This window comes from Starkeya nomas (genome assembly GCF_902703545.1).
GTDB classification, from domain to species: domain Bacteria; phylum Pseudomonadota; class Alphaproteobacteria; order Rhizobiales; family Xanthobacteraceae; genus Ancylobacter; species Ancylobacter moscoviensis.
Map to the genome: position 1 here is coordinate 2,762,784 of NZ_CACSAS010000001.1, position 56,744 is coordinate 2,819,527.

At 67.2% G+C, this 56,744-nt stretch carries 50 protein-coding genes (2 of these 50 cut by a window edge); 21 read left to right on the forward strand and 29 right to left on the reverse strand.

Annotation, left to right across the window (positions count from 1 at the left end):
* Window positions 1-371 carry the 3' portion of an Lnb N-terminal periplasmic domain-containing protein gene (locus tag STARVERO_RS13260; protein ID WP_159599345.1) on the forward strand. The gene continues 661 nt to the left of window position 1, outside the view, so the window shows 371 of its 1,032 coding nt (coding positions 662-1,032); its start codon lies beyond the left edge, outside the window; its stop codon occupies window positions 369-371.
* On the opposite strand, the gene STARVERO_RS13265 is transcribed toward STARVERO_RS13260, so the two are convergent.
* The 5 genes from STARVERO_RS13265 to STARVERO_RS13285 all read right to left on the reverse strand — a co-directional run bounded on the left by STARVERO_RS13265 (window position 353) and on the right by STARVERO_RS13285 (window position 6,951).
* Window positions 353-961 (reverse strand): TetR family transcriptional regulator, encoded by a 609-nt coding sequence (locus STARVERO_RS13265; protein ID WP_144344491.1) that lies wholly within the window; start codon window positions 959-961, stop codon window positions 353-355. The genes STARVERO_RS13260 and STARVERO_RS13265 overlap by 19 nt on opposite strands.
* Window positions 962-990: 29 nt before the next feature.
* Window positions 991-4,158 (reverse strand): efflux RND transporter permease subunit, encoded by a 3,168-nt coding sequence (locus STARVERO_RS13270; RefSeq protein ID WP_159599347.1) that lies wholly within the window; start codon window positions 4,156-4,158, stop codon window positions 991-993.
* Window positions 4,159-4,168: 10 nt separating this feature from the next.
* The gene (locus STARVERO_RS13275; RefSeq protein WP_159599349.1) at window positions 4,169-5,344 is read right to left on the reverse strand and encodes an efflux RND transporter periplasmic adaptor subunit; all 1,176 of its coding nucleotides are present in this window, start codon (window positions 5,342-5,344) and stop codon (window positions 4,169-4,171) included.
* 327 nt (window positions 5,345-5,671) lie between these two features.
* Window positions 5,672-5,905, reverse strand: coding sequence for a hypothetical protein (locus tag STARVERO_RS13280; RefSeq protein ID WP_159599351.1), 234 nt, complete (start codon window positions 5,903-5,905; stop codon window positions 5,672-5,674).
* A gap of 152 nt (window positions 5,906-6,057) precedes the next feature.
* Window positions 6,058-6,951 (reverse strand): LysR family transcriptional regulator, encoded by an 894-nt coding sequence (locus STARVERO_RS13285; RefSeq protein ID WP_159599353.1) that lies wholly within the window; start codon window positions 6,949-6,951, stop codon window positions 6,058-6,060.
* A 108-nt stretch (window positions 6,952-7,059) separates the two neighbouring features.
* Here STARVERO_RS13285 and STARVERO_RS13290 point away from each other — a divergent pair, with 108 nt between their 5' ends.
* Window positions 7,060-7,410, forward strand: a complete 351-nt coding sequence (locus STARVERO_RS13290; RefSeq protein ID WP_159599355.1) for an antibiotic biosynthesis monooxygenase — start codon at window positions 7,060-7,062, stop codon at window positions 7,408-7,410.
* On the forward strand, window positions 7,407-8,705 hold the full coding sequence (locus tag STARVERO_RS13295) for an MFS transporter (RefSeq protein ID WP_159599357.1): 1,299 nt from the start codon (window positions 7,407-7,409) through the stop codon (window positions 8,703-8,705). Before STARVERO_RS13290 ends, STARVERO_RS13295 begins: the two co-directional genes overlap by 4 nt.
* Here STARVERO_RS13295 and STARVERO_RS13300 read toward each other — a convergent pair.
* Window positions 8,602-9,759, reverse strand: coding sequence for an FUSC family protein (locus tag STARVERO_RS13300; protein ID WP_159599359.1), 1,158 nt, complete (start codon window positions 9,757-9,759; stop codon window positions 8,602-8,604). The two genes, STARVERO_RS13295 and STARVERO_RS13300, sit on opposite strands and share 104 nt — an antisense overlap.
* On the reverse strand, window positions 9,756-10,229 hold the full coding sequence (locus STARVERO_RS13305) for a MarR family winged helix-turn-helix transcriptional regulator (protein ID WP_159599361.1): 474 nt from the start codon (window positions 10,227-10,229) through the stop codon (window positions 9,756-9,758). The genes STARVERO_RS13300 and STARVERO_RS13305 overlap by 4 nt, the downstream gene beginning before the upstream one ends.
* A 190-nt stretch (window positions 10,230-10,419) precedes the next feature.
* On the opposite strand from STARVERO_RS13305, the gene STARVERO_RS13310 reads away from it, so the two are divergent.
* Both STARVERO_RS13310 and STARVERO_RS13315 read left to right on the forward strand, forming a co-directional pair.
* Window positions 10,420-11,982: a sensor domain-containing diguanylate cyclase gene (locus STARVERO_RS13310; RefSeq protein ID WP_159599363.1), complete on the forward strand. Its 1,563-nt coding sequence runs from the start codon at window positions 10,420-10,422 to the stop codon at window positions 11,980-11,982.
* Between the two features lie 167 nt (window positions 11,983-12,149).
* Complete coding sequence (locus STARVERO_RS13315; protein ID WP_200837796.1) at window positions 12,150-12,620, forward strand: PACE efflux transporter; 471 nt, start codon at window positions 12,150-12,152, stop codon at window positions 12,618-12,620.
* Window positions 12,621-12,738: 118 nt separating this feature from the next.
* Here STARVERO_RS13315 and STARVERO_RS13320 read toward each other — a convergent pair whose 3' ends face one another.
* From STARVERO_RS13320 to STARVERO_RS13330, 3 genes are read right to left on the reverse strand one after another with little or no spacing between them, the layout of a single operon-like run.
* Window positions 12,739-13,851 carry an ABC transporter permease gene (locus tag STARVERO_RS13320; RefSeq protein WP_144344481.1) on the reverse strand — a complete coding sequence of 371 codons (1,113 nt, stop codon included), beginning with the start codon at window positions 13,849-13,851 and terminating at the stop codon, window positions 12,739-12,741.
* Between the two features lie 2 nt (window positions 13,852-13,853).
* Window positions 13,854-16,622: a ribosome-associated ATPase/putative transporter RbbA gene (rbbA, locus tag STARVERO_RS13325; protein ID WP_159599365.1), complete on the reverse strand. Its 2,769-nt coding sequence runs from the start codon at window positions 16,620-16,622 to the stop codon at window positions 13,854-13,856.
* Window positions 16,619-17,686, reverse strand: a complete 1,068-nt coding sequence (locus STARVERO_RS13330; RefSeq protein WP_159599367.1) for an HlyD family secretion protein — start codon at window positions 17,684-17,686, stop codon at window positions 16,619-16,621. Before STARVERO_RS13330 ends, rbbA begins: the two co-directional genes overlap by 4 nt.
* 161 nt (window positions 17,687-17,847) lie before the next feature.
* Here STARVERO_RS13330 and STARVERO_RS13335 point away from each other — a divergent pair, with 161 nt between their 5' ends.
* Window positions 17,848-18,459 (forward strand): TetR/AcrR family transcriptional regulator, encoded by a 612-nt coding sequence (locus tag STARVERO_RS13335; RefSeq protein ID WP_159601766.1) that lies wholly within the window; start codon window positions 17,848-17,850, stop codon window positions 18,457-18,459.
* Window positions 18,460-18,855: 396 nt separating this feature from the next.
* Here the strand turns inward: STARVERO_RS13335 and STARVERO_RS13340 are convergent, their stop codons facing one another.
* From STARVERO_RS13340 to pdxR, 3 genes are all read right to left on the reverse strand, one after another.
* Entirely contained in the window at window positions 18,856-19,068 is a 213-nt protein-coding gene (locus tag STARVERO_RS13340) for a cysteine rich repeat-containing protein (RefSeq protein WP_159599369.1), read from the reverse strand.
* 283 nt (window positions 19,069-19,351) lie between these two features.
* Window positions 19,352-20,140 carry a YggS family pyridoxal phosphate-dependent enzyme gene (locus tag STARVERO_RS13345; RefSeq protein WP_144344476.1) on the reverse strand — a complete coding sequence of 263 codons (789 nt, stop codon included), beginning with the start codon at window positions 20,138-20,140 and terminating at the stop codon, window positions 19,352-19,354.
* A gap of 298 nt (window positions 20,141-20,438) precedes the next feature.
* On the reverse strand, window positions 20,439-21,929 hold the full coding sequence (pdxR, locus tag STARVERO_RS13350) for a MocR-like pyridoxine biosynthesis transcription factor PdxR (protein ID WP_159599371.1): 1,491 nt from the start codon (window positions 21,927-21,929) through the stop codon (window positions 20,439-20,441).
* Window positions 21,930-22,050: 121 nt separating this feature from the next.
* On the opposite strand from pdxR, the gene STARVERO_RS13355 reads away from it, so the two are divergent.
* Entirely contained in the window at window positions 22,051-23,283 is a 1,233-nt protein-coding gene (locus STARVERO_RS13355) for a benzoate/H(+) symporter BenE family transporter (RefSeq protein WP_159599373.1), read from the forward strand.
* Between the two features lie 215 nt (window positions 23,284-23,498).
* Here STARVERO_RS13355 and STARVERO_RS23700 read toward each other — a convergent pair whose 3' ends face one another.
* Window positions 23,499-23,621 carry a hypothetical protein gene (locus STARVERO_RS23700; RefSeq protein ID WP_280178124.1) on the reverse strand — a complete coding sequence of 41 codons (123 nt, stop codon included), beginning with the start codon at window positions 23,619-23,621 and terminating at the stop codon, window positions 23,499-23,501.
* An 827-nt stretch (window positions 23,622-24,448) separates the two neighbouring features.
* On the opposite strand from STARVERO_RS23700, the gene STARVERO_RS13360 reads away from it, so the two are divergent.
* The 6 genes from STARVERO_RS13360 (at window position 24,449) to STARVERO_RS13385 (ending at window position 31,118) form a co-directional block, all read left to right on the forward strand.
* Entirely contained in the window at window positions 24,449-25,834 is a 1,386-nt protein-coding gene (locus STARVERO_RS13360) for an aspartate aminotransferase family protein (RefSeq protein WP_159599375.1), read from the forward strand.
* A 66-nt stretch (window positions 25,835-25,900) separates the two neighbouring features.
* Window positions 25,901-26,956, forward strand: a complete 1,056-nt coding sequence (locus STARVERO_RS13365) for an ABC transporter substrate-binding protein (RefSeq protein WP_159599377.1) — start codon at window positions 25,901-25,903, stop codon at window positions 26,954-26,956.
* Window positions 26,957-27,122: 166 nt separating this feature from the next.
* Window positions 27,123-28,190 carry an ABC transporter ATP-binding protein gene (locus tag STARVERO_RS13370; protein ID WP_159599379.1) on the forward strand — a complete coding sequence of 356 codons (1,068 nt, stop codon included), beginning with the start codon at window positions 27,123-27,125 and terminating at the stop codon, window positions 28,188-28,190.
* Window positions 28,190-29,371, forward strand: a complete 1,182-nt coding sequence (locus STARVERO_RS13375) for an ABC transporter permease (RefSeq protein ID WP_159601768.1) — start codon at window positions 28,190-28,192, stop codon at window positions 29,369-29,371. The genes STARVERO_RS13370 and STARVERO_RS13375 overlap by 1 nt, the downstream gene beginning before the upstream one ends.
* Before the next feature lies 1 nt (window position 29,372).
* Window positions 29,373-30,155 (forward strand): ABC transporter permease, encoded by a 783-nt coding sequence (locus STARVERO_RS13380; protein WP_159599381.1) that lies wholly within the window; start codon window positions 29,373-29,375, stop codon window positions 30,153-30,155.
* A gap of 36 nt (window positions 30,156-30,191) precedes the next feature.
* A complete protein-coding gene (locus STARVERO_RS13385; protein WP_159599383.1) occupies window positions 30,192-31,118 on the forward strand; it encodes an aminotransferase class IV in 927 nt (308 codons plus the stop codon).
* A gap of 37 nt (window positions 31,119-31,155) precedes the next feature.
* Here STARVERO_RS13385 and STARVERO_RS13390 read toward each other — a convergent pair whose 3' ends face one another.
* Complete coding sequence (locus STARVERO_RS13390; RefSeq protein WP_144344468.1) at window positions 31,156-32,010, reverse strand: DMT family transporter; 855 nt, start codon at window positions 32,008-32,010, stop codon at window positions 31,156-31,158.
* An 85-nt stretch (window positions 32,011-32,095) separates the two neighbouring features.
* The gene (locus STARVERO_RS13395) at window positions 32,096-33,475 is read right to left on the reverse strand and encodes an aminotransferase family protein (protein ID WP_159599385.1); all 1,380 of its coding nucleotides are present in this window, start codon (window positions 33,473-33,475) and stop codon (window positions 32,096-32,098) included.
* 328 nt (window positions 33,476-33,803) lie between these two features.
* Between STARVERO_RS13395 and STARVERO_RS13400 the strand changes: the two genes are divergently transcribed.
* Complete coding sequence (locus STARVERO_RS13400) at window positions 33,804-34,520, forward strand: GntR family transcriptional regulator (RefSeq protein WP_159599387.1); 717 nt, start codon at window positions 33,804-33,806, stop codon at window positions 34,518-34,520.
* Window positions 34,521-35,053: 533 nt separating this feature from the next.
* Here the strand turns inward: STARVERO_RS13400 and STARVERO_RS13405 are convergent.
* From STARVERO_RS13405 to STARVERO_RS13425, 5 genes are read right to left on the reverse strand one after another with little or no spacing between them, the layout of a single operon-like run.
* Entirely contained in the window at window positions 35,054-36,454 is a 1,401-nt protein-coding gene (locus STARVERO_RS13405) for an MmgE/PrpD family protein (protein WP_159599389.1), read from the reverse strand.
* 6 nt (window positions 36,455-36,460) lie between these two features.
* Window positions 36,461-37,216 (reverse strand): ABC transporter ATP-binding protein, encoded by a 756-nt coding sequence (locus tag STARVERO_RS13410; protein WP_144344464.1) that lies wholly within the window; start codon window positions 37,214-37,216, stop codon window positions 36,461-36,463.
* Between the two features lies 1 nt (window position 37,217).
* Entirely contained in the window at window positions 37,218-38,291 is a 1,074-nt protein-coding gene (locus tag STARVERO_RS13415; protein WP_159599391.1) for an ABC transporter substrate-binding protein, read from the reverse strand.
* A gap of 35 nt (window positions 38,292-38,326) precedes the next feature.
* Entirely contained in the window at window positions 38,327-39,085 is a 759-nt protein-coding gene (locus STARVERO_RS13420; RefSeq protein WP_159599393.1) for an ABC transporter permease, read from the reverse strand.
* The gene (locus tag STARVERO_RS13425) at window positions 39,082-39,894 is read right to left on the reverse strand and encodes an ABC transporter permease (protein WP_144344461.1); all 813 of its coding nucleotides are present in this window, start codon (window positions 39,892-39,894) and stop codon (window positions 39,082-39,084) included. Before STARVERO_RS13425 ends, STARVERO_RS13420 begins: the two co-directional genes overlap by 4 nt.
* Window positions 39,895-40,011: 117 nt before the next feature.
* Here STARVERO_RS13425 and STARVERO_RS13430 point away from each other — a divergent pair, with 117 nt between their 5' ends.
* Both STARVERO_RS13430 and STARVERO_RS13435 read left to right on the forward strand, forming a co-directional pair.
* Entirely contained in the window at window positions 40,012-40,749 is a 738-nt protein-coding gene (locus STARVERO_RS13430; protein ID WP_244616912.1) for a GntR family transcriptional regulator, read from the forward strand.
* Window positions 40,750-40,810: 61 nt separating this feature from the next.
* On the forward strand, window positions 40,811-41,542 hold the full coding sequence (locus STARVERO_RS13435) for a GntR family transcriptional regulator (protein WP_159599397.1): 732 nt from the start codon (window positions 40,811-40,813) through the stop codon (window positions 41,540-41,542).
* 214 nt (window positions 41,543-41,756) lie between these two features.
* Here the strand turns inward: STARVERO_RS13435 and STARVERO_RS13440 are convergent, their stop codons facing one another.
* The 6 genes from STARVERO_RS13440 to STARVERO_RS13465 form a co-directional block, all read right to left on the reverse strand.
* Window positions 41,757-42,932, reverse strand: a complete 1,176-nt coding sequence (locus tag STARVERO_RS13440) for an alanine racemase (RefSeq protein ID WP_159599398.1) — start codon at window positions 42,930-42,932, stop codon at window positions 41,757-41,759.
* Window positions 42,929-44,632 (reverse strand): hydantoinase B/oxoprolinase family protein, encoded by a 1,704-nt coding sequence (locus tag STARVERO_RS13445; RefSeq protein WP_159599399.1) that lies wholly within the window; start codon window positions 44,630-44,632, stop codon window positions 42,929-42,931. The genes STARVERO_RS13440 and STARVERO_RS13445 overlap by 4 nt, the downstream gene beginning before the upstream one ends.
* An 11-nt stretch (window positions 44,633-44,643) precedes the next feature.
* Complete coding sequence (locus tag STARVERO_RS13450; RefSeq protein ID WP_159599400.1) at window positions 44,644-46,785, reverse strand: hydantoinase/oxoprolinase family protein; 2,142 nt, start codon at window positions 46,783-46,785, stop codon at window positions 44,644-44,646.
* A 520-nt stretch (window positions 46,786-47,305) separates the two neighbouring features.
* Window positions 47,306-48,580, reverse strand: a complete 1,275-nt coding sequence (locus tag STARVERO_RS13455) for a TRAP transporter large permease (RefSeq protein WP_159599401.1) — start codon at window positions 48,578-48,580, stop codon at window positions 47,306-47,308.
* An 8-nt stretch (window positions 48,581-48,588) separates the two neighbouring features.
* Window positions 48,589-49,116: a TRAP transporter small permease gene (locus tag STARVERO_RS13460; protein ID WP_159599402.1), complete on the reverse strand. Its 528-nt coding sequence runs from the start codon at window positions 49,114-49,116 to the stop codon at window positions 48,589-48,591.
* Between the two features lie 69 nt (window positions 49,117-49,185).
* Window positions 49,186-50,178 (reverse strand): TRAP transporter substrate-binding protein, encoded by a 993-nt coding sequence (locus STARVERO_RS13465; protein WP_159599403.1) that lies wholly within the window; start codon window positions 50,176-50,178, stop codon window positions 49,186-49,188.
* Between the two features lie 378 nt (window positions 50,179-50,556).
* Here STARVERO_RS13465 and STARVERO_RS13470 point away from each other — a divergent pair, with 378 nt between their 5' ends.
* Window positions 50,557-50,847 (forward strand): putative quinol monooxygenase, encoded by a 291-nt coding sequence (locus tag STARVERO_RS13470; protein ID WP_244616913.1) that lies wholly within the window; start codon window positions 50,557-50,559, stop codon window positions 50,845-50,847.
* Between the two features lie 10 nt (window positions 50,848-50,857).
* Entirely contained in the window at window positions 50,858-51,673 is an 816-nt protein-coding gene (locus tag STARVERO_RS13475; RefSeq protein WP_200837798.1) for an HpcH/HpaI aldolase family protein, read from the forward strand.
* Window positions 51,674-51,788: 115 nt separating this feature from the next.
* Here the strand turns inward: STARVERO_RS13475 and STARVERO_RS13480 are convergent, their stop codons facing one another.
* Entirely contained in the window at window positions 51,789-52,946 is a 1,158-nt protein-coding gene (locus STARVERO_RS13480; protein ID WP_159599404.1) for an alpha-hydroxy acid oxidase, read from the reverse strand.
* A gap of 222 nt (window positions 52,947-53,168) precedes the next feature.
* Between STARVERO_RS13480 and STARVERO_RS13485 the strand changes: the two genes are divergently transcribed.
* Entirely contained in the window at window positions 53,169-53,879 is a 711-nt protein-coding gene (locus STARVERO_RS13485; RefSeq protein ID WP_144344450.1) for an FCD domain-containing protein, read from the forward strand.
* 6 nt (window positions 53,880-53,885) lie between these two features.
* On the opposite strand, the gene STARVERO_RS13490 is transcribed toward STARVERO_RS13485, so the two are convergent.
* Entirely contained in the window at window positions 53,886-54,737 is an 852-nt protein-coding gene (locus tag STARVERO_RS13490; RefSeq protein WP_159599405.1) for an amidohydrolase family protein, read from the reverse strand.
* 263 nt (window positions 54,738-55,000) lie between these two features.
* Between STARVERO_RS13490 and STARVERO_RS13495 the strand changes: the two genes are divergently transcribed.
* A complete protein-coding gene (locus STARVERO_RS13495; RefSeq protein ID WP_159599406.1) occupies window positions 55,001-56,104 on the forward strand; it encodes a substrate-binding domain-containing protein in 1,104 nt (367 codons plus the stop codon).
* A protein-coding gene (locus STARVERO_RS13500) for a sugar ABC transporter ATP-binding protein (RefSeq protein WP_308677621.1) crosses the window boundary here: on the forward strand, window positions 56,101-56,744 show its beginning. It continues 910 nt past the right edge of the window; 644 of the gene's 1,554 nt are visible here — the first part of the coding sequence; its start codon is at window positions 56,101-56,103; its stop codon lies beyond the right edge, outside the window. Before STARVERO_RS13495 ends, STARVERO_RS13500 begins: the two co-directional genes overlap by 4 nt.

A 56,744-nucleotide genomic window follows, 5' to 3' on the forward strand; every position in this document is an offset into this window, starting at 1 on the left:
TGCGCACGGACATGCGGCGCGAGACGGTGTCGCGCTTCCCGCTCCGGCTCACGCCCGAGCAGGCACGCACGCTGTTCCTGTCCTATGTGGCGAAGGCGAACGAACTCGCGACCGAGCCGGAATTCTACCAGACCATCACCACCAACTGCACGACGGTGATCTTCCATCTGGCACGTCTCGTCGATCCGCGCATCCCGACCGACTGGCGCATCCTGCTGTCGGGCTATCTCCCGGACTATCTCTACGAACTCGGCATCATCCGCACCGACCTGCCGCTCGACGAGGTGAAACGCGCCGCCGTTCTCGTCCCGGACGGCCGTCCGCCGCCGGCCTCGAAACCGATGCCGGTGCCTCAGGCCGACCAGCTCTGAAGCAGCGCCCGCAGCATGTCCTCGCCGTCCCCGACGAAGTCGAAGGCGTCGCGGTCCTTGAGCCATTCGAAGAGCAGCCCCGTCACGGACCACTGGAACGTGCGGACCGCCGTCTCGGGCTTCCAGTGGGCGGCGAGCTGTCCCTTCTCGCGGGCCAGCTCGAAGAACTCCAGCAGCTGGCCGAAATGCCGCTGCGTCGTCTCGCGGTCGCGCTTGAGCAGCTCGGCCAGCTCGCCATGATAATCGCAGCGGAACAGGATGGTGTAGATGCGCTGGCGCCGCTCATCCCTGGCGATGATATGGAGGCACTGCCGGGCCACCTCGCACACGAAGTCCAGTGGCCGCTCCGGCTTCGTCTCCCGGCTGAGAACCAGCATTTCCTCCGCCGGCAGGGTCGTCAGTTCGTCGAGCGCCAGCAGCAGCTCCGCCTTGTTGGCGAAGTGCCAGTAGATGGCGCCACGCGTCACGCCCGCCGCCGCCGCGATCCGGTCGAAGGTGACGGCCGACACGCCGAGCTCGAAGAACAGGTGCTCGGCCACGTCGAGCAGCTTCGCGCGTGTCTCCTCGGCTTCCGCCTTCGTCCGTCGCATGGCAGCCTTCTCCCGTCCCCGTTTCCCCTCTAGTGGGTGGAGGCGCGCTCCTCAAGCTCGCCCCTTCCCTCGGCGGGGTTGGGAGCGGTCTTTTCGCTCCTGCGGCCGAGCCTTTCGAACAGGCGGATGACGAAGACGAAGAAGACCGGCACGAAGAACACCGCGAGCACGGTGGCCGAGATCATGCCGCCCATGACGCCCGTGCCGATGGCCTGCTGGCTGGCAGCGCTGGCGCCGGCGGCGATGGCGAGCGGCACCACGCCGAGCGTGAAGGCCAGCGACGTCATGACGATCGGCCGGAACCGCAGATGGGCGGCCTCGATGGTCGCCTCCAGCAGCGGCTTGCCCTGGGCGCGCAGATCCTTGGCGAACTCGATGATCAGGATCGCGTTCTTGGCCGACAACCCGATGATGGTGATCAGGCCGACCTTGAAATAGACGTCGTTCGGCATGTCGCGCAGCATCACCGCGAGGACGGAGCCGATGATGCCGAGCGGGATCACCAGCATCACCGCGATGGGGATGGACCAGCTCTCGTAGAGCGCCGCGAGGCACAGGAAGACCAGCACGCAGGACAAAGCGAGCAGCATCGGCACCTGCGAGCCGGACTGAATCTCCTGCAGCGACTGGCCGCTCCATTCATAGCCGAAGCCGTCCGGCAGCAGGCCGGCGATGCGCTCGACCTCGGAGATGGCGTCGCCGGAGGAATAGCCCGGCGCCGCCTGCCCGCTGAAGCGCACCGACGGATAGCCGTTGTAGCCCACCGCCTGCGAGGAGCCGCGCGTCCATTCCACATGGGCGAAGGACGACAGGGGCACCATGCCGCCATTCACGTTGCGCACGTTGAGCTTGAGCAGGTCCTGCGTCTGCATGCGCCGCGCCTGATCCGCCTGCACGGTGACGCGCTGCATGCGTCCGGAATTGGGGAAGTCGTTGATGTAGGACGAGCCGAGCGCGGTGGTGATGGTGGCGTTGATGTCGGCGAAGGTGACGCCGAAGGTGTTGGCCTTCTCGCGGTCGATCACGAGATTGACCTGCGCCGCGTTCGGCATGCCTTCCACATTGACGCCGACGAGGATCGGGCTCTTCGCCGCCTCGGCGAGGAACTGCGCCTCGGCCGCCGCCAGCGCGGCCGTGCCGAGACCGCCGCGGTCCTGCAGCCGGAACGAGAAGCCGTTGGAGTTGCCGAGCCCCTGGATCGGCGGCGGCGACAGGGCGAAGACGATGGCATCACGCAGCGAGGCGAGCGCCATGGTCGCGCGCCCGGAGATCGAGGTGGCGGAATCGCTCGCGTCGCGCTCGCTCCAGTCCTTCAGCGTGACGAAGGCGAGGGCGGCGTTGTCGCCGACGCCGTTGAAGCTGTAGCCGCTGATCGCGACCACTTCGGCCACGCCCTTCTCGCCGGCGAAGGTCTTCTCCATTTCCTGGATGACCTCGAAGGTGCGGTTGGCGCTCGCCTCGGCAGGCGTCTGCACGTTCACCAGCACGTAGCCCTGGTCCTCGTTCGGCAGGAAGGCGGAGGGCAGGCGCACGAACATGTAGCCGAGCGCCACCACGATCACGAGATAGATCGCCATCACCCGGCCGGCGCGCTTCAGCAGCCAGCCCACCGAGCCGCTGTAGCCGCGCGAGGTCCGGTCGAACCCGCGGTTGAACCAGCCGAAGAAGCCCTTGCGCTCGGCGTGATGCCCCTTGGGGATCGGCTTGAGGAAGCTCGCGCACAGGGCGGGCGTGAGCGAGAGGGCGAGCAGCGCCGAGAACAGGATCGACGTGACCATGGTCAGGCTGAACTGGCGGTAGATCACGCCCACCGCGCCGGGGAAGAAGGCCATCGGCACGAACACCGCGGTCAGAACGAGAGTGATGCCGATCACTGCGCCGGTGATCTGCTTCATCGCCTTGCGCGTCGCCTCCTTCGGCGGCAGCCCCTCCTCCACCATGATGCGCTCGACATTCTCGACCACGACGATGGCGTCGTCGACGAGGATGCCGATGGCCAGCACCATGGCGAACATGGTCAGCACGTTGATGGAGAAGCCCGTCGCCAGCATGACCGCGCAGGTGCCGAGCAGCGCGACGGGCACCACCAGCGTCGGGATGACGGTGTAGCGGATGTTCTGGAGGAACAGGAACATCACCAGGAACACCAGTCCCACCGCCTCCAGCAGCGTGTGCAGCACCTTCTCGATCGAGGCTTCGACGAACGGGGTGGTGTCGTAGGGCACGACATATTCGATGCCGGCGGGGAAGAAGCGCGAGAGCTCGTCCAGGCGCGCGCGCACCGCCTGCGATGTCGCCAGCGCGTTGCCGGTCGGGGTGAGCTGGACACCGATGGCGGCGACCGGCTTGCCGTTCAGCCGGGTGGAGAAATTGTAGTCCTGCCCACCGACCTCCACCCGCGCCACGTCGCGCAGCCGGACGGTCGAGCCGTCTGGATTGGCCCGCAGCACGATGGAGCCGAACTCGTCCGGCGAGGTGAGCTGGCCCTTGACCAGCACGGTCGCGGAAATCTGCTGGTTGATCGGATTGGGCTGCGCGCCGATGCGCCCCGCCGCGACCTGCGCGTTCTGCGCGGAGATCGCATTGGTGATGTCGGCCGTGGTCAGGTTCAGGCCGACCATGCGGTCGGGATCGATCCAGATGCGCATCGAGCGTTCGGTCGAGAAGAGCTGCGCCCGGCCGACGCCGTCGATGCGGCGGATCTCGCTCAGCACGTTGCGGCTCGCATAGTCGCCGAGGCCGATGGCGTCGACGGCTCCGTCCGTGGAGGTGATGGCGACCACCATGAGGAAGCCGGACCCGGCCTCCTCCACCTGCACGCCCTGCTGGATGACCGACTGCGGCAGGCGCGATTCCACGCGCCGGATGCGGTTCTGCACGTCGACCGCGGCCTGCTGGGAATCCGTGCCCGGCTGGAAGGTGATGTTGATCTCGACCCGCCCGGACGTATCCGAGGTGGATTCGAAATAGAGCAGGCCAGTGGTGCCGTTCAGCTCCTCCTCGATCAGGCGGGTCACGCTCTGGTAGATCGTCTCCGGTGAGGCGCCGGGGTACACCGTGGAGACGGTGATCTGCGGCGGCGCCACGTTCGGATATTGCGAGATCGGCAGCATCGGCAGGGCAATGACGCCGGCGAGCGCGATGAAGATCGCGACGACCCAGGCAAAGACCGGCCGGTCGATGAAAAAGCTCGGCATGGTCTCCGCCTCAGTTCGCCACGTTCTTCTCGCCGCCTTCGGCACGGGCGTCGTGGTGCCATCCCGGCTTCCAGTCCTGCGCCGTGACCTTCGCGCCGACGCCGATCTTCTGGAAACCGTCCACGACCACCCGGTCGCCGGACTTCAGCCCACGCTCGATCACCCAGCGGTCGCCGACGATCCGGCCCGCCGTCACGCCGCGCAACTCCAGCGTGTCGTCCGGCCTGACGATGTAGAGCTGCGCCTGGCCGGCGGTGTCGCGCTGCACCGCCTGCACGGGAACGGCGAGCGCGTCCTTCTGCAGGCCCTGCTCGATCTCGACGCGCACATACATGCCCGGCAGCAGGTCGCCGTCGGGGTTCGGGAATTCGCCGCGCAGCGTGATCTGCCCGGTGGAGGCATCGACCATCGCCTCGGAGAACAGCAGCCGTCCCGGGCGGGGATAGCGGCTGCCATCCTCGAGGATCAGGTGCACCGGCGTCTGGTCCGGCTCCACCTCTTCGAGAGTGCCCTCCTTCAGCGCACGGCGCAGACGGATGAGCTCCGTCGCCGACTGGGTGAAGTCGGCATAGACGGGATCGAGCTGCTGGATGGTCGCCAGAGTGCCGGACGTCGATCCGACCAGCGCGCCCTCAGTGATGGTGGCGCGGCCGATGCGCCCGCTGATCGGGGCGGTGACGTTGGCGTATTGCAGGTTGAGCTGCGCCTCGGCGAGTCCGGCTTCGGCAGCGGCGACGTCCGCATCCGCCTGGGCCAGCGCCGCGACGGAATTGTCGACCTGCTGGGCGCTGCTGACGCCGCGCGTGCGCAGCTCCTGCTGGCGGTCGTTCTGCTGACGGGCCTGAAGCTGCGAGGCCTTGGCCCGCTGCAGCGTCGCCTTGGCGCTGGCCACCTTCACCTCGAACGGCGCGGGATCGATGCGGTAGAGCACGTCTCCCTCGCGCACCATCGTGCCCTGCACGAAGACCCGCTCGACGACGATCCCCGAAACCCGCGGCAGCACTTCCGCGATCCGCGTCGGCGCGATGCGGCCCGGCAGCTCGTTGGTGATGGCGATGGGCTCCGAGGCGACGGTGATCACTCCCACGGCGGACGGAGGCATTTCCTGGGCTCCGGCCCAGAAAGGCAGCGCAAAGGTTGCCGCAAGCGACAGAGAGAAGATGTGCCGGAGAGAGAACGGGATCATGAGATGTCTCGCGGAGGGTACACGTGCCACGACAGACGCGCCAATTAATATACAAACAGTATGTATGTAAATGGGCTTGGCGAATGGCGGCAAAAGCGGCCAGTGGTTCGTGGCCGACCTCGCGACCCTTGCCGCTTCATCGGGCTACCGGGCAGCCGGTCGCGGACCTCGCCAAGGAGAAGCCCGAACGGAACTCATGTTCGAATGGGGTGCCCGACGCTCCGGCGGCCATAGCCACCGGCGCGCATCCGTTCCGAAAGCGGTGACGGGCTAAGAAAGCCGTTCCTGCCGAGGGAAAAGGCCGGGTTCCGGAACGGGATATGAGTTTCAGCCGCTGACGCGCACCGGCATGGCCGGCCGCGGATGCCGCCCGCGCCGCACGGCCGGCCGGGTGGGAACGTCGCAGGTGTGCTGCTCCAGCTGCCGGTGTGCCGCTTCGAGGCGTTTCCATGCTTCCACGCCGGCCTCGACGAGCTTGAGTCGATCCTCCGAGGTGAGTGCCGGATTGCGCGCCTGCGAAATGATGAAGGCGTACTCCTCCAGCTCGACGTCGACGTCCAACAGCATCTCCCGGACCGCTTGCATGTCGCTTCCTCCCGGCTGCTCGGCCTGATCTTGGTTTTGAGGCCGGAGGACAACGTTCGCCGCCGTTGCCTGTTCCGGCCGACACGACGCCGGGACTTCACGATTGCAACGGGCAGAGCCGGAAGTTTTCAGGCTCCGGCGCGGAACAGATTCTCCGCCATGAAGTCCACGAAGGCGCGGACCTTCGGCGTCAGCTGACGGCCAGCGGGCCAGAGCACGCTGAACTGGTCCGCTTCCACCACGTACTCTTCGAGCAGCGAAACGAGACGCCCGTCGGCGATCTCGTCGCGGACCGCGAAAGGCGGCAGGCAAGCGATCCCCAGCCCCTCGACGGCCAGTCGGATCAGCGGATCGATCGCCGTCGCGCTCATCGCCTCCGGCAGGTCGATCTTCTCCGCCGCCCCGGATCGGGCGAAAGGCCAGGGGCGCAACTTGCCGGTTGTCGGCGAACGCTGATGGAGACACCGGTGGCGCGCCAGATCCTGTGGGGTCGCGGGAATCCCGCAGCGCTCCAGATAGGCGGGCGCCGCCACGATCAGCAGCCGGAACCGGCCAATGTTACGGCTCATCAGCCGGCTGTCGGACGGCCGGCCGGTACGGATCACCGCGTCGAAGCCTTCCTCCACCACATCGACGAGGCGGTCGGTGAAGTCGAGGTCGAGCTGCACCTCGGGATAGGCACGCATGAAGCCGGCAAGGACGGGTGTGAGCAGCATGCCTACCAGCGGCAGGCTGACGCGCAGCCGTCCCCTCGGCGTCCGGCTCGCCTGGGCGAGCTCGGCCTCGGCCGCCTCGACCTCGTCGAAGATGCGCCGGCATCGTTCGAGGAAGAGCCGGCCCTCTTCCGTCAGCGTCATGTTGCGGGTGTTGCGGTGGAACAGGCGCACATCCAGCCGCTGTTCCAGCCGGGCCACCGCCTTGCCCACCGCCGAGGCCGAAAGGCCCAATTGCCGCCCGGCGGCGACGAAGCTGCCGGTCTCGGCGGACTGCACGAAGGCGCTGAGGGCGGCGAACTGGTCCATGGATACTCGATAGCGGAATCTTCTTCCGTAGTCATAGGAATAGACGCCTATTTTTCCCTTTCCGACGTTCGGCTACCGCTGGTCGCACCATTCACCACGGAGCCTGCCATGATCGGAACCTCGCCCGCCGCCTTCTCGGCGCACCCCGCGCCGACGACCTTCATCGTCAATGTGATCCACGCCCATCCCGGCAAGCAGGACGAGGCGTTCCGGCTCATTCAGGATGTCGTGCACTACGTCGCAGAGCGAAAACCCGGCTTCCTATGGAGCAGCCTTGCCCGGAGCACGGACGGCCTGACCGTCGTCAACATCGAGGCGATCTCGGATGCCGGCGACGTGGAGCGGTTCTTCTCCGATCCCGTATTCCTCGAAAAATTCCGCCGGCTCGATGCCGTCTCCAGCAGCGAGTTCCACACCTATGCAGTGGATGATCTCGTGCTGCCAAAGGCCGCGGGATGAACGGGGCCACCACCGCCGCGGAAATCCGCCGTTTCCCGCTCGCCGGCCTTCTGGCGCTCGCCACCGCCGGTTTCATCACCATCCTCACGGAGGCCCTGCCGGCCGGCCTCCTGCCGCAGATCGGGGCGGGCCTTGCGGTTTCCGAGGCGCTCGCGGGGCAACTCGTCACCGTCTATGCCGGGGGATCGCTGGTCGCCGCGATCCCCCTGACCGCCGCGACGCAGGGCATGCGCCGCCGACCGCTGCTGCTGGTCGCCATCGGTGGTTTCGCGGTGGCCAACACCGTGACCGCGCTCTCCGCCGATTACGTTCTGACGATGCTCGCACGCTTCATTGCCGGGGTCTCGGCCGGCCTGCTCTGGGCTCTGCTCGCCGGCTACGCCGCCCGGATGGTGCCGGGTCATCTGAAGGGCCGCGCCATCGCCGTCGCCATGGTCGGCACGCCGCTGGCGCTCTCGCTCGGCGTCCCCGCCGGAACCTTCCTCGGCACGGCGATCGGCTGGCGGGCTTGCTTCGGCCTGATGAGCGGGCTGACGCTGCTCCTCGTCATATGGGTGCTGGCGAAAGTGCCCGATTTTCCCGGCCAGGCGGCGGGCCAGCGCCACTCGCTGGGCGCGGTGTTCGGCATGGCGGGCGTACGGCCGGTGCTGTTCGTCACCCTCGCCTTCGTCCTCGCCCACAACATCCTCTACACCTACATCGCTCCCTTCCTCGCCGCCGCGCGCATGGCGGAACGAACCGACCTCGTGCTGCTGATCTTCGGCGTGACCTCGGTCATCGGCATCTCGATTGTCGGCGCCCTGGTCGATCGTCGCCTGCGAAGCCTGACGCTCGCCAGCATCGCACTGTTCGTCCTGTCGGCGCTGACGCTGGGCATCCGGCCCGATGCTCCCGCAGCGATCTACGTGGCGACCGGCGTGTGGGGCCTCGCCTTCGGCGGCGCCGCGACGCTGTTCCAGACCGCGCTGGCCAAGACCGCCGGCAATGCAGCCGATGTCGCCCAGTCCATGCTGGTCACCGCCTGGAACACGGCCATTGCGGGCGGCGGGATCATCGGTGGGCTGCTGCTGGAGAAGATCGGTGTACAGGTGTTCTCCCCGGCCCTGCTCTGCCTTCTGGTGCCGAGCTTCATCGTTGCCTGGGCTGCGCGGCAGGGTTTTCCGGCCGACACGGCACCTCGTCCGGCAGGGTTCAGCCCTCCTCCGGCCGCCGGGCCCGTGCCGCGTGATGGTGGGCCAGATGCACCCGGTCATCCAGCGTCGAGCACAGGACCGCGAGAACGATCCCGATGCTGATGCCGATCAGCGTATCGAGAACGCGCTCCGACGCCATGCCGGCGCCGGCCGCGGAGGGGGAGGCAAGATAGCTCATCAGCAGCGCCATGGGCGTCACCGTGATCTGCCCGAACGCATAGTTCGTGCCGATCACCATCTCCGTCACGATCTGGAGGACGACCAGCAGAGCGATCACCGTCCACACGGACGGCGCCTGGAGCATGATGAGCCAGACCAGCGCGGCGCCGATCAGCGTCCCGCCCATGCGCTGAAGGGCGCGGTTCATGCTGATGTGAAGATGGCTCCCCTGCATCACCGCCAGCGTGCCCATCGCCGCCCATGCCGGGTGGGCCGCGCCCATGGCATCGGCCGCGAAGGCCGCTATGGCCGAGCCGATGGCGATGCGGGCGGCGGCGATCAGGCGGTGGTCGAGCGGCCGCGCCGGCTCGACCGGGAACGGCGCCTCCGGCGTCGCCTGCCGGCGGACGATCTCCGTCGACGCGCAGACGAGCCAGGCCAGTCCCGCGACCAGAGCCGTCGCGGCGGTGCGCTCCACGATCTGCCACCCGGCATCGACGGGCCCCATGGAGGCCCCGGCCGCGAACGCAAAGATCAGCGCGCCCGGCGGCCCGAACTGCCAGCTGACCGTCGCCAGGAAGAAGAGGCCACACAGAAGCGCCAGCAGCGCCAGTTGAACTGGCAGGGGCGCTCCCAGCCACACGACGGTCGACATGATCAGGACCGCGAGGCACTGGCACAGCGCGCACAGCGCCACGACGCGGCCGCGACGAGCCGGCGGCGCGAAGCGTCCGAAGAGGGCGACCAGCGCTCCCAGCGAGGCGAACCCGACCATGTGCGGCCACGCCGACACATAGGCGAGCGGCAGCGCGACCGCCATGGTGAGCGCCGCCTGTCCCCCCGCCAGCAAGGCATTGCGCGGGGAGGCCTGCCGCGCCAGGGCAAGGCTTTCCCGGATCTGGTGCGATCTCAGGAGATGGCGCGCGGCATCGGCACGACCGGCTGCCGGAACCCGCGCGGCGGCGGGACGGGCGGAGGGCCGGCTCTCGGCGCTCATGCCGCCGCGTCCTCGCGCCGTGCCGCCTGCAGATCGGCGAGCCGTTGCTCGATATGGTCGAAATGCCCGAGCATCATCGCGATGTCGGCGTCGGAAATACCGGCCAGTATCTCCTCTTCGCCTCGGGCGAGTTCCTGACGGATCACCGCCACCCGCTCCTCGCCAAGCGCCGTGAGGTGGATCCGCCGGGCCCGGCCGTCCGCCTCGTCCACCCGCCGATCCACGAGCCCCTGCCGGCACAGTATGTCGAGCAGGCGCACGAGGCTCGATCCGTCGATGCCGACCCGTGCGGCCAGTTCCTTCTGGGTGATGCCCCCGCCGGTTTCCTGAAGGTGGACCAGAGGCACCCAGGTGGCGTCCGACAGGCCGGCGGCGGCGAGGCGGGCTTCCAGCGCCCGTCGCCAGTGGCGGGCGAGCAGCGAGAAACGGATGCCGAAGCGGCTGCGGGGAGAGGAATTGATACGGTTCATGGCGTCAGGAACCACTATTTAATTTGCATTGCAAATCAAATTAATCGCGCACGAGGTTTATCCGGGCCCGCCAGCAACCCAGACTTCGTAGACCTTGGCACCCGAACCCTGCGGCAATCTCCCGGCCTCCGCCGTTCCTAGCCCCGTTCGACCGAGTCTTCCGCAACCCGCGCACTCCCTCCGGATCTGCATGACCCCGACACCACCGCTTGAGCAGAATGGTCCCAGGCGGACAGGAGCCGTTCCCCGCAAGCGGATCGGCGACCTGATCATCGCGCTGGTGGCGGTCGCCTCGCTGGCCATCCTCGGCGCCATGATCGACACGCTGAGAACCGCCTACAACGATGTCGAGCTGCGGGCGGAGCGCGAGGCACACAGCCTGCTGGAGGCCAGCGTGAGCCATCTGGAGAGCCAGCTTGCGCTCTGGGACCTCTCGCTCAAGCTGGCGGCGGACATCTTTCACAGGGATCGCTTCGCGACGCTGAATGCCGACGACCGGATCCTCCTGCTGTCGAACCTCGCCACCAATGTCAGCTTCATCGGCTCCCTGCTGGTGCTGGACCGACAGGGAAACATCAGCCTCGACCCGATGTCCCCGGTGCGCCGCACCGGCAATTTCTCGGACAGGGACTACTTCCTCGCCCCCCAGAAGGCCGATGTCGGCACCTTCATCAGCCAGCCCTACCGCAGCCGGCTGCGGAACCACGATCCCAGCATCGCCCTGAGCCGCCGCATCACGGGCCCCGACGGCGGCTTCGACGGTGTCGTCATGATCGCCGTCCGGCTCGCATCGATCCGCGCCATGTTCGACGATCTCGACCCTGGCCAGCGGGGCGCCATCGCCGTGATCAACGCGGCGGGGCGCGTCCTCATGCGCCACCCCTCGCTCGACGGGTCCGGCGATGTCGATCTCGACCTGTCCGCGAGCCCGAACTTCCGCCGCATGCTCGCCGAACAGACCGGAAGCTTCTCGGCACGCGCCGTCACCGACGGCACCCAGCGGCTCTACGTCTTCACCACCGTGCCGGGGACCGACCTTCTCGTCAGCGTCGGCCTGGCGGAGAACGAAGTGTTCTCGGGATGGTACCGGCGAGTCTACTTCACGATCGCGGTCATCGTCGCGATGTGCGCCATCGCCCTCCTCATCTCCCTGCGGCTGCGCGCCGAACTCGCGCGCCGCGAGGCCGCCGAGGCCCAGCTCGCGAAGCTCGCGCGCACCGACCCTCTGACCGGCCTTGCCAACCGGCGGGTCTTCGAGGAATTCGCCGAGCGCGAGCTGCGCCGCTCCCGACGCACGGACCGCCCGCTCTCGATGATCCTGATAGACGCCGATCACTTCAAGGCGGTCAACGACCGCTACGGGCACGCGGTCGGCGACACTATCCTGCAATTGCTGGCGACCGTCATGACACGGCATCTGGGGCGGCCGGGCGACCTCGGCGTGCGGTTCGGCGGCGAGGAATTCATCGCCCTGCTCGCCGATACGGGCGCGGCGGGCGCGGCAATCGTCGCCGACCGGATTCGCCAGGGTTTCGAGACCGCCACGTCGCAGACCCCCAATCTCGACGCGCCCGTCACCGTCAGCATCGGCGTGGCCGAGCTTACCGCCCGCATGGCGGACGTACCCGACCTCGTGGCCGCGGCGGATCGCGCGCTGTATCGCGCCAAGGCATCCGGACGAAACCGCGTCATGCGCGACGAGGAAACGGCCGGCCCGCCGGAGGCGCACGAGGGCGGGCGCCGCGAGGCCTGAAACATTTACGCAGCGGCACTTCCCCCGAACCTCCACCCGGGGTAGAAGAAGCGCCCCGGCCGACGATCCCCGGCGCCTTCCGGCCCATCCGGCGAACGGCCGACGAAAACCTCACGCAGACCCGCCGCAATGGCCTGGACCGCGTGACCGGGTCTTGGAGTGCAGAAGTGATTTCCCTGCAGCGAAACACTCGCCGCATCGTTTACGTCGTCCTGTTCGAGATCATTGCGATCGTTGCGTCGACGATCCTCCTGTCCGAGCTGAGCGGCGGACCGCCCTCCCACTCGTTGCCCATCGCCATCGCGATCTCCTTCATCGCCGTTGCCTGGAACTACCTCTACAATTCCATGTTCGAGGAATGGGAAAAGCGGCGACGCATCCAAGAGCGGCGCTTTCTTCACCGCTGCGTGCACGCCATCGGCTTCGAGGCCGGTCTCATCATCTGCATCGTGCCGCTTTACATGTGGTGGTACGGCATCGGCCCGCTCGACGCCTTCATCATGGAAGTGTCGATCCTGATTTTCTTCCTGGTGTACACCTTCGTGTTCACCTGGACCTTCGATCAGGTCTTCGAGCTTCCGCAGGCGCGCGACTGGCGGCAAACCTGCGCCGAAGGTCCTCCCGGCGCGCAGGGCTGAGCGGCGCGGCCCGACCGAGGACGCCGCTTCCCGGCCGCCGGCGTCGTCCCCGGCCTAGCCGGCCCGCTCCGCGCACGTGCGGGCGCAGGCCCACGGAGGGAACCGGTGCCGCAACGCGCTATCGAAGGAATTTCCGGAAGCGCTGCAGGGAAAACAGGAACAGCGCCCCGCCGATGACGATGAGCGCGAGGAATTGCGGCCACACGACATCGAAGCCGGCGCCCCGGAACAGGATCGACTGCGCCAGCATCACGAAATGCGTGTTCGGCGCAGCGAGCATGATGTCCTGAATGATCTGCGGCATGCTCTCGCGTGGCGTGACGCCGCCGGACAGCACTTGCAGCGGCAGCAGCACGAGCATCAGCAGCAGGCCGAACTGCGGCATGGTGCCGGCCACGGTGGCCAGGAAGATGCCCATCGACGTCGTGGCGAAGAGCAGCAGCCCGGTGCCGAGCAGGAACAGCGTCAGCGACCCGTTGATCGGTACGTTGAGCAGGCCCTGCACGATGAAGATCATCGACACGCTGGTCGCGACCAGAACCACCAGCCCCATCGACCACACCTTGCTCAGCATGATCTCGACCGGCGTCACCGGCATGACCAGCAGGTGCTCGATGGTGCCGTGCTCGCGCTCGCGGATCAGCGCGGCCCCGGTCAGGATGATCGACAGCATGGTGATCGAGGAGATCACGTTGGTGATCGCGCCGAACCAGCTCTTGTTGAGCTCCTGGTTGAAGCGGGAGCGCAGGACCAGGTCGACCGGCACGGTGGTTCCGCCGCGATAGCGGTTCAGGAACTCGCCGACCTCGTCGGAGACGATGGTCTGCACGTAGCCGCCGCCGGAGAAGGCCTGCGACATGCGCGTGGCATCGACGTTGAGCTGGATGGTCGGCGACCGGCCGGCCAGCAGGTCGCGCTGGAAATTCGGCGGAATGTCGAGCGCGAACGTATCGAGCCCCGCATCCATGCGCCGGTCCATCTCATATTGCGAGATGAGTTTGGGCACGGAGAAATAGGGAGGATAGAACGCTGTGACGATGCGCGAGGAAACCGGCGACTGGTCCTCGTCGACGATCGCGATCGCCGCCCGGTTCAGCGTCTCCGGCATGGCCGTGGAGGCGGTGTAGATCGACACCGTGAAGGAATAGACGATCAGCACCAGCAGCATGGGGTCCCGCGCAAGCCCGCGCAGTTCCTTGATCCCGAGCTGGAAGATGTTGGCGCCGCGCATGGTCAGCTCGCCTGCTTCTTGAGGAGCGCGATGCCGAGGCCGATCAGGACGGGGCCGGCGATCAGCAGCGGGATGAAAGAGCCGGCGAGATCGGAGAAGCCCAGCCCCTTGGAGAAGGCGCCCCGCGCGATCGTCATGAAATAGGTCGTCGGGTAGATATGCCCGATGAAGGCGCCGGCCCCCTCCAGCGAGGAGACCGGGTCGATCATGCCGGAATAGTTCACGGCGGGGATGAGCGTGAGCAGCGCGGTGCCGAAGATCGCGGCGATCTGGCTGCTCATGAAGGTGGACATGAGCAGCCCGAGGGCGGTGGTGGCGAAGACATAGAGCAGCGCCGCCGTGCTCAGGGCGGTGAGGCTGCCGGTCAGCGGCACCCGGAAGATGAAGACGGCGAAGGCGACCAGCATCGTGAAGTTCAGCATGGCGAGCGCGACATAGGGGAGCTGCTTGCCGACGAGGAACTCGAACCGGGTGACGGGCGTGACGTAGAAATTGGTGATGGAGCCGAGCTCCTTCTCCCGCACCACGCTGAGCACGGCGAGCATGGCGGGGATCATCATCAACAGCAGCGGGATCATGGCCGGCACGATCGCCACGAGGCTTTCGACGCCGGGGTTGTAGCGGTAGCGCAGCGCGATCTGGAAGTCGCCGACGATGGCGCGATCGCCGTAGAGCTCGCGCGCCTTCTGCGTCAGCCAGGCCGCGTGCATGCCCTGGACATAGCCGCGCACGGTCTCCGCCCGGGTGGGCATGGCCCCGTCGATCCAGGCACCAACCTCCACCGTCTTGTTGCCGCGCGACACGTCGCGCGCGAAGCCGGGCGGAATCTCGATGGCCAGGCTGATCTCGCCGGCGCGCATGCGCCGATCGAGGTCGGCGTAGTCGGTGATCGGCGGCTTCTCGATGAAGTAACGCGAACCGGCGATCTGCTGGACGTAGTCGTTGCTGAGGGTCGTGTTGTCGCGGTCGAGGACGGCGAAGGACAGGTTGTCGACGTCCATATTAATGCCGTAGCCGACGACGAACATCAGGATCACCGTGCCGAGCAGGGCGAGCGTGGCACGAATGGGATCGCGCCGCAGCTCCAGCGCCTCGCGCTGCGTATAGGCGAACATGCGGCGCGGATCGAAGCGGCGGGGGGCGGCGGCCGGGGTTCCCGTCGCCGTCGGCACCGCCGCCGGGAGGGGTGCGGCCGGTCCGGCCGTCGCCTTCTCGCCGATCGCTTCCTCGAGATAGGCGATGAAGGCTTCCTCGAGCGAGTGCGCCCTGCGCTTCTCGACGATCGCCTGCGGCGTGTCGCTGATCAGCACCTTGCCCGCATGCATGAGCGAGATGCGGTCGCAGAGTTCCGCCTCGTTCATGAAATGGGTCGAGACGAAGATCGTGACGTTGTCCTTGCGCGAGAGGTCGGACAGGATCTGCCAGAAGGCGTCCCGCGCGACCGGATCGACGCCGGATGTCGGCTCGTCGAGGATGAGGATGTCCGGTGCGTGGATCATCGCCACCGCGAGCGACAGGCGCTGGCGGATGCCGAGCGGCAGCGCGTCGGGCAGGCTGTCCATGATGTCTTCGAGGTCGAAGCGGGCCGCCATCTCCTCGATCCGCGCCGGGATCGCCTCCGGCTCCAGCCGGAACAGACGCGCGTGCAGATCGAGATTCTGCCGGACGGTGAGCTCGGAATAGAGCGAGAAGGCCTGGCTCATGTAGCCGACGCGCCGGCGCACCTCGATGTCGTTCGGATCGACCTCGCGACCGAAAAGCCGGGCCGTACCCTCGGTGGCGGGCAGAAGGCCGGTCAGCATCTTCATGGTCGTGGTCTTGCCGCAGCCGTTCGAGCCGAGAAAGCCGAAGATCTCCCCGCGCGGGATGCGGAAGCTGACGTCGCTGACGGCGACGAAGTCGCCGAAGCGCATGGTGAGGTGCTCGGCCTCGATGGCGATATCCTCGGCGCCGTCGCCCGCGCGCGGGGGGATGACGACCTCGCGATGATCGCGGCGCTTCTCCTCCGGCAGCAGGGAGATGAAGGCGGCATCGAGATTGGGCGTGCCGGTGCGCGACAGCAGCTCCGCCGGCGTCCCGGTCGCGAGGATGCGCCCGTCGTCCATGGCGACCAGCCAGTCGAAGCCTTGCGCTTCCTCCATATAGGCGGTCGCGACGATCACACTCATGTTCGGCCGGTCGCGCCGGATGGCGTCGATCAGTTCCCAGAACTGGCGGCGCGACAGCGGATCGACGCCCGTGGTGGGCTCGTCCAGGATGAGCAGGTCGGGATCGTGGATGAGCGCGCAGCACAGGCCGAGCTTCTGCTTCATGCCGCCCGAAAGCTTGCCGGCCGGACGATCGGGGAAAGGATCGAGCCCCGTCGCCCGCAGCAGCTCGTCGATCCGGCGCTGCCGCTCCGCGCGATCCTGGCCGAACAGGCGGCCGAAGAAATCGACGTTCTCGAATACCGAGAGCGTAGGATAGAGGTTCTTGCCCAGCCCCTGCGGCATGTAGGCGATACGCGGGCAGGTCAGCCGCCGGTGCACGGCGTCGGCGATGTCGCCCCCCAGCACCTCGACATGGCCGGACTGGACGACATGCGCGCCGGCGATCAGCGACAGCAGGCTTGACTTGCCGACGCCGTCCGGCCCGATCAGCCCGACCATCACTCCGGCGGGAATGTTGAGGCTCACGCCGTCGAGGGCGCGGGTCGTCCCGTAGGAAAGCCCGACATCCCGCAGGCGCACCACCGACGCCGGCGGCTCCGGCGACCCGGAGGGCGGACTCATTGCGCGAGATTCCCGCTCAGGCTGGCCGGCCAGGCGGCGTCGGGATCGAGCCGGACATAGGCCATGCCGGGCAGTCCGGTCTTCACGTAACGGATGTACTTGCGCAGCAGCTCCGGCGGAATCTGCGCCTTGATGCGGAACATCAGCTTCTGGCGCTCTTCCTCCGTCTCCACGGTCTTCGGCGTGAACTGCGCGACGTCGGCCACGAAGCTCACCTTCGCCGGGATCACATATTGGGGGATCGCGTCCAGGACGAGCCGCACCTCGGAGCCGATCTCCACGCGCCCGGCCTGGGCCGTCGGCAGGAAGAAGGTCATGTAGACGTCGCCGAGATCGACGAGGTTCAGCACCCGCCCGCCGGCCGACAGGACCTCCCCCGGCTGGGCGACGCGGTACTGCACGCGCCCGTCGCGCGGCGAGACCAGCGTGCTGTCGTCGATATCGGCCACGATGCTCTCGATCGCCGCGCGGGCGGCATCCACCGCGGCCTCGGCGTCGACGACCGTCGCCTTCGCCGAGCCGATGGCCGCCTCCGCCGCGGCGAGCTGGGCCTGCGCCGCCGCCACGGCCGCCTTCGAGCTTTCCTCGCTCGCACGATCGTCGTCGACCGTCTGCTGCGACACGGCGTTCGTCTTCACCAGCTGGGAGGAGCGGGCGAGCCGCTTCTCGGCCGCGTCGAGTTCGGCCTGCCGCTGCGCGATGGTGGCCTGCGCCGCCGTGCGCTCAGCCTCGCGCTGCTCGACCAGGCTATGGGCGGTGTCGACGCTGATCAGCGCGCGCTTGAGCTGGGCTTCCGCCTGCCGGCGCTGGGCTTCGAGCTGCGCGGTGTCCATGCGCGCCAGAACCTGGCCGGCGGTGACGAAATCGCCCTCGTTGACGAGGATTTCCCGGATGCGGCCGGAAGCCTTCGTCGACACGTCGATCTCGGTCGCCTCGATGCGGCCATTGCCGCTGGCGATGCCCGCGGGCAATCCGGTCCCCGCATAGAGACGCCAGCCATAATAGGCTCCGGCGATCAGCGCGACGCAGATGACGGCCAGAATCCAGTTCTTCGGCGACTTCATTTTTTCCAACCCGTTGCGACGACCGAGCCGCCCCTCGATGCATCTTCCCAGAGGCTGCAAACACTACCCGCAGCGTTGCGTCGTTGATCGGAATCAACACCTGTTCACCACCTCTCAGGCTAGCCGTAATTTTCACCCGTGCAATGGCTCTGCGAGGAATAATGTCGAAGCCAGCCACCCCTTCCCAGGCACCGGAGCGGACGCGCGAGCGCATCCTGAAGGCGGCGATCATACGCTTTTCCACGCACTCCTACGAAGCGACCGGCTTGCGTGATCTGGCCGCCGACGTCGGCGTAGACGTCGCCTATGTGCATCGCTGCTTCGGGTCGAAGGAAAAGCTCTTCCGCGAGGCGCTCAAGGCCTCCATGAAGCCGGAGCGGCTGTTCGCCGAGGACGGGGACATCGCCGCGATTCTGTCCCGGGAGATGATGCGCGAGCGCGGCGCCGACGAGATCGGCTCCCTCGACATCGCCATTCGGTCCTTTTCCAGCCCGGAAGCCGCCCGCGTGCTGCGCGACACCCTCATGGAGGACTTCGTCACGCCGCTGACGGAAAGACAGCAGGGCCTGTCGGAGATGCGCGCGACGCTGATCGCGGCGGTTCTCGGCGGTGTCGGCATACTGAAGGACGTGATCGCCGCGGGGCCGCTCAGGGAGAGCAGGCCGGAGCAGATCGAGGCGGCCCTCGCTCAGATCATCCAGGAGATCCTGGTTTCCGAGGACGACGACGGCGCCCTCCGGCATCGCCCCCATCCGCCGAAGGGCACGCAATGACTCTTCCGCGTCCCTGAGAAGGTCCGCTTCCGCGGCGTATCCCGTCGGCCAAGGCCGTCGCGCGGCCGGAAGCGGCGGTCACGGACCGAAGGCGAGCTCCTTCGGACGGGCGACATAGGGCTGCACCGCCCCGATATGCACCGCCCCCTGCGCGCGGATCGCACGCAGCTTGACCTTCTGCTCCTGCCACACGCGCCGCGCGGCCTGCCGCTCTTCCTCGCTCAGATGCGCCAGTGCGGCGAGCTGCCGATGCCTCGCATCTGACGGGCCTAGCGGCAGGCAAATGATGCCCTGTTTCGCGCGTCGAGCCCCTTGTCCAGCGCGGCTCGACTGATCAGGACGCTTCAGCGATGACGGACAGACCCTCGAAGCGATCCGCCCCTCACCGGCGCGACGTCAGCCCTTCATCTTCTGCAGGGCCTGCGCGCAGCCGACCGACATTTCCTTGGTGTGCGCCTTCAGGCACTTCATCACGCGCCCCCCACCCGGCTGCACGCCGTTGCACAGCCGCGCAATGTCGGCCTTGCAGTACTTCACGAGGTCACCTTCCTGGGCGAAGGCGACCGTGGAGGTGCCGACGAGAGCAAGAGCGATAAGCGTGGCGCGCATAGGGGTTCCCCTCGATGATCGGTTCGAGCCGGATAGCCGAATGGGGAACCGCCAGCGATGTCGATTCTTGGTCGCATCCGCGGATGCGGAAGGGCGCAGCTCGGAACCGCAAGCTTGCCGCATCAATGGCACCGCCATCACGGTCTCAGGGGCAGATCGGTATCAAGACGACGCGGCCAAGGCACGGCGAGACGCCCATGCCCCCGATTATGGCCACAGTTGCCGACGTCGGAGTGCGCATCGTTGGAAGCAGTTCCCACGCTTCGCGATCCTGCCTTGGGCTTCACGCTCCGGGAGCAAGGCCCGGCCAATAGAAGGCATCACCCGTCGGTCGCGCGCCAAAAATCGCCTGACCAACCCGCACGATGTGCGCTCCTTCCTCGATGGCGGTCTCGAAATCCGCCGACATGCCCATGGAAAGCTGCGTCAGGCCCGGATGGACGGCAACGGCGCGGTCCCGCAAGTCGCGGAGCAGCCGGAAACAACCGCGCACGCGATCCGTCTCCGCGCTGAAGATCGCCAATGTCATCAGCCCGCGCGGTTTGAGCCGGGGATAGTCCGCCAGGCGTTCGATGAAGGGCCGGAGATCGTCGGGACGGAGGCCGTATTTGCTGTCTTCCCCCGAGGTATTGACCTGTACGAAGACGTCCAGGTCACGATTCTGGGCGTCGAGCCGGCGGTTGAGTTCCTCCGCCAGCCTTATGCTGTCGAGCGCATGAAACTCCGACGCCAGCCGGACCAGATACTTCACCTTGTTGGTCTGGAGATGGCCAATGATGCTCCAGCGGATGGACAGGTCGCCGAGGTCGGCCTGTTTGTCGCGAGCCTCCTGGAGCTTGTTTTCCCCGAAGTCGGAGATCCCCGCGGCATGGGCGAACCGCAGGACATTGGCAGGGACCGTCTTGGTGACGGGCAGGAGACGGACGTCTTCGGGATGGCGTCCGCTGCGATGACAGGCCGCCGCGATGCGATCCTGGACGGCGCAAAGGTTCGCTGCGAACGTGCCGGCGGGATCGGCGCCGAACCGGGCGATCTCCTCCGGCAGAAGCCCCGTCTTCGAGAATGGTCTCATCTTGCTCGCGCTCCCGACCGGCAGCAGGTCACCCCTCGCAGGGGGATCGTGTCGCCGGTGGCAGCGGCTTCATCTGCAGTGGAGAAGGCGACGGCGACGCCTCCCGCCTTTCCGACCGCGGACGGCGGCACAGCCGATGATCCCATTGACGATCTCCTGCGCGGCCGGCCCATGACCCATGCGGCGGGACTGGGCGCCACCCATCGCATCTACCGGGAAAATGATCCGCCGGTCCCTTCCACTTTTGAGCGATCGACCAGACCATTACGCGGGAGGTCCCGGCAGAACCGGATCGCCTTCACCGTTTCGTTGCTGCCCGAAGCGCATTCGCCAGCCTCTTGACCGCAACCTCGATCTCGGCAGGCGTGGACGCTGCAAAGCCCATCAGGAAGCCAGCCTCGGCATCATCCGTCGCGTGCAGCGCCGACAAGCCTAGAAGCTCGATGCCCGCGTTCCGCCCGGCGTCGATGGCAACGCGCTCGGACAGGTCGCCGGTCAGCAGGCAGGGCATTTGCAGCCCACCAACGGGAATGCGCGGCTCGACGAAATCCGGCAGGTGCTTCCGAACGAGATCGGCGAGCGCCTCGAGCCGCTGCGCATAGATGCCGCGCATGCTCCGGACATAGGCGCCGAAATGCCCGCCCTCCATGAACCGGGCCAGCGTCAGTTGCGCCATCGGAGCGGAATGCCCGTCGAGCAGGGTGCGCGCGATGGTCATCGGCTTCACCAGTTGCGGCGGCAGCACGACGTAACCGATCCGCAGGCCCGGAAAGAGCGACTTGGTGAAGGTGCCGATATAGATCGTCCGGTCATGGGGATCGAGCCCCTGCACGCAGGCCATCGGCTTGCCGGCATAGTGGAATTCGCTGTCGTAGTCGTCCTCTATGATCCACGCCTGATGCCGTGCCGCCCATTCGATCAGCGCCAGTCGCCGGTCGAGCGCCAGCGTCGCGCCGGTCGGAAACTGGTGGGATGGCGTCAAAGAAACGGCTTTGGCCTTGCGCGGTTCGGCCAGGATTCGCTTAGCGACGATCCCGTGCCGGTCTACCCGGATCGGGACGCATTCCAGCCCTGCCGTGTCGAACGCCTTGCGCGCCCCGTGATAGGCCGGGTCTTCGATGAAGATCCGGTCGCCGGGATCGAGCAGCACGTTGGCGCACAGCATCATGGCCTGCTGCGAACTGGTGAGAACGAGCACCCGGTCGGCCGTGGCGCGCGCCCCGCGCTCAAGATTCACGTAATCGGCAATGGCACGGCGTAGCGCTTCGGTGCCCTGCGGATCGCCATGAGCCAGAGCCTGCGTGCCGACCTCCCGGCGCACCTGTCGCTCCAACCTCTCCCAGAGCTGCAGCGGAAAGCTGCGCGTTTCCGGCACGCCGGGCGAAAACGGCCTGGGCAACAGCGCGTCGTGTATCCCGCCACCGTGGAACATGGCGTTGCCGCGCTTGCTGAGCTTCGGAGCCTGGTGGCGCGGCGGCGCATCCCGCCGGAACGGGCGATGGCCGGACGCGAACTCCGTCATCTGCGCCACGAAGCTGCCGCTCCCGACGCGGCGGTCGATGAAACCTTCGGCGTGGAGCTGGGCGTAGGCCGCCTCGATCGTGTCGCGCGATACGCCCAGCGACAGGGCAAGCGCGCGCGAGGCCGGCAGAGGTTTCCCCGCCCCAAGCGCACCATCGACGATCAGTTGCCGGATGGCCCGCTGGATCCGGGCATGAAGCGGCATCGCCACGTGAGCGGGATGGGCGATCCACGCTTTCACCGATTCGAGCTGGGAATGCCTGAACAAATGGTCTGACCTATTGGATAAAAATGGACGGAAATATCAGACCATTGATCGGCTATGTGTCAAGCCCGCTTGAAATCCCGCCTGTAATCCCGCGCCGACCTTCAGGAGGTTCGTCAGGATCATGTCGTCCCGTGCCGCATCGTCTCCCATTCGCCTGAGCGACCTCGTCCATCCGGCCATCGCCGGCCTGATCTCCGTCATCGTCAACTATGGCGGCACCTTCATTCTGGTCTTTCAGGCGGCGAAGGTCGCGGGACTGAGCCCGGAACTCACCGCGTCCTGGGTCTGGTCGGTGTCCATTGGCGTGGGACTGACGGGACTGTTCCTGAGCTGGCGCTATCGCGAGCCGATCATCACGGCATGGTCCACGCCGGCGGCCGCGTTTCTCGTCACGGCTCTGGCGACGACGCCGTATCCGGAAGCCATCGGCGCCTACATGGCCTCGGCGGCGGCCTTCGTCGGGCTCGGGTTATCGGGCTGTTTCGAGAAGGTCATCCGGCTGATTCCACCGGGCATCGCCTCCGGCCTGCTGGCCGGCATCCTGCTGCCGTTCGGCATCGGCGCGTTCGGGGGCGCCAGCGTCGATCCGCTGCTCGTCGGCCTGCTGGTCGTTGCCTATCTCGCGCTGAAGCGCTTCTCGGCGCGCTATGCCGTGGTCGGCATCCTCGTTCTCGGGCTGGCCCTCCTGCTCGTGCAGGGGCGGGTCGATCTGTCGGAACTGAAGCTGGAGTTCGCGGCCCCCGTCTTCACCAGCCCGGAGTTCTCGGTGAACGCGCTGCTGTCCGTCGCGCTGCCTCTGTTCCTCATCACGCTGACCGGCCAATACATGCCGGGAATGCTCGTGCTGCGAAACGACGGTTTCAGGACCAGCGCCAACCCGATCGTCACCGTGACGGGACTGGGTTCGCTCGTCATGGCTCCGTTCGGGTCTCATGCGTTCAACATCGCCGCGATCACCGCCGCCATCGCCACGGGCAAGGAGGCGCATGAAAACCCGTCGAAACGCTGGATCGCCGGCATCGCGGCCGGCTGTTTCTACGTGCTGGTCGGGGTGTTCGGCGTCACGCTCGCCGCCGTCTTCATGGCTTTCCCGGCGACCTTTATCACCACGCTGGCCGGTTTGGCGCTGCTCGGCACGATCGGGGGCAGCCTCGCCGGAGTGATGGCCGATCCGGCGTCCCGCGAAGCCGCGCTGATCACCTTCCTGGCCTCCGCCGCGAACATAAAGCTGCTCGGAATCGGCGGCGCGTTCTGGGGACTGGTCGTCGGTCTTCTCGCCCATCTCGTCCTGAACGGCCGCCTGCTGCGCCGCCGCCGGGCCGGGCGGACCGGGAACGAAGCCGCCGCGAAGTGACGGCCGAAACCCGCCTCCGCCGTCCCAAGTCGGAACCGATGACCTCCTCCACTTCGGCCGCCTTTGGCATGCCGCCGCTCCGCGCGGGAGTCCCGCTTCCGCGCGGATGAACGTCTCGCTCTCTTATGATCGACGCGCCATAGACCATCGGCTCTGGTGCCAGGTGCCGTTGATCAGAGCCTGCGCCGTTCGACCACCGACCGCTTCACCCGGGCTCAAAACTCCAGTGCCAGCCGTTCTGCCTCGATCTTTGCGTTCGCACGCGCCACCTGCTCAGCTTCCAACCCAAACAGCGTGCGCTCGATCAGAATTGAATCGATATCCGTTACGCCGATCATCCTGAGCCAAGCCTCGACGTTAGGGCTTCTGGAAATCGTAGCTCTCGCCCGGTGTCCAAGTTGACGTGGGCGCGCAATCCAATCCCCGAGCATATATTACCGCAGCTCGGCTGGCATTTACCCCCCCCGAAAACCCATTGGCATCGAACGAAAAGAGCACATCCTTCTGCGAAATCAGGTCAATCAATTGCTTGAACCGATAAGGAATGCCGCCGGTGATCGAACGGGGCAGAAGCACGCACGGATGACCTGCTCCTGCACCACGTCGAAGGTCATCCAGAGACAGAAGCTCATCCAGAGACACTTGCCCACGCCCCACAGGCGGCGGGAGGCAGCGGCTGCGCGGGCTGGATCGGCGCTCGCAGAGCGAAACTGAAGGCGCCTGCGGCAAAGGCCAGCCGCTCGACGCCTCAAGAAACACCGGCAAACAGTCACCTAAGCGTCGAGCGTCCCCTCGACCACATCGAGGGGCGATAGCTCCCGCATTGGCACGCGCCAACGGCTCCCAGCAGTGATCGCACGGCCCCACAGCCGCCCTGATCCTCTCCCCGACCAAAGGCTAACCAGGCCCCAACGGAAAGTGGAACGGCTTTTGCGAAATCAGGATCACCCCAGCCCGCCATCGACACAAGCCACAGATTATAAGGAGTCTTTTCGTGATCACATTTGCCGATCCGATGTCAATTATTGGGTTCCGGAAGCCCATTCCGCGGATTTGCGGACCGAAAAACACCTGTGATTTCAGTCATGTCCAGCAACTGTGATCACACAATAAGCTGCCCGCCTAGCAATCATGCATATTTGATAGGCATCAAAAGGGGCCATCCATGCCACTCCCCAATTCCATCGAAGCCCGCGACATCGCCTTCCATCTCCACCCCGCGACGAATGCCGCCAGGCACCGCGAGATCGGTCCGCTGGTCATCGAGCGTGGCGAGGGCGTGCATGTCTTCGACGCTTCCGGCCGCAAATACATCGAGGCGCTGGCCGGGCTCTGGTGCGCCGGGCTCGGCTTCAGCGAGACCCGGGTGGCCGATGCCGTCTATCAACAGATGAAGACGTTGCCCTACTATCACACCTTCGCCCATCGCTCGCACGGGCCGGTGGTCGACCTTGCCGAGAAGCTCGTCAGCCTCGCTCCGGTGCCGATGAGCAAAGTATTCTTCACCAACTCCGGCTCCGAGGCGGTGGATACCGTCATCAAGCTCGTCTGGTACCGGGCGAACGCCATGGGCCAGCCGGAGCGCAAGAAGTTCATCGCCCGCGATCGTGCCTTCCACGGCCTGACCATCGCCGCTTCCTGCCTCACCGGTCTGCCGGCCAACCATCGCGGTTTCGATCTCGTCGGGCCGGAGGTGCTGCGCGTCACGGCACCCGACCATTACCGCAACGCCCTGCCGGCCGAGAGCGAGGAAGAGTTCGCCACGCGGCTCGCCGCGGAGCTGGAGGCGCTGATCCTCCGCGAGGGGCCGGAGACCATCGCCGCCTTCATCGGCGAGCCGGTCATGGGTGGCGGCGGCGTTATCGTGCCCCCGGAAGGCTACTGGCCGAAGATGCAGGCCGTGCTGCGCAAGTACGACATCCTGCTGGTCGCCGACGAGGTGATCTGCGGCTTCGGGCGAACCGGTACGCTGTTCGGCAGCACGACCTTCGGCATCGAGCCGGACATCATGACGCTCTCCAAGCAGCTGTCCTCGGCCTATCTGCCGATCTCCGCCGTCCTCGTGAACGAGAAGGTCGTCGAGCCGATCATCGAGGAGAGCGGGCGCCTCGGCATTCTCGGGCATGGCTTCACCGCCAGCGGACATCCGGTGACGGCCGCTGCCGCGCTGGAAACGCTGCGCATCATCGAGGAGGACGGCCTCGTCGAGAACGCGGCGCGCTCCGGCGCCCATCTGCGCGCGGGACTGGAGGCGCTCGCCGATCATCCGCTCGTCGGCAATGTGCGCGGCGTGGGTCTCGTGGCAGGGGTCGAGCTCGTCCTCGACAAGCAGGCCAAGAGCGGCCTTCCGGAACAGCCCGGCGGCCTCGGCCTGCTGGTGAATACCCGGCTGCAGGAACTCGGCGTGCTCACCCGCGCCATGGGCGACACGATCGGCTTCTCCCCGCCCCTCATCATCAGCCTCGCCGAGGTGGACGCTCTCCTCGCCGCGTTCGCCCAGGCGCTGGACGATGTCGCCGCCACCCTCGCGGTCCGGATGGAGCCGGCCTGACCGCCGCCTCCCACAACAATGCCGGCGCTCGAGCGCTGGCCCCCCTTCCAACTGGAGAACAGCAGCATGACCACCAAGTACGCCTTGCGTCGCCTCGGTTTCGTCTCTGCGGCCGTCGTCGCCATTGCCACGACGCCGGCGCTGGCCCGCGATCTCACCATCGTCGGATGGGGCGGCGCCACCCAGGACGCCCAGCGCGAAGCCTATTTCAAGCCCTTTGCGGAGAAGGAAGGCACCAAGGTGCTGGAGGATTCCTGGGACGGCGGCTACGGCGTCCTGCAGTCCAAGGTGAGCGCCGGCACGCCGAACTGGGATCTCGTGCAGGTCGAGGCCGAGGAACTGGTGCTGGGCTGCGCCGACGGCATCTACGAGAAGCTGGACTGGGAGCAGATCGGCCCGAAGGAGGATTTCCTCGATGAAAGCGTCAGCGATTGCGGCGTCGGCGCGCTGACCTCCTCCACCGGCCTTGCCTACGATTCCGTGAAGTGGCCGGACGGGCCGAAGAGCTGGGCCGATTTCTGGGACCTGAAGAAGTATCCCGGCAAGCGCGCGCTGCGTAAGGGCCCGAAATACACCATCGAATTCGCCCTGCTGGCCGACGGCGTGAAGCGCGAGGATCTGTACGAGGTCATGTCGACGCCGGAAGGCATCGATCGCGCCTTCAAGAAGCTGGAGGAACTCGGCCCCAATCTCATCTGGTGGGAAGCCGGCGCGCAGCCGATCCAGCTTCTGGCATCCGGCGAGGTGGCGATGACCGCCTCCTACAACGGGCGCATCGCCAACGTGAACAAGAAGGAAGGCAAGAAGTTCGTCTTCGTCTGGCCGGGCAACGTCACCGCCACCGACAGCTGGGTCATCCTCAAGGGCTCGGAAAACAAGGCAGCGGCGATGAAGGCCATCGCCTTCATGAGCCAGCCCGAGCCGGAGGTGAAGATGGCCGAGCTCATCACCTACGGCCTGCCCAGCAAGAAGGCCGCCGCGATGGTGCCGGCGGAAATCTCCAAGGACCTGCCGACCGATCCGAAGAACCTCGCCGAGGCAGTGCCGCTGAACATCGAGTTCTGGATCGACAACAATGAGAGCCTGACCAAGCGTTTCAACGCCTGGCTCGCCGCGCGCTGACGACCGCCGCCGCGGCCCGGCCGCCCGTCTCCGGACGGGCCGCCGGGCGCCTCACCGATCCTTCGCCTGCGGTCGGCACCGCAGGCTCCCGTCAGTCCGCCTGACGCCATGCTCCGGTCCGCCCCATGCGGGCCGGAGACGGCCAGGCACCGAACGGAGACCGGACGTGGTCGACTACCATATTCGCCTCGACGGCGTGACGAAGACCTTCGGCGCCTTGCGCGTGGTCGACAATCTGCGCCTCGACATCGTGCGCGGCGAGTTTCTGAGCCTGCTCGGGCCGTCGGGCTCCGGCAAGACGACGATCCTAATGATGCTCGCCGGCTTTCAGGACGCGACGGAAGGAACGATCTATGTCGACGGACATATGATCAACGACATCCCCTCGCACCGGCGCAACATGGGGGTGGTGTTCCAGAGCTACGCGCTCTTTCCGCATATGACCGTGGCGCAGAACGTCGCCTTCCCGCTGAAGATGCGCGGTGTCGGACGGGCGGAGATCGCCGCGCGGGTCAACAGGGCGCTCGACATGGTGCAGCTCGCCGCGCTGAGCGAGCGCCGGCCGGCGCAGCTCTCCGGCGGCCAGCAGCAGCGCGTGGCGCTGGCCCGTGCACTGGTGTTCGAGCCCGGCGTGGTCTTGATGGACGAGCCGCTCGGCGCACTCGACAAGCAGTTGCGCGAGCAGATGCAGCTCGACATTCGCGAACTGCACGGGAGGCTCGGCCTCACCATCGTCTTCGTCACGCACGACCAGTCCGAGGCGCTCACCATGTCGGACCGGATCGCGGTGTTCAACAAGGGGCTGATCGAACAGATCGATACCCCCCGCATGATCTATGACCATCCGGCGACCCGCTTCGTCGCCGAGTTCATCGGCGAGACGAACCTCATGGAGGGCGAAATCGCCGGCCGGGAAGGCGGCGAGGCGCTGATCCGGCTCGACAGCGGCGACATGCTGCGGGTACGCGACCGGGCGGAATTCGATGCCGGCCGCCGCGTGCTGGCGACCGTCCGGCCCGAGAAGGTCGAACTGTCCGAGGCGCCGGCGGCGATCAACAGCATCCCCGTCGCGGTGACGGATTCGATCTATCAGGGCGATCATCTGCGCGTGCAGTTGCAGGGGCCCGGCCAGCGGCTGGTCGCCCGGCGCGACCGGCGCGCGGCGGAATGGACGCCGGGAGCGAAGATCAACGCGACCTTCGCCCCGGAAGACTGCTGGGTGATCGTGCCATGATGGCCCGGCTCTGGAACCGAAAGACCCGGGCGGCGCTGCTGATCCTGCCGCTGGCGCTGTTCATCGGCATCTTCTTCGTCTGGCCGCTCGGCATCATGGTCAAGCAGTCGGTCCTCGACGACGCCGTGCTGCATCTGCTGCCACGCACCACCGAGGCGATCGCCGGCTGGGATCGGACCGCGCCGCCGACCGAGGCGATGCAGGCCGCCCTCATCGCCGACCTGCGCGCCGCCGACGACGAGAAGGCGGTTGGCGACATGGTGCGCCGCCTCAACAGCGCCCAGTCCGGCTATCGCACGCTGATGACCAAGACCCTGTCGGCGGTCGCGAAGCCGGAAACCGGCCCGCTGCTGACGGATGTCGACAAGCGGTGGGCACAACCGGCCTTCTGGATCGCCATCGCCGATGCCCTGGAGCCGATGACCGACCGCTATCTGCTCGCCGCCGTCGACCTCGAGCGCAACAAGGCGGGCGAGATCGCGGGACTGCCGGACGGCGCCTCCGCCAACCGGACGATCTTCATCCGCACTTTCTGGATCGCCGCCGTCGTCACCTTCTTCTGCGTGCTGATCGGCTATCCCTATGCCTTGCTCACTGCCGCCTCGACGGGCATCACGCGGACCATCCTGCTGACGGCCGTGCTGCTGCCGCTGTGGACCTCGCTTCTGGTGCGCACCGCCGCCTGGTTCATCCTTCTGCAGGAGCAGGGGCTGATCAACGGCTTCCTGCTGAGCATGGGGGCGATCTCCTCGCCGCTGCCGCTTATCTTCAACCGCACCGGCGTGGTCATCGCCATGACGCATGTGCTGCTGCCGCTGATGGTGCTGCCGATCTACAGCGTGCTGCTGACCATTCCGACCAACCTCATGCCGGCCGCAACCTCGCTGGGCGCGCATCCGCTGCGGGCCTTCCTCCACGTACTGCTGCCGCTCAGCCTGAGGGGGGTGATCTCGGGGGCGCTTCTCGTCTTCATGACGGCGGTCGGCTACTACATCACGCCCGCCCTGGTCGGCGGCGCCGGCGACCAGATGATCTCCTCGGTCATCGCCTTCTATTCGACCCAGACCGCGAACTGGAGCATGGCGAGCGCGCTCGGCATCGTGCTCCTCGTCATCACGCTCATCCTCTACGTCGTCTACGTGCAGCTCTCCGGCCGCACCAGCGTGAACGGGAGGATGTGAGATGGCCGGCAAGCTCATCTCCGCCGTCTTCGGCGTTCTGGCGGTCTGCTTCCTGCTCCTGCCGCTGGTGGTCATCTTGCCGCTGGCCTTCACCTCCAGCCAGTTCCTGATCTATCCGATCCCGTCCTTCTCCCTGCGCTGGTTCGAGGAGCTGTTCACCACGCCGGTCTGGCGCGACTCCATCGTCAACAGCCTGATCATCGGCGCCGGCACCACGATACTGGCAACGGTGCTCGGTGTCCTGGCGGCGTTGGGTCTGCGCGAGAAGCTCAATTTCGTCAGCGCCCCGCTCAACACCGTCTTCCTGCTGCCGATGGTGGTGCCGGCAGTGGTGCTGGGCGTGGGCATGCAGATCCTCTACGCGAAGCTCGGGCTCTCCAGTTCCTATGCCGGCATCATCATCGCCCATACGGTGATCGCCATCCCACTGGTGATCGTCAGCGTGGCCAACTCGCTGCAGGGCATGGACACGCGGCTCGAGCTGGCGGCGGCGAGCCTCGGAGCCGGACCGGCGGCGACGCTCCGGCACGTCACGCTGCCGCTCGCCTTTCCCGGCATCATGACCGGGGCCGTTCTCGCCTTCGCCGTCTCGCTGGACGAGGTGGTGCTCAACATCTTCCTTGCCGGTCCCGGTCAGCGGACGCTGGCCAGGCAGATGTTCGCCACGCTGCGCGACAGCATCAGTCCTGCCATCGCCGCGGCCGCCTTCCTGTTCATCGCCGGCACCGTGCTTCTCACCCTGCTTGTCCTGCTGGCCCGTCGCCGCTTCAGCGGTGCCCGCTGAGACGATCGGCCCTTCGAAAAGAAAGGAACCCCGGAAATGGACGCGATGACCGACGAGATCGCCACGCTGCGTGGCAGATATGCCGGAGGGGCCGCCTATCTCGACGGCGAATTCATGCCGCTCGCCGAGGCGAAGATTCCCGTCACTCATTGGGGCTACCGGCGCTCGGACGTCACCTACGACGTCGTCGGCGTGCGCGATGGGCGCTTCTTCCGGCTCGACGACCACATAAGACGTTTCCGCAATTCGATGACGGCGCTGCACATGGAGCCGCCGGAGGGCGACGCGGAGATCCGCGACATCCTCATGAAGCTGGTGCTGATGGCGGATGTGCGCGACGCCTACGTATCAATGGAATGCCTGCGGGCCTCGCCGGCGCCGGGAGCGCTACGCCATCCCGCCTCCTGCCGCTCCTATCTCTCCTGTTCGGCGGTGCCGTGGATCTCGGTCGTCAGCCCGGAAATGGAAGTGCGCGGCATGCATCTGATGATCCCGAAGGTGAAGCGCATTCCCCCATCCTCCTTCGACCCGCGCGTGAAGAACTTCCACTGGGGCGACCTGACCGAGGGGATGTTCGAGGCCAAGGAGGCGGGCGCGGACTTCGCCGTGCTGACGGACGAGACCGGCAACGTCACCGAAGGTCCGGGCTTCAACGTGTTCTGCATCGTCAACGGTCGCGTCATCACGCCCGCGCGTGGCGGACTGGACGGCATTACCCGCCTCTCGGTCTTCGAGCTCTGCGAAGAACTGGGGCTGCCGCTTGAGATACGCGACGTGACGGTCGAGGAATTCGTCAACGCCGACGAGATCTTCGCCTGCACCACCGCGGGCGGCATCATGCCGGCGACGCGGATCGACGGTCGTATCCTCGGCAATGACGTGCCCGGTCCGATCTCGATGCAGCTGAAGGAAACCTTCTGGCAGAAGCGCGCCGAGGGCTGGCACGGCACCGAGGTACTCTGACGCGGCGGAGGATGCCGACCCAGCGCCGGCATCCTCTTCAGGCGGCGGCCGGCCGCCGCTGCCGGAGCACCAGCAGCACGCCGCCGAGGATCAGCACCGTGCCGGCGATCTTGAGCGGAGGAATACTCTCGCCGACCACGAGCACGCCAAGGCCGATCGTCATCACCGGATTAAGCATGGAATAGGGCACGATGGCGTTTACCGGATTGCGCGCCAGCAACCAGTACCAGACGCCATAGGCCATGACTGACGAAACGACGGCGCTGTAGACGACCGCGCTCCATCCGTGCCAGCCGGCCGCGGCGAGGTGGGGCCAGGGATCGCCCTCGAACAGCAGCGCCGCCACCGCAAGCTGCGGCACGCAGAACAGTGAAGACCACCCCGTCAGAGCCATGGCGTCTAACGGCGGCATGAGCTTCACGACGAGATTGGTGACGGCCCAACCGGCGGCGCTGGCGACCAGCAAGGCCAGCGGCAGGAAGCCGGGGAAGGTCGGCCCCTGCGCCAGCACGAACACGCCGGCAACCGTCAGCGCCAGTCCGAAGGCCCGCATGAGACCCAGCGGCTCACGGAAGACGAGGCAGGCGAGAAGGCTCGCCATCGGCGCGCCGAGCTGCACCAGCACCGCGCTGGTGCCGACCTCGGCGAGGCCCAGCGCCATGAACAGCAGGCCGAAATGCACCGTGCCAAATGTGAAGGACACGAGCAGCAGCCAGGGTATGTGCCGCCGTCCGATGCGTGTGAACGGCACCACCAGCGCAGCGACGAGCGTGAAGCGCATCACGCTCATGAGCATGGGGGGCATTTCCGCGACGCCCTGCTTCACCAGCACCAGCGTGCCGGCCCAGCAGGCGACGACGCCTACCGCCAACCAACGGTCGATCATGTTCATGTCGGGAAATCCACCGGCAGGGGGCGAACCGCTCCGCCCCCTTTGGTTCATGCGCGAGACACGGAGATAGATGCCGCGCGGCCAGTCAGCGCGGAAGGGCGGCGAGTGTGGCATCCAGCGCGACGCGCAGGCGCCTTGAGAGCTCGCCGATCTCGGCCTCGGTGATGATGAGCGGCGGCGCAAGCACGACGCAGCCCTGCAACGGGCGCACGACGACGCCGGCGGCGAGGCCCTCCTGATAGAGTTGCTCGCTCAGGCCGCCCGGCGCGAGCGAAGGTGACGCGGCCACCGGCCCGCCCTCGCCCGGACGAGCGATCTGTACCGCGCCGGCAAGGCCGAAGCAGCGCGTGGCGGTGACGAGCGGGTGATCTTCAAGGCTCGCCAGCGCCTTTTGCCAGATCGGCATGATCGACTGCACATGGCCGAGAATGTTCCGGCGCTCGAAGATGTCGAGCACCTTCAGGGCCACCGCAGCCGAGACGGGATGGCCGCCATAGGTACCGCCATGGTTGAAGATGCCGGCCGAATTGCTGCCTTCTTCGAGGTAGCTGTAGAAGTCATCGGACATCACCACGGCGGAAATCGGCTGATAGGCGCTGGAGAGCCCCTTGGCGCAACTGATGCAATCCGGCTCGATCCCCAGCGTCTCGCTGCCCCACAGGCGCCCGGTGCGGCCGAAGCCCGTTACGACCTCGTCGGCGAACAGACGGATACCGTAGCGATCGAGTAGCGCCTTCACCTTCTGGAAATAGCCGACCGGCGGCGGGAACATGCCCGACGAGACCGAGACCGGCTCGGCGATGAAAGCCGCGACCGTCTCCGGCCCGGCGGCCTCGATCGTCTGGCGCAATTCCTCGACGAGGCGGTCGGTATAGGCTTCCTCGGTCTCGCCCGGATCGGCACCGATGGGCCAGGTCGGGTGCGAAACGAACAGGCTGTCGCCGGTCGGAATGCCAAAAGCCTCCTGCAAAGCGGGGCTGCCGGCTAGGGCGGTGGTGGCGATGGTGCCACCATGGTAGCTCGCCCGCCGCGAGATGATCTTGCGGCGCTGCGGCTCGCCGGCGACGCGGTTGGCGTACCAGGTGAACTTCAGCAGCTGGTCGTTCGCCTCCGAGCCGGTGGTGGCGAACATCACGTGGCCGCCGCGCACCGGCGCCTTCTCCGCCAGGCGCTCGGCGAGCTCCATGACCACCGGCACGGTGCGGTGAATGCCCGAGGGGTACATGGGCAGCGCGCGAAGCTGCTCCACCGCCGCCTCGATCAACTCCTCGTCGCTGAAGCCGAGATTGACGCAGTAGAAGGTCGAAACCGCCTCGATGTAGTCCCGGCCATGCTCGTCGAAGGTGTAGATGCCCTTGCCCTTCACGAACATCAGCGGGCGCTCCTCGCGCAGCCGCCGAAGGTTGGAGAAGGGCAGCATGACCATGTTGCCGGGGTGGTTGGCACCCCGCGCCTGGACGTTCATCGACGCGCTCCCGATATGTGATCACAGTTGATGGGAAAAGCTACATTCACTTCCTCGGCAGCGTCAAGGCTTTGCGCATTTGCGTGCATTCCGACCTAAGTCTGAGCCTTTCGACCCCCAAACCATGGTAGCAATATCCGTAGCACCGCCGATTGTGATCACACTACGCATGCTACTCGGCCGGCGGAAGGCCGGCTCACCGGCCGCCGGCTATGGACGCCGTGGCGGGACTGGGCCAAAGGAAGGAAGGGGACCGCCCGCGCGGGGCCGGGCCGCCGCGTCCGGCCGGCAGCCTCCGGACGCCGGCGTCGTGGAAAACGAGGGACGCGTGACACAGCAGAACGGCAATGGCGGCAGCACGCTGTCGGACCAGGTCTACTCCGCCATCCGGCAGGACATGCTCGACGGGAAGATGCTGCCGGGCGCCAAGGTATCGCTGCGCTCGCTGGCGACCACCTACGGCACCAGCATGCAGCCCGTGCGCGAGGCGGTGGCGCGCCTCGTCGCCGACGACGCGCTGGAGGTAACGCCCGCGCGCACCATTCAGGTACCGCTGCTGGAGCGGGCGCAATGCGACGAGGTGTGGTCGCTGCGCGCGCTGCTGGAAGGCGAGGCCGCCGCGCTGTTCACGCTCCGCGCGACCGAGCCGGATTTCGACCGGCTGCAGGAACTGACGCGGGCCTCCCACCACGCGCAGTTCCACGGCACCCCGGCGGAGCACATGCGCAGCATCCACAACTGGGCCTTCTTCGTTTCCGAGCATTGCGGCTCGCCGCTTCTCGCCTCGCTGATCCGCACGATGCGGCTGCGCGGCGCGCCGATGATGGCGCGGGCGCTGCACGCGCCGATGGTGCAGGATCCCGCCTTCCTCGAATTCACCAACCAGATCATGCAGGAAATCGTACTGGCGCTGCGTACCCGCGACGGCGCGCGCGTGCGCGACCTGCGCCGGGTCGATATCCTCAGCTACCAGCGCTACCTCTACAGCCGGCTGGGCTGGACGCTGGACAAGACACCCCAGACCGGCGCCTCCTCCCCCTCATAGGCGTCCGGCGGCAAGGGGGGACAGCGTTGCCGTCCCCGCCCTCTCCACGGCGGCGCCCTGCCCCACCGGCGTCCCCCGCCCCTCGCGATAGACCCGGACTCCGGCGCGGGCGGCTCCACGAGCGCCCCCGCGCCGCCCCTCCCCGCCTGAGCAAGGAGCCCGCCGGCGACACCGTCCGGAATCCATCCGGATGGGACGAAACCCGGCTTACCCTGAAGCCGGAGCCGTACGGAGACAGGAACGCCGGAGCTGCGCGCCATGCGGAACGCGGCCGCATGGCGCAGGGGGCCGGGCATGGCGAAGCGGAGGCCCGAAAACGTCCATCCCCGACGGCGCCCATGGGCAGCCGCGGTCACGATCGACGACAAGATCGCGGGCATGAGGCTTCCGGCTCATGCAATCACTGGCCGTCTTCCGCGCGCGTTTGGAAATCCCGACGCGCTCCGTGCGGCGTGGGCATCGCGACCAGCCAAAGAGCGGAGCAGCCGAAGAGTGAAATTGCGATTCCGGCCTGAATGCCGAGACGCGCCAGATCAGCGCCGGCAGGCGAGGAAGTCCGTCACCAGCTCACGCGCATCTTCCAGCGTATCGAGCGCCATGACCTTCTTTTGCAAGCGCAGGACCGCATCCGCCGGCGCATCGAATCCCCATCCGAGGCACGCGCGGAACTTGGCGAACACTTCCTCTTCGCTCATCGGCTCGTCCGGCGCGCCCTTCATCGTCCAGCGCTCCGCGATCAGTGTCCGGCCATCCTTGAGCCGCAGCGACACGCGGGCCGGCGCGATGGCGGTCGGCTCGATGTCGGAGGCGGCGATGGTGGTGAAGCGGCCGGCAAAGGCGACGTCGTCGGCGCGGATGCGGTCCGGCGCGTAGCTGGCGATCTCCACCTTGCCGTCGGTCAGAGCGGCGGCGAAGCCATAGGCGGCATTGAACTGGGCATGCACCACCGGATTGGCATGAGCGCGGTCGAACGGCGCCCCCACGATCTTGCGATTGACTTCGCCGAGCTCGATGGTGCCGCTGTCGATCTCCTCGCCGCGCAGGCCCTGCGCGCGCAGTTCGAGCGCCAGCTGGATCGTGGTGTGGACGCAGCGGCAGCACGGATAGGGCTTCATGCTGAGATCGCGCACATGCCAGGTCTCGCCGAGCCCTCCGGTGAGGATTTCGGGCTTCACCTCGCCACGCTCATAGAGTTTGAAGAGGCCGGCCTCGCCTTCGAGGAACCGCCACGGGCCGGTAAGGCCATACGCGGCGAGATGCGCCGCGAGCACGCCGGAACGCGCGGCGAAGCCCGGGCCGATCCGCTTGGCGAGCGCGCCGTCGGCGATGAACTGCGTGGTACCGCTGAGCTGGACGAAAGCCAGCGCCAGAGCGTGCAGCGTGCGTTCCGCGTCAAGGCCGAAAATCTTCGCCGCCGCCGCCGCGGCGGAAATCGAGCCGAGCGCCGTGGTCGGATGCCATCCCTTGCCGAGGGAATTGTAGCAGGTGAGGCCAAGCCGGCAGAACAGCTCCACGCCCGCGGCCACCGCGGTGATGAAGTCCTGGCCGCTGGTCGGCCCATCCTTCGCCTCCACCGCCGCCAGGACGGCCGGCAGCACGACGCAGAACACGTGCACCCGCGCGGGATCGTGCTGATCGTCGAAATCGAGGCTATGCGCGGCGGCGCCGTTGGCGAGCGCCGCGCTTGCCGGGTTCACCCGCCGGCCGTCGAGCAGCAGCGTCGCCTTGCCGTCCCCCTCCCACGCGGTCAGCGCCGCGAGGAGATCGGCCATGCCCGGCGCCTTCGCGGCGCCGCCGATGACGCCCAGCGTGTCGAGCGTGAACAGCTTGACGATCCGCGCCACATCCGGCGGCAAGTCGTCATAGGTGAGCCGGGAGAGGGTGGCGGCGATGGAGCGGCCGATTCCGGCGCCGGTGGCGGTCAGGTCGTTCATGAGGGCCTATGCGTGTATGTCGTGGCGCAGCAGATCGGAGATCTCGCGCCGTAGTTCCAGGAAGGTGCTGTCGAGCTTCATCTCCTCGCGGCGCGGCCGCTCGAAGGGCACGACGATTTCGCGCAGCACATGGGCGGGGCGCTTCGAGAAGACGAGGATGCGGTCCGCGAGATACAGCGCCTCCTCGATGCCGTGCGTGACGAACAGCACCATCTTGCGCTCGGCCTCCCAGATGCGCACCAGCTCGTCTTGCAAGATGTCGCGCGTCTGCACGTCGAGGGCGCCGAAGGGCTCGTCCATCAGCAGGAGGCTCGGACGGATGCAGAAGGCGCGGGCGATGCCGACACGCTGCTGCATGCCGCCGGACAGCTGGTGCGGCCAGGCTTCCTCGAAGCCGCGCAGCCCGACGAGATGCAGATAATGCCGCGCCTGCTCGAGCCGCTCGGCCTTGCCGACACCCATCACTTCGAGGCCGAAGGCGACGTTCTCCAGCGCGGTACGCCAGGGGAAGAGGTCGGCGCCCTGGAACACCATGCCCCGGCCGGCGCCGGTCCGGCCGGTGATGTCCTTGCCGTCGAGCAGGATGGTGCCGCGATCGGCCGGCACGAGGCCGTTGATGATCTGCAGCAGGGTAGACTTGCCGCAGCCGGACGGGCCGAGGAGAGCGACGAACTCGCCCTCCTCCACGTCCAGCGACTGGTCGACCAGCACCGGCACGCTGCCGAACGACTTGCAGACATTCGATACGGACAGATGCGTCATGTCAGCCGAGCTCTTTCACGGCCTGGTCGACATAGGTCCGGTCGATGATGCCGTCGAGCTTCAGCGTGCCCTTGAGCGCGCCCGCCTCCTTGTAGACCGGCAATACCTTGGCGAACTCGTCCGGCGTCATCGTCTGCATGTCGGCCGGGAACGCCTTGATGTCGGTGGTGAGCGTCTGCCAGACCGGCTTGAGGAAGGCGTCGTCCGCCTCCTTCAGCGATTTCGAGGAGGCGTAGAGGCCCACCTGCTCCTTGTACCAGCCATAGTCGCCATTGGCCTTGCGGAAGGAGGTGAGCACCGCCTTCAGCACGGCGACCGCCGCCGCCTTGTTGGCATCCGGCTCCAGCCATTTGCCGGTGGTCATGACGACGGCGCTGAGCCAGTTGCCGAACTCCTCCCACGGGCGCACCAGGATCTGGTAGTTGCCCTTGGTGGCGAGCTCGGCCGCCTGCTCGATGTGCATCGGCACGGCGTCGACGCGGCCGGCCATCAGCGCGCGGGCGCGGTCGCCGGAAGACCCCATCTCGATGAAGTTGACCTTCTTGGGATCGATCTGGCGCTTGATCAGCGCACCGATCAGCATGACGTACATGAAGTCGCCGATGCTGTTGACGGCGATGGTGCCGCCCTCCTGGGCGATCCCCTCGAGGCTCTTCGTCTTGTCGGCGTTGACGACCACGACCTGCGACGTGTTGTTGTAGGACAGGCCGATGATCTTGATGTCGGCGCCCGCCTCCGCCGCCGCGAGGCTGGAGGCGACATCCGCGTCGCCGAGATCGGCCGCCCCGGCGATCACCTCCGAGGCGATCTGCGGGATCTTCGCGGTCGGGCGCACCTCCGGCGCAGCAAAGCCGGCGATCCTGGCGAGCTCCGCCTTCAGCGCCGCCTGCATCGGCACGTTGATGGCGGCGGTCGCGGCAAGCGTGTTCACCTTGAGCACCCGGCCGGTCTCGGCCACCGCCTCGGCGACCGGGCCGAGCGTGATCAGCCCCGTGGCGCCCATGCCGATCATCAGGCCGGTTCCGGCGCCGGCACGCAGCAGGTCGCGCCGGCTCAAAGGCTCGAACGTGGTCATCTCATCTGTCCCCTTCTGGTTTCTTGGATGAACGTTCACCGATCCCGCGTCCGGCTCGCATACCAGGGAGCCGCGCGGTCGGCGGCCCAGCGCAGGAGCGTGGTCGCCGAAAGGCTGATCACCATCAGCATGACGATCAGCGCGAAGAGAGGAGCGGTCGACAGGTCGAGGCCGGCATTGTTCAGCAGCCCGCCATAGCCGGCGCTGATGAACATCTCGGCGGTGACCATGGCGCGCAGCGCATGGACGAAGCCGACGCGGGCGGCGATCATCACATAGGGATGGAGCGCCGGCAGGATGACATGGCGGAAGCGCTGGGTATCGCTGGCGGCGAAGGAGCGCGCCACGTCGATCAGCTTCGGCGATACGGCGCGCGCCGCCTCGGTGACGGAGACCACCACGTACCAGACCGTCACCACGAACACGATGGCGGTCGAGAACAGGAGGCCCCGCCCCATCAGGATGATGAAGAGCGGGACGACCGCCGCCGCCGACACGACGATGAACATCGACGCCCACGGCTTGACGATGGCGTCGACCACCGGCACGCGGCCCATGGCGATGCCGAGCGGGACGCCGATGCCGAGGGCCAGCAGATAGCCGATCGTCATCTGCCACATCATCTGCCACAGGGCGGCCCAGAAGCCCGGCTCCCGCAGCGTGGCCACGAGGGCGCGCGCGGCCTCGACCGGCGTCGCCAGCAGGGCGTCGCCGAGATTCTGTCCCGCGAGCTGCCACAGCAGCAGCATGAGGGCGATGCCGAGAAGATTGGTGAGGCGGGAACGCAGTTTCATGCCTTGGTCCTCGGACGCCAGACGCAGATGCGGCGCTCGATCACCAGCAGGGCTTCCTGCAAGGCGAGGCCGAGGAGGCACAGAACGGCGAGGACGCCGAGCACCGCCGCGCTGTCGAGCCGCACGGCGGCCTGTTTCATGATCGCGCCGAGATTGACGGCGGCGAGGAACAGCTCGGCGGTGATCATCGCGTTGACCGCCCGCACCACGCCGATCCGCAGGGCCGTGAACAGGAAGGGGAGGCTTTCCGGCAGCAGTACCAGGCGGGTGCGCTGCCAGGCGCCGGCGCCGAAGGAGCGGCCGACGTCGAGCAGCCGGCGGTCGGCGTTGCGCGCGCCGGTGGAGACGACGATGATCATGTCGAACACGCACATGATGACGACGAGCGCGACACGGGCCTCGAAATAGAGCCCGCACCAGATCATGATGAACGGCACCCAGGCGACGCTCGGCACCGCATAGACGAGGTTGACGATGGGATCGACGAGATCGTTGATGAAACGGTTGCGGCCCATCAGCATGCCGAGCGGGATGGCAATGGCGCAGGCGATGAGATAGCCGAGCATCATGTGCTGGAGCGCTCCGGCGAGCGCCAGCGGCAGCTCGCCCGAAGCGGTCAGGCTCCACAGGCGCTTCAGCACGTCGAGCGGTGACGCCAGCACGAAGCTCGAATAGCCCTGCGCCACGAGTTGCCAGATGAGCAGGCCGCCAGCGATCGACGCGGTGTAGAGCAGCGCGAAGGAGCGTTGGCCGGGCGAGAGGCGGGCGCTGCGGGCGGGACGCGCCGGCACGTCCATGGAAGTCGTCATGGCCTGTCTGTCCTGGAAGTTCGGGGCTTACGCCCTCTCGTGCCATGGACTACACTAGCCACATAGCTGACTAGCTGTCTAGTCAACTTCGGGGATGTGGGGAACATAAACGTGTCCATGGCCGATTTCACGCCGATCTATGCCCGCATCCAGACCTTCATCCGCGACGAGATCGCTTCCGGCCGGCTGAAGGAAGGCGCGCGGACGCCGTCCGAACCGGAACTGGCGCGGCTCTTCGGCACCACGCGCGCGACCGTCGCCCGCGCGCTGCAGCAGCTGGTCTTCGAAGGGGTGGTCATTCGCCGTTCGGGGAGCGGCACCTTCGTGGCGCCGGCCTCGCTCAGCGCGCCGATCGACCTCACCCGCGTGCGCTCCTTCGAGGAGCAGGTCGCCGCCAAGGGGGCGGAGATCGCCTATGAGACGCTGCACTTCCTGCGCCGCCCGGTGAGCGCCGGCGAAAGCGCGACCTTGCATCTTGCTCCCGACGGCCATGTGTACGAGCTCGATCGCCTGCGCCTCGTCAACGGCAAGCGGATGAGCATCGAGCACCGCGTCATCCCCGACGAGCTGGGCCGGCACATCACCCCGGCAATGCTGGAGGCGAAGTCGCTGCACCGGATCCTCGACGAGGAATTCGACCTCCAGGTCCAGCGCGTCGAGGGACGCATCCGCGCCGGCCTCGCCCGCGGCCAGACCGCCGACCGGCTGGGCGTGCGGCGCGGCTCGCCGGTGCTCATCCGCGACTATGTGCTGTTCAGCGCCGACCGCCGCCCGCTTGTCGGCGGCGAATCCTGCTACCGTGACGAGTTCCACATCGACTATGTCGTCCAGCAGCCGCGCGGCGCCTCGGTTTGACGGGGTCGCCGGTGCGTCGCTATGGTCCGGCGACCCTTGTATAGTCAGCCAGGCGTTATTGATGATCATCGAGCGGCAGGAGCCTGCCTATCTGCAGATCCGGCGCTATCTCCTGGCCGAGATCGAGGCGGGCACCTTCGGGCCGGGCGACCGCCTGCCGTCCGAGACCGAGCTGGCGGAACGCTTCCGCGTCACCCGCAACACGGTCGTCCACGGCCTCTCCTCCCTCGTCTCGTCGGGACAGATCACCCGCATCGCCGGCAAGGGCACCTTCGTCGCCCGGCGCGAGGTGCGCGTCACCCAGCACACCACCCTCGTGCGCTCCTTCGACGAGGAGGTGCTCGAACGCGGCTCGAAGATCGAGTTCCGGCTGCTTGGCTTCACCCGCATGGCTCCGACCGAGGAGACGGCGCGGCGGCTGCGGCTGGAGCCCGGCGAGGATGTCTTTCGCCTGGAACGAATCCGCATCCTCGACAGCACGCCGACGGTGCAGGAAATCCGCTTCATGCGCATCGAGCTCGGGCAAAAGCTCAGCATCGACGCCCTCTCGCGGCTACCCATGTTCACCATCCTCGCCGAGATGGGGCGGCCCGTCGCGCATATTGAGGGGGTGATCCGCGCCGACGCGGCCTCCGCCGACACCGCTTCCAAGCTGGCGATCGCGCCGGCGACGCCGGTGCTGGTGCGCGACTATGTGCTCAGCGACGCCGAGCCGGTGCCGCTGGTCGCCGGCACCGCGATCTTCACCCGAGAGGTGCAGATCGCCTATTCGGTCGACGGTCCCGCCCCTTGAGCCGGATCACCATCCCCGGCGGGGATTTCGGCCCGCCGCCGTGCTGACGGGCGACGGCTCCGGTGTCGCCTCGATTGCCGGCGGCCCCGGCACGATGCCCGGCATTCCCGATGCTGCGTGTGAGCAAGTGCCGGCGCGGCGAACCGGCAAGGCCCAGTATAGTCAATTATGCATTTGAGCCGAAGGCCGGTCGCTCCCCGCAGTTCCGGCGGGACTACGCCCCGCGGGCGTCCACCGACCAGATCGCGACCAGCTTGTCGCCCTGCATGACATGGATGAAATCGTAAAGGTTCACCGTCGGGTCGCAGTGCGGCACTTCGAGCTCGATCAGGTCGCCCGGCGACAGGCGCGCCCCTTCCGGCAGCGTCACCGTGCCGTGCTCATCGCTCGAGGGCCGGTAGGAGGCGCCGGCCGGCGCGCCGCGCATGATGCGTGGCGCGGTGCCGTGCTTGGCGGCGAAACGCTTCTCGCCGCCATCGGTGGTGGCGAGGCCCGGCGCATTGGCGCTGGTCACCCGCACCGCGACGGACAGGCTGGCGGGGAAGGCCGGCCGCCCCGAGCCGTCGGGATCGACGAGGTCGTATTCGACATCCATCAGCGCGTAGCTGCCGCACTGGAACTCGGTATAGACGCCGCTCGCCAGCTCCTGCACGAAGGCGCCGGTGCTGCCGCCCGTCACCGCCGGCCTGATGTCGCCCATGAACGGGCTCAGCGCCTCGCGGGCGGCATGGATGCGCGCGGCGGCTTCCTGCGCGCCGAGGCCGCGCTGCCGGGCGTCCGCCTGATGCGACAGGTGCCCCGCATAGGCCTGAAGGCCGCAGAGGACGAGGCTCTCCTCCTCCGCGATCACTCCCGCCAGCGCCGCGACCGCCTGCGGCCCCTCCGCCCCGGCGCGGTGGCGGCCCATCTCGAGATCGACGAGCACGGGAATGCGGATGCCACGAGTGCGGGCCGCCGCCGCCAGCGCCCGCGCGGTCTGCGGCGCGTCGAGCGCTAGCGTCAGTCGGCACAGCGTCGCCACGTCGGCCAGCCGCTCCAGCGCCGGCCCCGGCGCGAAGGTGGAGGTGAGCAGCAGGTCCGGCAGCCCGGCACGGGCGAAGACCTCCGCCTCGCCCGGCGTCGCCACGCACAGCCCGGCCGCGCCGGCGGCCAGCTGGCGGCGGGCGATCTCCACGCATTTATGCGCCTTGGCATGCGGGCGCAGCGCCACGCCGGCACGGTCGCAACGCGCCTGCATCGCCGCGATGTTGGCGTCGAGCACGTCCTGCTCGACCAGCAGCGCCGGAGTGAGCAGGCGCGCGCGCGCATCGGCGGCGCCGACCAGCCGGGCATTGGCGGCGTGCGCCACGCGCGTCACCGGCACGCCGGGGAACTCCCCCCGGCCGGTCATGCCGCCTGTTCCGGATCGGACGCCTCGGCCCGGTAGCCATAGACGCGCGCGGCATGGGCCGGCGTCATCTTGCCCTGGCGGATGTCCGCCTCGATCGCCGCCCGGTCGCGCTGCTCGGCAGGGCCATAGCCGCCGGCCGCCGCCATGGTGACGCTCAGCACGTCGCCGGCGCCGAAGCCGCGGATGAACTTCGAGGGCAGTGCCTCCTCCCGCGCGGTGCCCGGGTTGGCGACGAGGCGCCCGCCGGCGCCGGGGCCGCCGCCGAAGATGCCCCAGGGCCGCGAGGTGTAGCGGTCGGAGCGGACCTGCACGCGCACGCCGTCGGTGAGGAAACGGTAGTCGCGCCGCAACCCCAGAGCACCACGATACTGGCCGTCGCCGCCGGAATCCGGGATGAACGCGTAGCGCTCGACGCGGATCGGATTCTCGCTCTCGATGAGCTCGACCGGCACATTGGCGAGGTTGCCGATGCAGTAGGGGCCGGCATCCTGCCCGTCGGCATCGGGGCCGCCGCCGAGGCCGGTATTGTTGTGGAACTCCAGATGCAGGAAGCGCCGGCTGGCGCCCTCGGCCGTCTTCTGCACGCCGGAGGCGACGATGGCGAATTCTGAGCCGCCGGCGCAGGCCGGCATGCGCCCCGGCAGCAGCCTCGCCAGCGCGCCGAGCACGATGGAGCGCAGCCGGAAGCCGATCTGACCGCGCGAGCCGACGGCGGCGGGATATTGCACGCTCACGAAGCTGCCGGGCCGGCCGATCACCTTGATCGGGCGATAGAGGCCGGCATTGTTCGGCACCTCTTCGGGCAGCACGGTGCGCAGGGCCGCATAGGTGCAGGAGACGGCGAATTCCCAGTTGCAGTGCACGGCGCCGCCGGTGTCGTCCTGGGTGCCGGAATAGTCGACCTCCACCTCGTCGCCGCGCTTGGTGAGGCGGCAATGCAGGCGGATCGGCCCATGGCCGGCGCCGTCATCGTCATTCCACTCCTCGAATTCGACGCTGCCGTCCGGCAGGGCGGCGATGGCGCCGCGCGTCAGCTCCTCCGCATGGCGGATGAGGTCGGCGAGATAGGCGTCGAAGGCGTCCGCCCCCATCCGGCGGGCGATGGCCTCCACCTCGCGGCCGGCCTCGTCGAGCGCGGCCAATTGGGCGCGCAGGTCGCCGATCACCCGGTCCGGCACGCGCGAATTGGAGGCGATGATGCCGAACACCGCCGCGTTCTCGCGGCCGGCGTCGCGCAGCTTCACCGGCGGGATGCGCAGCCCCTCCTCCCAGATCTCCTGGCTGTCGGCGGCGTTGCCGCCGGCGACGCGGCCGCCGAGATCGGTGTGGTGCAGCACCAGCGAGACGAAGGCGACCCGCCGGCCGTCCACATGGATCGGCTTGAAGGTGAAGATGTCGTTGAGGTGGGAGCAGCCGGAATAGGGATCGTTGGAGGCCAGCACGTCGCCTTCGGCGATGTCGGCGCCGAAATGATCCATGCAGCCCTTGAGCGCGGGCATCACCACGCCGAGATGCACTGGCACCGCCATGCCCTGCGCGGCCAGCGCCCCCGCCGCCGTGCAGATGGCGGAGGAGAAGTCCATCGAGTTCTTCACATTGGCGGTGCGCGCGGTGCGCGTCACCATCACCAGCGCGTTGTCGGCGATGGTGACGAGCGCGTTCTTCAGGAGCTCACGGCGGATCGGGTTGATCTCGGTCATTCTCGCCTCCCTCAGCCCACGCGCCGGGCGTGGATGTTGTTCCAGCCGTCACGGCGCGCTTCCCAGCCGGGCGGGATCACGCAGGTCGTGTCGTATTCCTCGACGATGATCGGGCCGGGGCGCCAGTCCCCCGCCGCATCCGGCAGCGCGGCGCGGCCCAGCACCTGGGCGCGGTGCCAGCCATGGCCGGCGAAATGCGCCTCGCGGTCGACCGCCGGCGGCACCTTCTCGTTGCCGCGCAGGCACTGGCCGGGCATGCGCGGCGCCTCCGGCACGCCGCGGCAGATCGCGCGCAGGGCGACGAACTGCAGCGGCTCCTGCGGCGAGGCATAGCCGAAGGTCTGGTCGTGCAGCGCGTGGAACTTCTCCGCGATCTCGGCGAAGACCGGATCGGCGGCGACCGCGGGCGTGGCGCCTTCGAAGGCGGCGGGGCCGGCGTCGAGCTCGACGGTGAGCGGCGCGGTCTGGCCGGCATACTTCACGTCGACCAGCACCCTTATGTCCTGTGCCGCGCCGGCGAAGCCCTGGGTGGCCAGCAGGTCGCGGCCGCGCGCCACCAGCCCGGCCGTCGCCTCGGCGAGGTCGCTGCCGCGCGTCTCGTCGAAGCGGCGATAGAAGGAGGCGACGAGCTGGTGCTCGACATCGGCGAACAGCATGCCGAGCGCCGAGAACAGGCCGGCCACCGGAGGGATGACCACCTTGTCCATGCCGGCGTCCTCGGCGAGCGAGCAGGCGTGCACCGGCCCGTTGCCGCCGATCGCCAGCAGGGTGAACTGCGAGGGGTCCCGCCCCTTTTCCGAGCTGACGCTGCGGATGGCGCGCAGCATGGTGGCATTCGCAATGCGATGCACGCCTTCCGCCGTCTCGGTCGCCTCCAGCCGCAGGCTCGCGGCGAGGTCGCCGAAGGCCCGTCGTGCCGCGTCGGTGTCGAGGGTGAGCTCGCCGCCGACCAGAACGCCGGGATTGAGATAGCCGAGCACCAGATTGGCGTCGGTCACGGTCGGCTGGGTGCCGCCGCGCCGGTAGGCGATCGGGCCGGGCGTCGAGCCGGCGCTGCGCGGGCCGACGAGCAGGCCGCCGGCGCCGTCATTGGCGGCGAGGCTGCCGCCGCCGGCGCCGACCTCGGCGATGTCGATGGTGGGCACCTGAACCGGATAGCCGGCGCCGCGCACCATGCGCGCGCCCAGCATCGGGCCGCCGCCCACTTCGGTCTCCGGCGAGACGGTGTAGTCGCCGGCCTCCGTCAGCGTTGCCTTGGCCGTGGTGCCGCCCATGTCGAACACCAGCACGTCGCCGAGATCGAGATGCCGGGACAGCCGGGCGCTGCCCAGCACGCCCGCCGCCGGGCCGCTCTCGATGATCGTGATCGGCTGGTCCGCCACCAGCGCCGCCGGGGCGATGCCGCCGGAAGACTGCATGATCATCAGCGGCGCGGTGATGCCCATATGGTCCAGCCGGCGCTGCAGCGAGCGGACATAGGCGGTCACGATCGGCCGCAGATAGGCGTTCACCACCGTGGTGGAGGTGCGCTCATACTCGCCCTGTTGCGGCACCAGCTCGCTGGAGGCGGTGATCATCAGGCCGGGCAGGCGCTCGCGCAGCAGGGCAGCCGCGCGCGCCTCGTGCCGGGGATCGACATGGGCGTTGATGAAGGTCACGGCGACCGACTCGACGCCGGAGGTCCGGATGGCCTCGGCGATGCCGTCCAGCGCGGCCTCGTCGAGCGGCGACACCTCCTCGCCGTCGGCGCCGAGCCGTCCGGCCACTTCGAAGCGCAGCTCGCGCGAAACCAGCGGATCGTGCTTGCGGTACCGGATGTCGTAGAGGCGCGGCGTGCGGAACCGGGCGATCTCCAGCACGTCGCGGAAGCCCTCGGTGGTCACCAGAGCCACCCGGGCGCCCTTGCGCTCGATGATGGTGTTGGTCGCCACGGTGGTCGCATGGACGAACTCCACGATGTCGCCGGCCGGAACCCCGAGTTCCGCGAGCAGGTCGCGCACGCCGGCCTCGATGCCCTCGGAATAGTCGTGAGGGGTCGAGAGCAGCTTCTTCGAGAAGACCGTGCCGTGGGCGTCGATCACCACGATGTCGGTGAAGGTACCGCCGATATCCACGCCGAGCCTGTAGCCGCCGGTCCTTGCCTGCGCCGTCATTGCACCCTCGCCGGTTGTCCAACCTGCCAAAGGTCCTAACGCCACCAACCTGACTAGTCAACCAATCAGGATGAATGAGCGGGCGGGCATGGCATGCGGGTTCCGCCGTCCGTGAAGGCTGAAATCGGCTTTCCGCAGGAACAAGGCCGTTGCCGCCTGACCGGGCTCTTCGGCCAGGTCCGGGCCGGCTTTGCGCCATGCCGCCTTCGGCCATCCCGGCGGCTTACCTCTGCCACGAAGCCGAGAACCCTCGACCCGCCCAAGCCGGACTCTTGTAGCCGGCTATATATTATATGCAGGCTACCACGGGAGGGGCTGGACTTTCATGGGACATAGGCCCGCGGCGGGGTTCGGCGGACCAGCCGGCGCGTGGCGGATCGGGAGATTGAACGGTCTCCCCGCCTTTGCCGATCCGCCCGGCGGCATGGGAAAGCCGCATGCCTCTCGGATGTACGAGAGACATGCGGCATCCACAGAAGCCCTCACTCCTCGATGAGGAGAAGGCCGGATTGCGTCCTGATCAGAGGCCCAGGCCCAACCACACGGTGAGCGGCGGGAAGAAGATTATCAGGACCAGCACCATGATCGACCAGGCGAGGAAGGGAAGCACCTCGCGCGCCACCGCCATGAAAGGCAGCCGGTCGATGCTGCACACGACGAACAGGAGCAGGCCGATCGGGGGATGCAGCAGCCCGATCATCAGATTGACGACGACGACCGCGCCGAAATGAATCGGGTCGATGCCGAGTTCCGCGGCGAGCGGCAGGAGGGCGGGCAGGAAGATCACCATGGCCGGCAGCGGCTCCAGGACCAGCCCGACCAGAAGCAGCAGGACGTTGATGATCAGCAGGATGAGGTGCGGGTTGTCGGTGATCTGACGGATCATCTCGACGAGATGTTCGCTGATCTGGCTTTCCGCCACGAGCCAGGAGAAGGGCGCAGCAGCGGCCAGGAGGAAGAGGATCACCGCGCTCGAACGACCGGCCGACATCAGGATGGCCGGCAGATCGCGCAGCTTCATCGTGCGATAGACGAAGAACCCCACGAGCAGCGCGTAGATCACCGCGATGGCCGCGATCTCCGTATCGGTCATCAGGCCCATGCGGATGCCGACCAGAATGATGATCGGCATGAGCAGCGCCCAGACTGCCCGCACCGTCACCTTGCCTTTCGCCCGCCAGTTCATCGCCGGCTCGCGCGGCAGGCCGCGACGCTTGCCGATGAGGCTGCAGATGACGAGGAACCCCGCCGCCAGAAGAAGGCCCGGCAGAACGCCGGCCAGGAACATCTTGGCGACCGAGACATTGGCGATCTGCGCGTAGACGACCATCGGGATCGACGGCGGGATGATCGGGCCAAGCAATGCACCGGAGGCGATGACGGCGCCCGAATAGCCGGCGCCATATCCCTTGGCGCGCATCTCGGGAATCAGTGCCTTGCCGGTTGCGACGGCATCCGCCACGGCGGAGCCCGAAATGCCCGAGAGCATGAGGTTCGACAGGATACCGACGTGCCCGAGGCTCCCCCGGCGCTGGCCGATCCACGCCGAGGAGACCTCGACGAGGCGACGGGTGATGCCACCCCTGTTCATGACCTCGCCGGCGAGGATGAACAGGGGAATCTGCACCAGCGCATAAAGGCTGATGCCGCCCAGCATCGACGTCGGGAGCATGATGGCGTCGACCGCCGGACCGGCCTTGAATTCAAGGCCGAGCCACGCCGCGACGATCATCGCGAAGCCGACCTCCATGCCGAGAAGGAGCAGGCCGACAAAGGAAAGGAAGAGGAGATTCATGATGCCGCTCAGTCCTCGATCACCGGATGGGCGTCAGGCATGTGCGGCCGCCCGGCCAGCGCGCGAACCAGACGCCAGAAGACGAGGGGGACGAGGAGGCCAAAGCCCGCGAGCATTCCGAAGACCGGAACGTCCAGAGTAAGGTCGGTTCCCAGAATGATCTGCATACGGGCCGTCTGGATCATGATCCAGCTCTTCCAGGCCAGGAAAGCCACGACCACAAGGAGCAGGACATCCAGTAGAATGGCGATAATTCGCTGCATCCCCGGCGACAGCATGTCCTGAGCGAAAGTGATACGGATCGTCTCACCTGTCGCCGATGCGCGCACGAAGCCGAGGAAACACAGCCAGACGAGGCCGATCTTCACATATTCTTCGGGTGAGTCGTACCAAAGGGTCACGTAATTGCGATCGATGAACTGGGACGTGACGAGAACGAGCAACGCCCCCACGACCACGGCAATCAACAGATCGACGATTCGGGCGACATAGCCCGAGACCTTCAGCACGATGCGTTCGACATCGTCGAAAGACATGGACACAACCTCGTAGCCGGAAAAAAGCGGGTGCCGGCGATCCGGCACCCGAAGTCTCAGGAGGAGGACTTACTGGGGAATGGCGCGGATGCGCTCGACGAGACCCTCGGGCCAGACGCGGCCTTCGAGGCGCTTGTAGACGTCGGTGAGAGCCGCCTCGAACGCAGCCTTGTCGGGCTGGGAGACCTGGACGCCATTCTCGGCGAATATCTTCGCGCCCTCCGCGTCGACCTTCTCGCCCGCCTTTGTCATGGCGGCGCCGCCTTCCTTGGCGGCCTTGATGAAGATCTCCTGCTCTTCCTTCGTCAGGGACTGCCAGAGCTTCTCGTTGATGTAGAAGGCGCCGGTCTCATAGATGTGGTCGGTCGGCGTGAAGAACTTGGCGACTTCGTACCATTTGTAGCCTACGGCGGCGTCGATGCCGTTCTCGTGTCCGTCGACCTGGCCGCGCTCGATCGCGTTGTACGTGTCTCCCAGCCCCAGCACGACCGGCTTCGCGCCCATCTTCTCGAAGGCGATCCGAATGCCCTCGATCGGAGGGATGCGGATCTTCAGGCCCTTCAGGTCCTCCGGCTTGGTGACCGGCCGGACGCGGTTCTGCACCGCACGAGGCGAGCGCGCCCCGTAAACGGCAAAGATCCGGACGCCCGATTCCTTTGCCAGATTGTCGTACAGCTCCTGGAATACCGGGCTGTTGACGACCTTCTCCGCTCCCTCCTTGCTTTTGAACAGGTAGGGTACGTAAGCCACGTTGAGCGGGGCGCCGCCCTTGAGCACGCCGGCATTGCCGATGGCCAGGTAGGTCATGTCGACCGTCCCGAGTTGGACGCCGTTGATGAGCGACTGGATGTCCCCGAGCTGGCTGTCGGGATAGACGCGCACCTTGATCGCCCCCTTGCTCTCGCGCTCCACCGCCTCGGCAAACACCGGCAGTGCGGCGTGAACGGTGCTGGCGGACGGCCAGGGCGAACCCAGGCGCAGCTCGCGCACCTGCTGAGCGGCCGCCGGGGTGACAAGGCTGGCGGCCAGGCAGCCGGCCAAGGCGAGATGGCGTAAGGACATTGGTTTCCTCCCAATTGGATGCGCGTGATTGAATGGCGCTCCTTATTGGTATGAAAGGCTAATTGTTTATCTTACGTGTCGTCAAGACGTGATTGGTCGCGGAAGGCAAAGACATCCACCGCCCTATTCCTGGATTGGAATAATTTTCAATGAAAACAACTCACTAATACGAAAGGGCGCCCTCCCGGCCAGCCCGTCTCCGCCCCCGCGACGCTCCGTGGTCGACGGCATGGATCATTTGACAGTCTTCAAAATCATGTTCATCCTTTCATACCAACAGAGGGCACCCGCCATCCGGTTGGCCGCTTCCCGGCACTCTGGCCGGAGAGCGCGGCCGCCTGTCGACGGGTTTGCGTGGGGAGTGTCGCCTTGTCTTATGTGATCTGGGTCGAATTCGATGTGGCGGCTGAGAATCTCGGCCGGTTCATGATGCTGGTGAAGGAAAACGCGGCCGAATCCGTGCGCAGCGAAACCGGCTGCCAGCGCTTCGACGTGCTCGTCCCGGTCGAGGGAGAGGGTGCGGTCGCGCTCTACGAGATTTACGATAGCGAGGCGGCGTTTCGCGACCACCTGGCGAGCCCGCATTTCATCGAATTCGACGCGCTTACGGCGCCTCTCGTGAGGCACAAGACGGTCCGCAGCTATGCCTGCCACCAGAACAGCAAGTGAAGAGGGAGACATGTCCAAGACATCGTCGCGTGACATCGCGTCCGGCCTGAGGAAGAAGCTCGCGGATGAGGGCGGGCTGTTCGGCCCCATGGTGATCGAGTTCTTCTCGCCGGGCCTGCCCGCCATCGTGGCCGCGACCGGCTCGGATTTCATCCTCTACGACATGGAGCATTCGGGAGCCGGCTTCGAGACGATGAAGGTCCAGTTCGCGGGATGTCGCGGGCTGGGCGTGGCGCCTCTCGTGCGGGTGCCGGCGGGGGAATACCATTTCGTCGCGCGCGCCTTCGACATGGGCGCCCATGGCGTGATGGTCCCCATGGTCGAGACGCGCGAGCAGGCCGAGCGGATCGTGTCGAGCGCCAATTATCCGCCGCACGGTCGCCGCGGCGCCGCTTTCGGCATCGCCCATGATGATTATCGCGGCGGCCATCCCGCGGAGAAGATGAAGGCCAGCCGCGAGCGCAACCTCGTCATCTGCCAGATCGAAACGGCGGCCGGCCTCGACAATGTCGACGAGATCGCGGCGGTCGAGGGGGTCGACGTTCTCTGGGTCGGGCATTTCGACCTGACCAACTCGATGGGGATCCCGGCCGAGTTCGATCACCCCGCCTATCTCAGGGGAATCGAGAAGGTGGTGGCCGCCGCTCATCGCAATGGCAAGCCCGCCGGCTTCATGGCGCTCGATTCCGTATGGGCGGAAGCCTATTGGAAGCATGGCTTCGACATCATCGCCTACGGCCTCGATCACCTGCTGTTCCAGAAGGCACTGTCCGACGGCGTGGAGATGCTCAAGGGGCTTCGCAAGCAGGGGCGGCCGAAGGGGTGAGAGCGCCGCCGGGGCCGCACTATCTCGGATAGGTTGCGACGGCCGCCCGCAAGGGCGGCCGTTCCTGCATGGGCAATGCCGCCTTGGGAAAGGCCGCCTTGGGAAAGGCCGCGCCTCAGCGCGCGGTCTCGTTGCGCCACAGATGTCCGGCGGAAAAGGCGTCCATGGACGTGACGCCCAGCAGGGCCATCGCGATGTCCAGCTCGTCGCGCAATATATCGAGCGCTCGCGTGACGCCCGCCTCGCCGGCGGCGGCGAGGCCCCACAGGAAGGGGCGGCCGATCATGCAGGCATCGGCACCGAGGCAGCGGGCAATGGCGATGTCGATGCCGCGTCGCACGCCGCCATCGAGGATGATCTGCGTCCGTCCCGCCACGGCTGCGGCAATGGCGGGCAGTGCGGCGATGGCGGAAGGCACGCGGTCGAGCTGGCGTCCGCCGTGGTTCGAGACGATGATCGCGTCGACGCCCAGCGCGACGGCGCGCTCGGCGTCGCGCGGGTTGAGCAGGCCCTTCACCACGACCGGCCCATCCCAGAGCTCGATCAAGCGCGCAACGGTGTCCCAGTCCGCCGACGCATCGCAGAGCTTGGCAATGTGCTGGGCGATGCTGCTGAAGCCCCCCTGCGGCGCGGCGGCCGCGAAATTGCCGAAGCGTATGGGCGCGCGCAGGAAGCCGGCAAGCCAGGCCGGTCGGGCCAGCACCTCCAGCACCGTGGTCAGGCGTGGCTTGAGCGGCACGGTGAAGGCATTGCGGATATCGCGATCGCGCCGCCCCTGCACCGCGAGGTCGAGCGTAATGCACAGGACGCGGTAGCCGCTGGCCCTTGCCCGCTCCACCATGGAGCGCATGAGGTCGGGATCCTTGAGGAAGTAGAGCTGGAACCAGCGATCCACCTCCGGCACGGCATCGGCGACCTCTTCCATCGACGCGACCGAATTGGTCGACAGGCAGAAGGAAATACCCGCGCGAGCGGCGCTACGGGCCGCGGCGATCTCGCCCTTCGGCCAGTAAAGACCGGCAAGGCCGGTCGGCGCGAGGACCAGCGGCAGGCGGGAAGGCTTGCCGACCACGGTCGTCGCGCTTGACCGCAGGGCGACGTCCACTCCCACATCGGGCATCAATCGAAAGGCGCCGAAATCGTCGCTGTTCGCCTTCAGCGTGTACTCATCCGCGGCACCGCCGTCGATGAATTCGAAGACCGACCGCGGCAGACGGGCGCGAGCGAGAAGGCGCAGATCGGCGATCGACGCGGCGAAGTCGAGGCGGGGCATGGCGGGAATCCTGACCTCCGCTCCCCCAAGGTCGCGAGGCTCTGCAAAGCACCTAATGGTATGAAAGGTTAAACATAGGGGTGAAGCAACGTCAATCGCCCCCACGCGCCCTGCGGGCTCAGTGAAGGCAATCAGTTGATTTATGGGTCTTTTCCATGAGTCGGCCGCGGTTGACAGCGCTCACTGCTTCGGTGATCCTTTTATACCGAAAGAGGAGTGACCGTGCTCGATATCCAACCGATCCGCAGGCGCCGCATCTACGAGGACGTTGCCCAGAGGCTGCAGCAGATGATGCTCGACGGCACGCTGGCGGAAGGCGACATGCTGCCCTCCGAACGCGACCTCATGGAGCAGTTCCAGGTTGGCCGGCCGGCGATCCGCGAGGCTCTTCTATCGCTGCAGAAAGCTGGGCTGGTGTCGATCACCAATGGTGAGCGCGCTCGCGTTGCCCGCCCCGATGCCCATCATTTCATTCAGGAATTGTCGACCTCCGTGCGATCCTACATCGCCAATCCGGAAGGTGTGCGTCATTTCCAGAATGCGCGCATGCATCTTGAAATGGCACTCGCGCGCCATGCCGCCCGCGAGGCGACGGAGGCCGACATTGCCCGGATCGGCGGGGCGCTCGCGCGGAACAAGCGCGACCTGTCGGACATGGACGCCTTCGAGAAGTCCGATGTCGCCTTTCACTACGAGATTGTGCTCGTCGCCAACAATCCTCTGTTCAATGGCGTGCATCAGGCAGTGGTGCAGTGGCTGTCGGAACAGCGCAATGTCTCGCTGCGGGTCGCCCGCGCCAAGCAGAAGGCCTTCGCCTTCCATGAGCGCATCTATGAAGCGATCGCCGCGCATGACCCCGACGCGGCCGAATCGGCCATGCATGAGCATCTGGACTCGGTCGCGTCGCTGTACTGGCAGAGCGCCCGGCGCTGATTCCGCTCACAGACGGTAGAGGCGCAGGGCATTGTCCCGATAGAGCTTGCGCCGCTCCTCGAGCGAGCAGCCGGAGACGAGATCGTCGACGATATCGAGCCATTCGGCATGGCTGCTGGCAAGGTTCACCACCGGCCAGTCACTGCCGTAGAGCACCCGATCGAAGCCGAAGCTGGCAATGGCGTGGTCGAGATACGGCCGCAGCTGCTGCCGCGTCCAGGCGCCATGGTCGGCTTCGGTAACGACGCCGGAAATCTTCACCGTCACGTTCGGCAGGCGCGCGAGCCGGGCCATGTCGTCCCGCCAGGGATCCAGCAACCCGGCGCGGATGCCGGGCTTGCCGATATGGTCGAGCACGAATGTCGTGCCGGGACACAGGCGCACCAGCTCGACGACGGCGGATAGCTGGAAGTGGAAGACGCAGATGTCGCAGACCAGTCCGCGCTCGCCGAGCCGTCGTACCCCCTCGATGAAATCGGGCCGCAGACAATAGGCCGGGTCCGCCTCGAGCTCGGTAATCCGGCGGATGGCCCGGAGCGTGGGATGATGGGCGAGGACATCGAGGTCCGCCTCGACGCCGGCGCCCCTTTCCAGCGGCGCGGCGGCGATCATCCCCTGGATCACGGGATAGCGCGCCGCCTGCTCGCTCACCCACTCCGCCTCCTGAAGGTTCAGATGCGCATCGATCCACACCTCGGCGAAGACGAGCTTCTCCACCCGCGTCTCGCCGCACTGCGCCAGATAGTCCGGCACGAAATGCGAGTGATTAATGGCGGGACGAGAGGCCAGCCAGCTGTAGCTCAGCCGATCGACGTCATAGAGATGCACATGGCTGTCGATGATCGGAAAGTCAGGCAAGGGCGTCTTCCTCATGAGTTGGTCGGGACGCATGGCGAGGTGGCGGCATACCGCCATCGTTATCTCTGTGACCAGCTTCGAGACTATTGACCTATCATACCAGCTATCGCTAGCATAGCCATGCGCTGGCGCGGCGTCAGACGAGCCGCTTCCGACGTGGGCGAGGCCCGGCGAAAACGTTCCGCCGTGGCCGCCAGATCAAAAGAACAGAAGGCGCAATCCCGTTGCGGGAGGCGCGTCCGGAACGATCGCTTGGAGGAAACATGAAACGTTCATCGCCCGCTCTTCCCGCGCTGATGCTTGCTTCGGTGATCGCATGCGGCGCGGCGTCGGCGCATGCCGACGACATCGTCGCCGACGCGAAGGCCAATGTGGAACGCCTTGGCGCGACCAAAACCGCCTGGACCGGCCCGGCATCGGCGCCGAAGGTCGAGCCCGGCAAGCACATCGCGTATCTCTCGGCCAACGAGCAGAACGACGGCGAGCGCCAGTGGGGCCAGGCCTTGGCTGAGGCCGCCGGCAAAGCCGGCTGGAAGGTCACCATCATCGACGGTCGCGGCAGCCCGGTGAGCTGGCTCTCCGGGATGAACCAGGCGATTTCGCTCAAGGTCGACGGCATCGTGACGAGCGCGGATGCCCGGAGCCTCGCAGCCCCCATCAGGCAGGCCAACGAACTGGGCATCCCGGTGGTCGGCATCCATGCCGCCGGGACGGCGGGACCGCAGCCGGAACTGGGGCTTTTCACCAATATCCAGCAAGACCCAGCTTCCATTGGCAGGGCGCAGGCGGACTGGGTGATCGCCCATTCCGGCGGCAAGGCCAATGTCGTGGTGACGACCAGCGGTGAATACGCCATCGCCATGGTCAAGGCCACCGCGGTCAAGGACCGGCTGGAGCAATGCCCGGATTGCAAGGTGGTCGAATTCTCCAACACGCCGCTGGTCGAGGCGGCGCAGCGGCAGCCGCAGCTCGTCGCGTCCTGGGTGCAGAAATACGGCTTGCCGCTCTACATCACCGCCATTGCCGACTACACGCTGGACTTCCAGGTTCCCGCGCTGAAGGCGGGGGGCGTCGATCCCTCGAAAGTCTTCCTGGTCGGCTCGGACGGAACGAAGTCCGCCTATTCGCGCATTCGCGGCGGCAAGGAATACCAGACCGTCACCGTCGCCGAGCCGAACGCCTATCTCGGCTACCAGGCCGTCGACGAGCTCAACCGCGCCTTCCACAAGCAGGAGCCGAGCGGAACCGTTCCGCCGCCTTACCTCGTGACGGCGACCAACGTCGACGTCCAGGGCGGCAAGGACAACACCTATGTCCCGGACAACAACTTCGCCGAACGCTATCTCGAGCTCTGGGGCGTGAAGTGACGGCCTCCGCGGCTTCCATTGGCGCCCATGCCGGGGAGGCTCGTGGCGATGCTGGCGCCGCCGACGCACCGCTGGTCGCGATACGCGGCTGGAGCAAGCGCTTCCTCGGCACGCAGGCACTGGATGACGTCGATCTCGATCTCCATCGGGGCGAAGTCCACGCGCTGCTCGGCGAGAACGGCGCCGGCAAGTCGACCCTGATCAAGATGCTGGCCGGTGTCTACGCACCGGATGGCGGCGAGATCCGGCTGGATGGGCAGGTCGTGCGCCCCGCCGCCGGCCGCCTGCCCATCGCCTTCATCCATCAGGATCTCGGCCTCGTCGACACGATGACCGTCGCGGAGAACGTGGCGCTCATCGCCGGGTACCATTGGCGGTTCGGATTGATCGACTGGAGCGCCACGTGGCGCGCGGCGGTCGAGGCCCTGCGGGTCCTCGGCTCCGACATCGATCCCGGGCAGGTGGTGGGCGACCTCACGGCGGCGGACAAGGCCATCGTGGCGATCGCCCGCGCGCTCGCCCTGCATGTCGATGTCGTCGTGCTGGACGAGCCCACCGCGGCACTGCCCGAAAGCGACGTCGCCAGGCTGCTCGAATGCGTCCGGCGCTTGCGTGAGGAAGGCGTGGCGGTGCTCTACGT

What these genes read in the sequence shown, in the direction of transcription:
- STARVERO_RS13275 (WP_159599349.1), bottom strand. Translation starts at nt 5,344, where the DNA reads ATGATCCCGTTCTCTCTCCGGCACATCTTCTCTCTGTCGCTTGCGGCA.
- STARVERO_RS13460 (WP_159599402.1), bottom strand. Translation starts at nt 49,116, where the DNA reads ATGTCTTTCGACGATGTCGAACGCATCGTGCTGAAGGTCTCGGGCTAT.
- STARVERO_RS13300 (WP_159599359.1), bottom strand. Translation starts at nt 9,759, where the DNA reads ATGAGCGCCGAGAGCCGGCCCTCCGCCCGTCCCGCCGCCGCGCGGGTT.
- STARVERO_RS13345 (WP_144344476.1), bottom strand. Translation starts at nt 20,140, where the DNA reads ATGAGACCATTCTCGAAGACGGGGCTTCTGCCGGAGGAGATCGCCCGG.
- STARVERO_RS13270 (WP_159599347.1), bottom strand. Translation starts at nt 4,158, where the DNA reads ATGCCGAGCTTTTTCATCGACCGGCCGGTCTTTGCCTGGGTCGTCGCG.
- STARVERO_RS13320 (WP_144344481.1), bottom strand. Translation starts at nt 13,851, where the DNA reads ATGCGCGGCGCCAACATCTTCCAGCTCGGGATCAAGGAACTGCGCGGG.
- STARVERO_RS13290 (WP_159599355.1), top strand. Translation starts at nt 7,060, where the DNA reads ATGATCGGAACCTCGCCCGCCGCCTTCTCGGCGCACCCCGCGCCGACG.
- STARVERO_RS13445 (WP_159599399.1), bottom strand. Translation starts at nt 44,632, where the DNA reads ATGACCGAGATCAACCCGATCCGCCGTGAGCTCCTGAAGAACGCGCTC.
- rbbA (WP_159599365.1), bottom strand. Translation starts at nt 16,622, where the DNA reads ATGAGTCCGCCCTCCGGGTCGCCGGAGCCGCCGGCGTCGGTGGTGCGC.
- STARVERO_RS13480 (WP_159599404.1), bottom strand. Translation starts at nt 52,946, where the DNA reads ATGCCCCGCCTCGACTTCGCCGCGTCGATCGCCGATCTGCGCCTTCTC.
- STARVERO_RS13475 (WP_200837798.1), top strand. Translation starts at nt 50,858, where the DNA reads ATGTCCAAGACATCGTCGCGTGACATCGCGTCCGGCCTGAGGAAGAAG.
- STARVERO_RS13410 (WP_144344464.1), bottom strand. Translation starts at nt 37,216, where the DNA reads ATGACGCATCTGTCCGTATCGAATGTCTGCAAGTCGTTCGGCAGCGTG.
- STARVERO_RS13295 (WP_159599357.1), top strand. Translation starts at nt 7,407, where the DNA reads ATGAACGGGGCCACCACCGCCGCGGAAATCCGCCGTTTCCCGCTCGCC.
- STARVERO_RS13380 (WP_159599381.1), top strand. Translation starts at nt 29,373, where the DNA reads ATGGCCGGCAAGCTCATCTCCGCCGTCTTCGGCGTTCTGGCGGTCTGC.
- STARVERO_RS13390 (WP_144344468.1), bottom strand. Translation starts at nt 32,010, where the DNA reads ATGAACATGATCGACCGTTGGTTGGCGGTAGGCGTCGTCGCCTGCTGG.
- STARVERO_RS13455 (WP_159599401.1), bottom strand. Translation starts at nt 48,580, where the DNA reads ATGAATCTCCTCTTCCTTTCCTTTGTCGGCCTGCTCCTTCTCGGCATG.
- STARVERO_RS13415 (WP_159599391.1), bottom strand. Translation starts at nt 38,291, where the DNA reads ATGACCACGTTCGAGCCTTTGAGCCGGCGCGACCTGCTGCGTGCCGGC.
- STARVERO_RS13435 (WP_159599397.1), top strand. Translation starts at nt 40,811, where the DNA reads ATGATCATCGAGCGGCAGGAGCCTGCCTATCTGCAGATCCGGCGCTAT.
- STARVERO_RS13365 (WP_159599377.1), top strand. Translation starts at nt 25,901, where the DNA reads ATGACCACCAAGTACGCCTTGCGTCGCCTCGGTTTCGTCTCTGCGGCC.
- STARVERO_RS13465 (WP_159599403.1), bottom strand. Translation starts at nt 50,178, where the DNA reads ATGTCCTTACGCCATCTCGCCTTGGCCGGCTGCCTGGCCGCCAGCCTT.
- STARVERO_RS13305 (WP_159599361.1), bottom strand. Translation starts at nt 10,229, where the DNA reads ATGAACCGTATCAATTCCTCTCCCCGCAGCCGCTTCGGCATCCGTTTC.
- STARVERO_RS13285 (WP_159599353.1), bottom strand. Translation starts at nt 6,951, where the DNA reads ATGGACCAGTTCGCCGCCCTCAGCGCCTTCGTGCAGTCCGCCGAGACC.
- STARVERO_RS13335 (WP_159601766.1), top strand. Translation starts at nt 17,848, where the DNA reads ATGTCGAAGCCAGCCACCCCTTCCCAGGCACCGGAGCGGACGCGCGAG.
- STARVERO_RS13355 (WP_159599373.1), top strand. Translation starts at nt 22,051, where the DNA reads ATGTCGTCCCGTGCCGCATCGTCTCCCATTCGCCTGAGCGACCTCGTC.
- STARVERO_RS13495 (WP_159599406.1), top strand. Translation starts at nt 55,001, where the DNA reads ATGAAACGTTCATCGCCCGCTCTTCCCGCGCTGATGCTTGCTTCGGTG.
- STARVERO_RS13265 (WP_144344491.1), bottom strand. Translation starts at nt 961, where the DNA reads ATGCGACGGACGAAGGCGGAAGCCGAGGAGACACGCGCGAAGCTGCTC.
- STARVERO_RS13420 (WP_159599393.1), bottom strand. Translation starts at nt 39,085, where the DNA reads ATGAAACTGCGTTCCCGCCTCACCAATCTTCTCGGCATCGCCCTCATG.
- STARVERO_RS13375 (WP_159601768.1), top strand. Translation starts at nt 28,190, where the DNA reads ATGGCCCGGCTCTGGAACCGAAAGACCCGGGCGGCGCTGCTGATCCTG.
- STARVERO_RS13395 (WP_159599385.1), bottom strand. Translation starts at nt 33,475, where the DNA reads ATGAACGTCCAGGCGCGGGGTGCCAACCACCCCGGCAACATGGTCATG.
- STARVERO_RS13450 (WP_159599400.1), bottom strand. Translation starts at nt 46,785, where the DNA reads ATGACGGCGCAGGCAAGGACCGGCGGCTACAGGCTCGGCGTGGATATC.
- STARVERO_RS13440 (WP_159599398.1), bottom strand. Translation starts at nt 42,932, where the DNA reads ATGACCGGCCGGGGGGAGTTCCCCGGCGTGCCGGTGACGCGCGTGGCG.
- STARVERO_RS13425 (WP_144344461.1), bottom strand. Translation starts at nt 39,894, where the DNA reads ATGACGACTTCCATGGACGTGCCGGCGCGTCCCGCCCGCAGCGCCCGC.
- STARVERO_RS13385 (WP_159599383.1), top strand. Translation starts at nt 30,192, where the DNA reads ATGGACGCGATGACCGACGAGATCGCCACGCTGCGTGGCAGATATGCC.
- STARVERO_RS23700 (WP_280178124.1), bottom strand. Translation starts at nt 23,621, where the DNA reads ATGATCGGCGTAACGGATATCGATTCAATTCTGATCGAGCGCACGCTG.
- STARVERO_RS13340 (WP_159599369.1), bottom strand. Translation starts at nt 19,068, where the DNA reads ATGCGCGCCACGCTTATCGCTCTTGCTCTCGTCGGCACCTCCACGGTC.
- STARVERO_RS13360 (WP_159599375.1), top strand. Translation starts at nt 24,449, where the DNA reads ATGCCACTCCCCAATTCCATCGAAGCCCGCGACATCGCCTTCCATCTC.
- STARVERO_RS13405 (WP_159599389.1), bottom strand. Translation starts at nt 36,454, where the DNA reads ATGAACGACCTGACCGCCACCGGCGCCGGAATCGGCCGCTCCATCGCC.
- STARVERO_RS13330 (WP_159599367.1), bottom strand. Translation starts at nt 17,686, where the DNA reads ATGAAGTCGCCGAAGAACTGGATTCTGGCCGTCATCTGCGTCGCGCTG.
- STARVERO_RS13310 (WP_159599363.1), top strand. Translation starts at nt 10,420, where the DNA reads ATGACCCCGACACCACCGCTTGAGCAGAATGGTCCCAGGCGGACAGGA.
- STARVERO_RS13430 (WP_244616912.1), top strand. Translation starts at nt 40,012, where the DNA reads ATGGCCGATTTCACGCCGATCTATGCCCGCATCCAGACCTTCATCCGC.